Here is a 46,153-nt window from a genome sequence, read left to right as displayed (position 1 = left end):
TGTCACCGATGTGATGAGACATCGAGTGTCACCACTGTCCTGAGGCAGAACTGTCACCGATGTGCCGAGACATCACAAAATTAACAGGGTTCCAGCAAGGAAAAACCCCGGAAACTCAACAAACACCCAAACCCGTCACCCGACCGTGTCCGGAGTCCTGAGCCCTGCGACGCGAAGGAAGTTGGGACGGTCCGAGGGATTTTCGGCGCTTCGGGCAATGGCTTGCCCAATGAATTTTTGGTCAAACATGATCGGTCTCCAGACGTTGGGAGGTGACTAGGTGTCTAGGTGTCTATGTGACGAGGGGAGACCGTGACCCAAACGTTACACCCCGCAGGGCGTGGCGGGGAAGGAGAAGATGCGACATTTTATGGCCGATCGGAGGGCCAAATCCTGTCGGTCACAGCGCCGAGTCGCTCGGGCTCGGAGAAACCGCGGAATCTCGCCAGTATTTGTGTCCGGATGTCGAAAGAGATGAGCACCAGCTGCCCGCTATTTCGCCGAAGACACGCCTTAAACGTGGCCAACTTTTCGTTGGAAAAGATGAGTAAAAGATGAGTTGCGGCCATATTGGCCCTTGCTGCCTCTGGCCTGGGGGACATAACCGCAGGTCAGGGCCATATTGTGCCCCGGGTCGGACTCGAACCGACGGCCAAGAGAATCTCACCATCTGGATTTTGATGGGTGCGGTTACTTGCCATAATGCGCGTGTTTCCGCGGTATTTTGTTGGTTCCGAAGACTGTGGCATTTCGTGCATTGCCTCAGTTCTTGGTTGAAAAGGGGAGTGGGTCGTACGGTCCCATTGACGTCATCTGGATTCGAGTACGAATTCGGCAAAAAAATAGGTTCATTCGGGATTCATCCTTGGACGGTGTTTGACGCCGTGCATGTCTAACATTTTACGCCTGGTCCCAGATGACCAACGTGGTGGACTGTGCGCCCCGGGGTAGAGGCGCTGCTGGTTGGCCGGTGAATGGTGTCCGGCCAATTGACGGCTATCAGATTGGCGGCTAAGGGAGGATTGGGAATGACGGGTTCGGTGCTTCGTATGGGGAACCTTATGGGAAATCCGGACCCTACCTCCCGGACGGCATCGCCCATGACATGTGCAAATGGACAATCTGGAGCAAAAGGGTCTGACGGGGCTGAGGGACCGGCTGCGCTGCAGTCGGTCCCTCGCCGTCAAAGACGGTTAGTGGACCGTGTGTGCCGCCTGTGTGATTACCTGCGCAACCTGAAGCGGTTTGGAGAGTAGGGATAGGTGCGAGGCGTTGACCTTCGTTACCTGCCCGCCAGCGGCAGCCGCCATCTGAAGCTGGGTCGTCTGGGGGATCACCTTGTCTGCGGTTCCGACTACAAACCAGCTGGGTATGGCGGCCCAAGCGGGGGTGCCGGATGACTCGAGGTTTGCGCCGACAGCCAAGGGACGTTGAGCCGGCGAGAGTATGTTCCGGACAGCCCTGGGAAGATCCTGTGCGAAGGCGCTATTGAACGTGGACGGCTTGAGGTAGAGGTCTCCGTCTCCGGCGGGGGAGTTGGGATCGGCCACGACGTTGAACACGGTCGTTGGGTCGGGGACGTTGAGGGCGGATGTGGATCCACCGATGATTTGTCCCAATGTTTGTCCTTGCGCGGGAGCGAAGGCGTCAACGTAGACGAGCGCCTTGACGGTAGGGGTGGACGTTGCGGCGTTGGTGATCACTGCCCCGCCGTAGGAGTGTCCCACGAGGACTACCGGGCCGGTCGTTGCCTGTTGGATGAACGCTGAGATGGACGCCGCGTCGCTGCTGAGCCCGCGTAGGGGGTTCGGCGGGACAAGTACGCTGTAGCCATGGGCTTGGAGGATCGCCGACACGGGTGCCCAGCTTGACCCGTCGGCCCAAGCCCCGTGCACCAAAACGATGGTTGGCTTCACTTGTGAGGAGGTGGCCGACTGTGTGGGTGCCGTTGTCGGCGCTTGGGCCGTGGCTGGCTGGATTGGCAGCAGGGCCAACAGTGCCAACCCTATGGCGGCGAGGGCGGTCAAGCCCTTTTTGAAAATCATTCTTCTTGCGGGGATTGTTCGCATCTACTTGTCTTTCTTCCGGGGTGGTGCATTGTCTGGTGTCTTTTTTGCCATGGCCATGATCCGGTGGTTTCCAGCTCGAGGGAGAAGCTGGGGAATGTGCGGATGAAGACGATTCCCCCGAGCACTAACACGCTGTTGAGTGTGGGGGTTTCCGCGACGGTGCGGATAATGTCGGCTGTGACGAGCATTTCGAGGCCGAGCAGGATGGAACGGCCTAGTTGTTGCCGGTATCGGCGGTAAGTGTCGGGTCCCTGCCGTCGAAGGTGAAGACCTGCCCCGATGGTGGCGAGCAGGAGCCCCGCGACGATGATCGCGCCTCCTACCATGTCGATGGTTTTGCCGACGAGTTCGATTGTTCCGCCGAACGTCACCGTGGTCGCCGTTGCTTTGACGAATCTATTAGGGGCGCCAGTAGTTGTTGGCTGCGGCGATGGTCTGAAACTCGATTGCGATCACCTGGCTGACGGCGATGAGGCTGTCGGGACTCGTTGAGTAGTTCGGCCGGCCGCCTTTGAGAATGCCGAGGTCGGGTTGGATATTGTGGATGCTGTGTCTGGCCATAGTGATGGCGAGGGCGCGGCCCTCTTCTGAAGTTGCTGTGATGAGCGTTCCTCCGGGCACGAGCACCAGTTCGGAATCGGGAACTCTGTTCATTGTTTTCTCCTTGTACATTTTGGTTGGCGTCTCCCCAGCTCGTGTGTGTGCCGAGGTGGATTCAGCCGGGTTCGACTTCCCTGACGATGAGAATCGTTTTCCCCGGTGATCTGTGGGTTCCGCGTCCGCTTTCGAATGCGGTTTTGCCCTGATCCAGCGGGAATGTCGCAGCGAGAACGACACGGAGGTCGCCGCGATCAGCGAGGTCGGCGATGCGGTTCAATTCTGAGATGTCAGGCGAGACGATAAAGAATGTTGCGGCGATGGCGGCACGGTCTGCCAGTTTCGTGTCGGGTGGACCCTGTAGCGTCACGAGGTGCCCGCCTTCGACCGCGACGTCGTAAGACCGCTGCAGCACGTCTCCGCCGATGGTGTCGATCACAACGTCAAACCTTGGGCCTCCGGCGACGAAGTCGACCTCATCGGTATCGATAACCTCATCGACCCCCAACGCTTCAGCGAGAGCGATCCCGTCCGCGCGGACAGTCGTCGTCACTATGGCGCCGGCCGACTTAGCCAGCTGAACTGCAAAGATACCGACCCCGCCGGCACCGCCCTGGACCAGCACACGGTCGTTAGCTTCAACGGCTGCAACGTCGAAGAGCGCCTGCCAAGCCGTCAGAGCTGCGAGAGGAAGAGCAGCTGTTTCTGCGTGGGTGAGGCTTGCTGGTTTTCGCGCGAGATCTGCTGCTGGCACGGCGACGTAGCCGGCCGCAGCGCCCTGAAGCTCGAATCGGATTAGCCCGAAGACTTCATCACCGACGACGAAACCATCCACGTCGCTGGCCATGGCGGAAACTACACCTGAGAACTCGTGCGCGGGTATGGCGGGCATATGCCCCCATGTCTCGTCCCAGCTCAGCTCAGCAAAAGTGATCGCGGCTGCGTGTACTTCGACCAGCACCTCACCTGCCGTGAGGGTGGGAATGGGTACCGTGTCCAACATCAGTTGCTCGGGGCCGCCGCGGTGGTGTGCCCGGAGTGCCTTCATTGTTTCGTCCATGATGACTGCCTCCTACCTGCATCAGGGTAGAGACGAAGTCCCTGCTTGCGCCCCAGTCGATTGACTGCAACAGGGCTATTGAGTTCTCTTGTGCAGGTTCAGTCGTCCGACTGAAGCCAGGCGATCTGCCTCGCGTATATGGTCTGATCTAGGGCGCCGCCGGTGCTCCTGCTAGTCCCACTTCAATCTGATGGGCAAGTGAAATGAGTAAGAAGATTCCCGTCGTCTTCATCCACGGACTCTGGCTGGCTGCTGGTTCGTGGCAACCTTGGATCGAGTTGTTCGAAGCACGAGGGTATGATCCTGTCGCACCCACCTGGCCCGGTGAAGGCGCCGATGTCCTCACATCCAGGGCGAACCCCGAGGAGGCTGCCGGGTACGGCATCGAGGCTGTCACGGCCCACTTCGCCGATTTCATCGGCGGCCTTCCATCGCAACCAATTATCATTGGACATTCGTTTGGCGGCATGGTGGCGGAAAAGCTGCTGGGCATTAACCTTGGCCGCGCCGCAGTCGCCATCGATGCCGCACAGATCAAGGGTGTCCTGCCGTTACCTCTGTCCTCGTTGAAGTCAACCCTTCCAGTATTCAAGAACTTCGCCAACGAGAACCGGGCCGTATCTCTCACCATGGATCAGTTTCGGTACAGCTTCGGAAACGCTGTATCTCCAGAAGAGTCCGATGCGCTCTTTGAAAAGTGGACGATCCCATCCCCAGGCAAGCCGCTGTTCGAAGCCGCAAGTGCCAACTTCTCGGCACACTCCCCAGCCAAAGTCGACACCAGGAATGAAGATCGGGGACCGTTGCTGCTGATCATGGGCGGGAAGGATCACACAGTGCCGGAGTCCATCACAAAAGCGACGTTCAAGCTCTACCGGAAATCAACCGCGGTGACCGAGCTGGTGGAGTTCGGCGACAGGGGGCATTCGCTCACGATCGACAGTGGTTGGCGCGAGGTAGCAGACTCGGTGCTGAGCTGGGTCGAAGAGCGCGTCATCGCGCCCTCGGCTGCTGCCTGAGCCATGATCACATGGCGGACCGCAGGACTGTTGCCAGCTGAGCACGGTTCGAGATGCCAAGTTTCGGGAAGATTCTATAAAGGTGCGAGCCGACTGTGCGATGTGACAAGAAGAGTCGCTCTCCGATCTCCCGATTCGACAAACCACTCGATGCCAGGTGGGCAACCTCCAGCTCCTGCGGGGACAGCGACTCCCAGGAATGAGTTTCGGCCGGTGCGGACTCGGTGCCAGTTGCTCTCAGCTCGCTGCGGGCTTTTTCCGACCAAGGACGCATCGTCAGTGCGTCTGCGAGATCTCTCGCTTCCCGAAGCCTGTCCCGCGCTTCTGGAATTCGCCGTTGCCGGCGCAACCATGCGCCGTGCTCGATAAGGAGGCGTACGCGATATAGCGGCCAGTCGCGCACAATTCCGGTCAAGGCGTCGCGGAATGCTTTGTCGACGGTGTCGGGAACTTCGGCAAGAAAGGGTGCTGCGTACAACTCGGCCATTTTCTGCCACGGTGTTGTGGACACGTTTGGTGCGCGAATGAAGAGTCGCCGCACGTCATCGACGCGTCCAAGGTGTGCAGCGGCCTCGGCTAGATCGCCCAGACACCATCCAGACTGGATGGGGTGGTGCGAAGGGTCAAGGGGATCGAACGATCGGCGCAGCGCGGTGAACGCCTCGTCATATCGGCTCTGTGCGATGTAGTTGACTCCTTTGGTGAGCTGGATGCCGGTGAGGACGTTGTTTGCACCGGAGGCCATTGCTCCCCGTTCGGACTCTTCGATCATTGCGTCTGCAGCTGCGTGGTCGCCACGAACAGCCGAGATGAATGCTGCACCGATGAGGGTTCCCGTTGCCCAACGAGGGTAACCCAGTTCGGTTGCCAGACGAGTTCCTTCTTCAGTGGCTCGCAAGGCTTCCGGCCAGTCCGCAAGGGCGATCTCCACCCACGCGTGAGTTGGTTGAAGATTGGCGATTGCGCGCAGCTGTCCTCGCTCACGGTACGTGTCAATCATCCGTCGTTGCACCCGTGCTATTGCAGGTTGGGCGTCGACATTGGGTGGCAGTCTCGTCAGCAATTCGGCGTTCTCGCTGAACTCCTCATTGTTGAGTGCGAGCATTGCGTGGGCGATGTCGTCGCCGTAGGCGGCCCGGTCGGTCGCCGCCAACACCACGAGACCGCGGATGTCCCCTTCTGGGAGTCTGGCGACAATATTTTCGGCGAGGGCGGAGAGATGGCTTCGTGTGTCGTGTCCGCCTGCGTCCAGATTTTCTTCGATGGTTAGGTGAAGCGATATCGCCAGTTCGGTCTCGCCGGCTACAAGGAGCCGGCCAGCATCCGCGACGAGGTCCTGCAGCTCTTGAGGTGCGGCCGTGTGCCGGTCCGCGTTGAGTCGCACGAGAGCCCACCTTGCGCGTTCGACATTGTTCACAGCATTCATGTCCACGCTCTTCAGGGACTCGAGTGCCGTGACGACCAGACCGGCTCGCAGCGAGGACTCCGCCAAGCGTATCGTCCGTCGTGCCCGCAAGATGGGATCGACACTGAGCCGAACTGCGGCCGACCAGGCCTGCACGGTGGTGATCGCGCTTCCGCGGCGCTCCATGCGCTCTGCAGTTTGCTCCATCCGAGATGCGAGCGACTCGTCCGGGTCCGTTGCGTTCGCCGCTTCATGCCATACCGCGCGTTCAGGGTCGGTGGTGAACGCCATGGCGAGAACTGAATGACTTTTTCTCCTCGCTTCATCGTCAGACTCCGACACGATCGCAGCTCGAATAAGCGGATGACGAAAGCTGAACTGAGTGCCTTTCACGTCGATGGTGCGCCTGTTCGAGAGCTCGCTCAAAGCAGCCTGAAAGGCCTCCGCATCAAGCCCGAGTGTGGCAGCAACGGCGCGCAAGTCGCGCACAGCGTCCGAGTCGTCAAGGGCAGCAGCCAGAAGCAAGTCACCAGTTAAAGCCGTGACTCCACGCAGCCGGGCGATGAACGCGGAGCGCAGCCGAGCAGCGAGAGGTGCGCCCCCGCCGTCGTGATTCGGTGGCAGCTCAAGAAGCGCCAATGGATTTCCTCCAGAAGAGATACGCACCCTCGCCTGCTCGATGTTACTTAGATCCGGTCGATCCAACCTGAGCAGGTCAAGAGCATGCGTATCGGACAGCGGTTCGATTTCGATGACGTCGAACCCGGCTTTCAACACCGCAGACTCATGGCCGATCCGGACCGCAAACAACACCGCCGCCGGATCGTGATCGAGGCGGCGAGCCGCAAATGCCAGCACGCGCGCAGTGGACTCATCCAGCCACTGAGCATCATCCACAATGAGCAAGAGGCCCACCTCCGGTGCTACATCGGTCAGTGCCTCCAGCAATGCCACCCCCACCGCAAAAGCGTCGGGCGTCTCGCCTTCGGCCAGTCCCACCGCCCGCTCAAGTACGTCCCTGGGCCGAGCGCGCATGGAGTCTAGGCGCCTCGGCAAGGCGTGCAGGATCTGTTGTAACGCCGCATACGGCAGCGGCGACTCCAACTCGGTAGCAGTTACCTTTACAACTCGGCATCCGGATGCAACAGCGTGCTCCGCCGTGGCATTGACGAGTGCCGTTTTTCCGATCCCAGCCTCGCCCACGACGACAAGAACCTGTCCTCTTGCGGGTAGCTGCTCGACAAGCCGCCGGGCGCGCAGCAACTCCAGATTGCGACCCACCAATGGAGCCACGTTTCCCCCACCCTTCTTTCCCTGGGTGCAGCTAGACGAGGAGCCCAGCCAATAGACTGGAGCTGTTCCTGCGCCTGAGCACGACTCTATTCCTCGGGGCTCTCAATTTCTAGATTTCTTACCATCAATTCACGGGTGCCATGGTGACAGTGATTCCCAGCCTTCTCGTGCCCCTGTCGATCCAAGAGTCATCCCACTTTCTGTGGGAAACGACCGCAACGTCGCCGGAAATATGCGGGGGTTCGCACCAAGAGTGAAGGAGGCCAGATGCTGAACCAGGGTGAGCATCGCGAAGGTTGGGTCCTTCAGCGGTGCAATGAAATCCAGTGAGTCGCTGCGACCTCGGCCGGGAAGCTTTGGAGTCAGTGAGTAGTAGCGGTTGTAGAAGCGCCCGTGGTGTGCGCAGACGTTGCGTGCGACTTTCAAGGCGCGCAACCACGATTTCAGTTGTGCAGCATTGAGCCCGAAATGCTGGGCCACGTCATCGCGCACGTTCAATGGGTCAAAGCTGAAAAGGTAGGAGAGGCCGCCCCAGTCGAGGACGTCGACGGCAACCCATACGGGGATGACGCTGTTGCGGTTGTTCCTATGGTGAATGATGAACTCTTCACGTGAGTCTGCCACTTGGCGGTCAAGCTTGGCGGGCCATTTTGGATAGTCCTGGGAACGGTCGATCGAGAGGAGTTCCTGCTTGCGATCAATCAACGGGTCAACGGATCAACTGCACCCAGTGAATACCCCTTCAAGGCGCGAAGATAATTTTCCACATGCTGTAGTACCGCAAAGGTGGATAAGCGGATCCGGTTGTCGAACTCCCACAGTGCCTGAACTTGAGCAAGCGACGTTCCCGGGCGAAACTGACCGGTTCGCGAGCCGTCGCGTGCCTCCAGCTGCTGAGGGTGTAGAAGTCGGCTCGTTGCAGAAGAGCCAGTGCTGACTTTTAGTCCGCGATGTGCATCCCTCGCCGCCTGAGGGGGTCCAGCTGTTCTGGATATGCTTTGTGCGGTTTCGGATCCATCGACTTGGTCTCATCGTCAGTGAAACGTAAAGACGGCACTGGACCCCTGGGGGCGGAACCGGTCGTGTTGACACCGATTCACCACAGTCGCCGCACTGAGCCGGTGGTCCCAAGACCTGAACAATCAGTAGTCGCATAGATCATGACGGGGAATCCCTGTAGCACCGCCCTCCGGGCTCAAGATCATCGTCAGTACCGCCCTGAAATCAGGCCGTTCGTCGGTTCGAATCCGACAGGGGGCCGGGAGTGTGCCGCTGACCTGGGGCTTTGCTTTGGGGGAGTGGCACCGGGGGGGCATTCCAACCCAACTCATTAAAAAACCATTAGATTGATCCACTGTCCGCATCGGGCCCGGTCCGATCAGGGGCGCCCTTTGCCTCTGGCCCGAAGCCGGGAGTAGGGGCTTTTTGATTGCCGCACAGATTGGCGTGCAGTAAAGAGGGAGTGGGTGAATACGACGATGCCATTGTCGAAGCCCCTGCCAGTGCGGGGATGGATTCCCAGCCCGATGGCCGCGCCTTGGAATTTCAACGCCGACCCGACTTGCTTTGTGAATGCTTGTGGCTCAGGCGTGCCACAGCTCCGGCTTGGTCCGGCCTGTGGGGATGCCCAGGGTGCTGGTCGGTTCGCCGGTCTGCAACCCACGGCTTTGCAGTCTGCCCAGCTGGTCGTGAAGTCACAGCCATGGCTTCCCGTATTCCCCTGCAGGGCTGCTCCACCAAAGAAATCCAGCCCGATCCGTAGGGAAAGCGGACTGATCATGAAGCATCCGGATTGGCACGGTCATGCCATTTTCTTGCCCATCGCCATGATCGGCGAAGGCAAAAGCGGAGGCCCCAAACGGTAGTGCGCATCTAAATGGGTAGAGGGATGCCAGCGCTGAAGGTTCAAACGGAGGATCAGCCTTGACTATTTGATTTCCACCAAAATAAGGGCTGGAGGTCCCTCGGCCTTCAGGGAAGGCGGGCTATTCGCGCGAGGCTGCGGGCTGGGCCCATGGCTCGTCCGTAAGGGAGATTTCCTGGGTCATGTCGTCCAGGAAGCGGATGACCACATCGCGCTCCGCGGCGCTGAGACGTGCTGCAGCATGGAACCGCTTGGACTGCTGGCGGCCAACGGTTTCCATGGCTGCTTGGCGGGTTTTGGGCGTGATGGAAATGGCCAGGGCGCGCCGGTCGCTGGGATGCGGCTGGCGGATGATGTGGCCTGCGTTTTCCAGCCGGTCCAGCAGCTTGGTGGTGGACGCCGTCGAGATCTTCAGGTGGCTGGCAATGGCCCCGGGAGTTGCCACTGCCTCGGTGTTGGCGGTGACGATCAAGAAGTGAAGTGCCCGCATGTCCGTTTGATTCAGTTTCATGTATTTCAGTGAAGCATCTGAAAGCTGCTGTTCCGCGTTGCGCAGCCTTCCCAGCGCTGCCATCAGTTCCCCGATGTGCGCAACGTCAGCGCCGGCCATTGCGGAACGGTCGACCAGTTGGCTCTTGGGGTCGGCGGCGTTCACGTCATAGATGTTGGTGGGCAACGGTGCGGGGGTTGCCTCGATACGTGCCATAAAGACAATTCTATCCTGAAACCAATATAAAGAACCACAGATGTTGCACGCTGAGTTATTTGCTAGCTAAACTAGGGTAAAATTTGGCTCTCACGGGAGATGAACTCATGACCAGAACAACGCAGTCCGCCGCGGGTGCAATTGATCGCGGCAGGGCCCCGCCCAGACGGCGAAGTGGCTGAGGATCCTGGTGCCCGCGCTGATCATCATCGTCTAGTTCGCCGGTGGTTCGATCGGTGGACCGTATTTTGGCAGGGTCAGTGAAGTTTCCTCCAATGATCAAACCACCTACCTGCCGTCCTCGTCCGACGCCACCCAGGTGCAAAGGCTCTTGGGCGAGTTCCGTGACTCCGATGAAATCCCCGCAGTCGTCGTGTTTTCCAGCGATGCTGCACTGGGCAAAACTGAAATTGCCGCAGTGTCCAGGGGGATCGCAAAACTGCCTGAGATACCCGGTGTGGGAGCCGGCGTGTCCCCGGGCATTCCCTCCGAAGACGGCCGGGCTGTGCAGGCGTTCGTGCCGATCCAATCCGATACAGACATTGGGTCGGCGGTAACCGCCATTGGCACGTCCCTGCGGGCCGCCATTCCGGGGGGGTGTCTCGGTTCATGTCACCGGCCCTGCCGGGTTCACGGCAGATCTCATCGAAGGCTTTTCCGGAATCGACGGGGTACTCCTGGGTGTGGCCCTCCTGGCCGTCTTCATCATCCTGATCCTTGTCTACCGCTCCCTGCTACTCTCCGTGGCTGTGCTCGCCACAAGCCTCTTTGCCCTGTGTGTTGCGCTGCTAGGCGTGTGGTGGCTGGCGAAAGCCGGAATCCTGATGTTGAGCGGGCAAACACAGGGCATCTTGTTTATTCTGGTGATCGGTGCTGCCACGGACTATTCCTTGCTCTACGTGTCCCGTTACCGTGAAGAACTGCGAGTCAGCAAGGACAAATGGGCTGCCAGCATGCAGGCAATCCGCAAATCTGCCGAACCCATTGCGGCCTCCGGCGGAACCGTCATCGCGGGCCTGCTGTGCCTGTTGTTCAGCGACCTGAAATCCAACAGTTCCCTCGGACCTGTTGCCGCGATCGGGATCGTTTTCGCCATGCTCTCGGCACTGACCCTCCTGCCTGCGTTGTTGTTTGTCTTTGATCGGAACGCTCTGGCCGCGGCGGCCAAGATTTGAGCCGGAGGTCGTGGCCGCCGAACACGGCGTGCATGCCACCGGAATCTGGGCAAAACTCGCCCGGACAATCAAACGCCGCCCGAGATTGATTTGGATGGTGACCACGGCTGTCCTGCTGTTGGGGGCTTTCGGCGCCACCGCGCTCAACGCCACCGGTGTGCCGCAGTCGGACCTGGTGTTGGGTTCCTCAGAAGCCCGCGACGGCCAAGCCATACTCGGTGAACATTTCCCCGGCGGCACCGGCAGCCCCGTACTGGTGGTGGTCCCGACGTCGAAACTCCAAGAGGCCGCAAATGTGATGCTGGCACAGGACGGCATTGAATCGGTTTCCGTGATTTCTGCCAGGGCCCCCGGTGGCGCCGCCACCGTTACAAATCAGGGGCTCCAGTCGATGGGCGCACCCGGCGCCGCTGTTCCCGAACCCACGGTGGTCAGCGGAGACGTCATGCTCCAAGGCACGCTGGGAGCCGCCGCTGATTCGGACGCTGCAGCCGGCGTCGTGCGTGAAGTCAGGACGAGCCTGTCCAGCACGGTTCCCGATGCCCTGGTTGGTGGGGTCACGGCTACCGCAATCGACACCAATGATGCCTCGATCCACGACCGCAACCTCATCATCCCCGTGGTTCTTATGGTGATTCTACTCATTCTCATGATGCTGTTGCGGTCGGTCCTGGCCCCGGTGCTGCTGGTCTTGACCACGGTGCCCTCCTTTGGCACGGCGCTGGGGGTTGCGGCCTTCTTCTTCAACCAGGTCTTCCATTTCCCCGGCGCCGACCCGGCCGTTCCGCTCTACGGTTTCATCTTCCTGGTGGCGCTGGGGATTGACTACAACATCTTCCTCATGACCCGTGTACGGGAGGAGTCCGTCAAACATGGCACGCGTGAGGGTATCATTCGGGGTCTGGTAATCACCGGTGGCGTGATCACCTCGGCCGGGCTGGTCCTGGCCGCCACCTTCTCCGCACTTGGTGTCATTTCGATCCTGTTCCTGGCGCAGATCGCGTTCATTGTCGCCTTCGGTGTGCTGCTGGACACCTTCATCGTGCGCTCATTGCTGGTTCCCGCGCTCACCCACGACATCGGAAAAGCCATCTGGTGGCCATCCAAACTGTCCCGGGCAGCAGCTACCGAAGGCGCCGACTTGGCAACATCCGCCCGCCACCGCAGCTAGCGTGCCCTTGACCGAACCGGCGAAGCCCTTCAAGGCTGGTGGGCGTCGCCGGTTCTCGCACTGTGCCTCATGTGCTCGTAAGCGGCCAGTGCAGCAGCCCGTGATTCTTTCAAATCCACCACAGGCTCCTGGTTCAGCAGCGGTCCAAACCGGGCCCGGTAGCGGCCCTGGGCATCAAATTTCTTGGCTTGCAGGACCGGATTGAAAACCCTGAAATACGGTGCAGCGTCGGCGCCGCAACCCGCCACCCACTGCCAGTTCGCCGGATTCGAGGCCGGGTCCGCGTCCACCAGGGTGTCCCAGAACCAGGCCTCGCCGGCCCTCCAATGGATGCCAAGATTCTTCACCAGCAAGCTGGCGGTCACCATGCGCACCCTGTTGTGCATCCATCCGGTCTCCCAGAGCTCCCGCATGCCGGCATCAACCAGCGGAAATCCGGTTTCCCCCCGGCACCAGGCTTCATGGAGTGCATTGATCTGTCCCTGGACAGCGTCACTTGGCACGGTAGGGGGCTTCGCTGCAGGCCGGCCGCTGGCGGGTGTGGGAAGCAGCCCGGTGGGCCATGCCCAATCAAATTCGTTGAATTCCGTGCGCAGGTTCACCCTGCCCAGATCCGGCCGGTGGTAGAGCTGGTTCCAGCAAAAGTCCCGCCACGCCAATTGCCGCATCATGGCCCGGGCGCCTTCGGCGGCTTCCGGATGCGTTGCCGCCACTGCGCCCAACGCTTCCCACACCTGGACCGGGCTAAGATGCCCCCAACGCAATGCCGGTGACAGCCGGGACGTACCATCGATTCCGGGGCGGTCGCGTCCGAGCAGGTAGTCGGCGGCCACGTCCTGAAGAACCACGCCGAGGCGCTCATGCGCCGCAGCCTCGCCGGGAGTCCACGCCGCAGCCAGACCGGCGGACCAATCCGGACGGCTGGGCAGCAGCCCCCAACTATCCAGCTCCTCGCCGGCCGGCATCTCCGGTGCCCTTGCCTGTTGAGCGTTTGAGGGGGCCGGCAGTGCCGGGCGCAGCGGGATTAGCTGCGCGGCATTATGGAAGGGTGTGAACACCTTGTAGGGGCGTTGCTCTTGGGTTTGCACGGTCCAAGGCTCGTGCAGCAGGGTGGCGGAAAAGCTGGAGACTGTGGCGCCCTGTCCGCGGAGGAGCTCCATCAGGGAAGCGTCGACGGCCCGTTCCCCGCCACCATAACGACGGTTCCAATACACCGAAAGGTCTTCGGGGTTCAGGCCAAAGTGCTGACGGAGCGCCTCTGTTGCTTCAGGAATTTTAAGCAGTGCCGTTCCTTGGTGCAACACCAGCGGCACACCCAGTTCCGAAAGTTGGGCGCGCAGTTCCCGCAGGCCATGGTGCAGCCACCATCGTGCTGCGGATCCCAAGGGCCGGATATTCTCAGACACTTCGTCGTGGACATATACGGCGATGGTGAGTGTGCCGCCGTCGTTTCCTTCCAGGGCAGCAAAAAGTGCGGGGTTGTCGGCAATGCGCAGATCATCGCGGAACCATGCAATATGCACGGCCCGCACAGCCGGATTCGTCATGGCAGCTGAGTTCCTTAAAGTGTTGTCCCCATGGGACTCATCGTGTGAGGGAATACCAAATCAAGAGCATCGTGACAAAGAAACCCGTCACGTAATTTAACCAGAGAAAACGCACCCATCCCGTGTGCGCGCGGCCGGATTCAGGATCGTGCAGAGCCAGGAACGGCAGAACATTGAGCAGATACGGCACTGCCAGCAACGCCGCCAAAGGTCCGGGCCAGTCGGTGAACAACAACAGTATGCCAGCCAGCAGGTAGGACAGCGCTGCCAAGGCCACCGTCCGGCGGGAGCCAAGCACGGTGCCGATGGAACCCAGGGCTGCGGCACGGTCCGGGATAATGTCCTGCACGGCACCGAATGCGTGTGATGCCATGCCCCACAGGAAGAAGGCGGCCGTGATCGCCACCAACTGGGCATCGAGGTGAGCCCCTGCCAACACCAGCCCATAGGCCATGGGGGAAACAAAATGCGTGCTTGAGGTCAAAGAGTCAAGGAAGGGACGCTCCTTGAAACGCAGGTGCGGGGCACTGTAGGCCACAAGTGCGGCCATGGACAGCAGCAGGACCAGATTGGCCTGGAACGAGCCAACACGCAACAGGACGGCAAGGAAGGGCAGGAGGGCCAGGACGCACAGAAGCAGGATCCTTTGGTGTTTGCCGCGGTCCAGCAGCGCGCCCTCGGCACCACCCTTTCGGGGGTTGAGCAGATCGGATTCGTAGTCAAAAACGTCGTTGATTCCGTACATGGCCAGGTTGTAGGGAATGAGAAAGAAAACCGTTCCCAGGACGAAAATCCAGTCCACGGTTCCTGTGCTCAGCAGATATGCGGCCGCAAATGGATAGGCGGTATTGACCCAGGAAACAGGGCGGGAGGTCAGAAGGAGTTCACGCAGCATGGCCTATTGTCCCGCCCCGTTGGTGCTGGTCACCGACGGTTCCCGCACGGACGCGGCCGGGGGACGTCCGCCGGCAAGCCACCACAGCGCCGGGGCAAAAAGCACTACACTGACCGGGTAGCTGAAGTCCTCGATCGGTGCCAGCCCCAACCGCGGGCCCAGCCGTGTTTGCCGGCCATAGTCGAACAGTCCCGATCCGATCATTACATTGTCAAAGACTGCGGTCAGCACCAAGAGCACAGCCAGGGAGAATCCAAGTGCCGGAAGAACGCTGCGCATGCTGATTCGCCTAACACGCAGGGCGAGGAGCAGCAGCAGGGCCGATCCGGCCATGAAATAGAGCGAGAGCAATCCGTAACTCACATCGTCTCCTTGGCATCGGCGGTGGTCGGACCGAGCTTTTTCGCCTGCCGGGACGAACGCCAGCGCAGGGAGCCTGTCACGAGAACCATGGTTTGGTAGCAGAGGAAGAAGAGGAAGAACGCTTCTTCCAGTGGCAGCTGTTCAGCGAGCATGACGCGGGTCATGAGGGGGGATTCACGATGCAAAAAGATGCCCTGATGAATCGCAATGACATCCCAGAGCAGGAAGATGCCGGTGCCAGCCAGCAGTGTCACGAGTGCCGGCACAGGTCGAGAGAAGAGGAACAACCGGTATCTGGCGTCGAGCGTGGCGATGCAGATGATCACGACGATCAGAATCAACAGGTACGTCATTGTCCTGCCTGTCTCGGCAACGGTGCCGGTTCAGCGCTGTCGAAGGCAAACGGTCCTGGTGTCCTGATCCCGTTGATGCGTTTTGCAACGAGCTCAGCGCTGATCAGGCACATCGGGATCCCAATCCCTGGTCGAACCGAACTGCCAACATAGTGCAAGCCACGGACCTTGGGGTTGTGGTTGGCGGGTCGGAAGAATGCACTTTGTCTCAGCGTGTGGGCCAGTCCCAGCGCGCCGCCACGCCAGGCGTTGACATTGTTGACAAAATCTTCCGGACCATAGCTTTGCCTCACCACGATGCGTTCCCGCAAGTCCGGGATGCCCGCCCATGCAGCGATTTGGTCAATGGCGGCATTTGCCACGTCTTCCACATGGGGGCTTCCCGTGCCGTCCGGTCCGCCGCAGCCCCATTCGGGCAGGGCAGGTGCCGGGACGAGGATGAAAAGGTTCTCGTCTCCCTGTGGGGCCACGGAAGAGTCGGTATGGCTGGGCATGCAGACGTAGATGCTGGTTTCTGGTTCGAGATCTCTTCCCTCATGGACGCGGGCGAAATTTTCCTCCCAGTCACGGGTGAAGAATAAATTGTGGTGATTGAGTTGCGGGAGCTTTCCCTTGACACCCAAACACACCAGCACGGCACTGGGGCCCGGGTCGCGGCGTTTCCATGACACTGCTGAATGGGCACGGAATTTCGGTGGCAGGAGGGCAGTCTCGATGTGGTGCAGATCGGCGGCGCCGACGACGACGTCGGCCTTCACCTCATGGCGCTTTGTCCCCGTTGTCGCAGTGTTCACCCACCTCACCGCTTCAACCCGCGGCGTACCAGTCGTCGCGCCGACATCGATGCCCTCCACACGCGCATCCGTAATGATCTCCACACCAGCTGCCTGGCAGATCTGCACCATGGCATCGACGAGTTGTGCGAATCCGCCCTGGGGGTACTGGACTCCCTCGGTGAGATCCAGATGGCTCATCAAATGATAAAGGGCCGGGGTCCGTTGCGGGCTGGAACCCAGGAAAACTGCCGGATAGCCCAGGATTTGGCGCAGCCGCGGGTCGCTAAAGCGTTTGGCCACATGCTTTTCCAGCGAGCCGACCAGCAGTGGCGCGAGTTTCGGCAGCAGCTTGACGAGTTGGGGGTTGAGGAACGTTTTAGCCGAGGAGAAATCGTCGTAGAGGAAGTGCCGCAGGGCAAGGCTGTAACTTTCCTGGGCTTTCCGCCGGTATTCCGCCAGCGCGGCACCGGCCCCGGGCTGTAACGACTCGAAGGCGGCGTCCGCGAACCCACCCGTTGATAGATCCAGCGAACTGCCATCTTTTCCAAACCAGATCCGGTATCCGGGGTCAAGCGCCACCAGATCCAAGGCGTGATCCGTGGTGGTTCCCATCAGCTCGAACCAGTGGTCAATGACTTCCGGCATGAGATACCAGGATGGGCCGGTATCAAAAGTGAATCCCTCCCGCTCCAGGCGGCCCGCTCGGCCGCCAAGGCGCTTCTGCTGTTCCAACAAGGTGACCTGGTGCCCCGATGCCGCCAAGAGTCCGGCCGTGGCCAGTCCGGAAAAGCCTCCCCCGATGACCACCACGTGTTGGGTATCGAATGCTTGCTGGGCGTTCCTATTTCTTTTTTTCACTCGTGGCTCTCGTCGTTCTGTGGCCGGGGTCATCGGTGCTGCCGCTTGAAAGAATTTGACAGCAGGGCTTGCAGTGCGATCGCCGCTTTGCGCCCCGACGGCACCGATACCCGGTGGAGGAGAAGATTCGCGGCGCCGGTGCGTTCCAACTGCGTGTTGAGTGCGGTAAATATCCCGTGGGCCAGGCTCACAGCCAAAGCCGCGCGGGGCGGCAGGTAGGGGATGCCACGGGCGGCGGCGTCGAGGTCATCACGAATCTCCTGGACCAGCTTATTCTTGTGTTCATCTGAAAATCCCGACGGATCCAGTCCCGGGAAATAGCAGCGGCCAAGTTCGCTGGTGTCGACGGCCAGATCGCGCAGGAAGTTGACCTTCTGGAAGGCCGCTCCGAGACGTCTTGCCGCGGATTCCACCTCGGCGTCATGGCCTGTGGGGGCGTCCGGCGTTGAACGGAATATGCGCAGGCACATCAGTCCCACCACCTCGGCGGAGCCGAAGATGTACTGATCGAGGGAGGCCTCATCATGGCTTGAAATGCTGAGGTCTTTGCGCATCGAGGTGAAGAAGGGACGGGTCAGGTCGGTGTCAATGCTGCTCTGCCTTGCCGTGCAGGCGAAGGCATGGACAATCATGTTGGTGCTGTAACCGCTCTGCATAGCTGCTTCCGTTTCGTCTTCCAGCCGGTCCAGGGCTTGGGCTGTAGCCTGGTCGCTGAGCCCGGCCTCGCGGGCAACGCCGTCGACGACTTCATCAACCAGGCGGACCAGGGCATAGACGTTCGCGATGTGCGTCTGTGATTGTTTATCAAGCATCCGGCAGGCCAGTGAAAATGAGGTTGAGTAATTGTTGATCACTACCCGGGCACTGCTGCTGGCCGTTGCAGAGTAGCGCTCCAAGGGTGTTGGGCCAGCTCCCGGTGCAGGCCTCGCCGCCGTCGATTTGGCTGAACTGTCCTGGCTCATTAACTACGCCCCCCTGTTCAAAATCAGTGCTGCAAAGTCTTTCAGCTGGGCCGAAACAGTCTTAGGCAAATCCAGTTGCCGGGCCGAATACAGCGCGCCCTCACAGAGTTCCTTGGCGAGCTGCCGTGCCAGCGATTCCGCGTCGGCAGCGGCCAAGGCTGAACGCAGCGAAGTGGGCGTGGCGGTGCGTGTGCGCAGGAGTTTCAAGTTTTCGCCAAATTCGGGCTGTTCGGCAGCCAGTGCCGTCAAGATGGTGCTTTTTCCTTCACGAAGGTCGGAGTCAACCGACTTTCCTGTCTTGCTGGGATCACCAAAGGTGCCCAGCACATCATCAATAAGTTGATAGGCGACGCCGAGTTGGCCGCCAATGTCCGCCAGCGCGGCTGCTTCCGCTGGACTTGCACCGGCCAACAAGGCTCCAGTCTGCAGGGGGAACCTGAAGGAGTACGACGCTGTTTTGAGTTCCTCCATGCGCAGGACGTCCTGCACTTTGGCGGGGGAATAATCCAACGAATACAGTAGGTCTTCCAGCTCTCCGGCGCCCGCATTGTGGATGGCCAACTGAAAGGACCGTTCAATGGCAGCGGCCTGCGCAAGTGGACTGCCGGCACGCAGGGCCAGTGAGATGGCTGCGGCGAGGAGCAGGTCCCCGGCAATAATTGCTGCAGAGTGCCCGGCATGTTCTGCGTCGGGCACGGTTTGCCCCGCGGCCAGGGCATCGTTGCGGTACTGTGCGGAGAGGGTGGGGCGTCCCCGGCGTGTAAAGTCCCGGTCGATGACATCATCATGCATCAGCAACGAGGTATGCAGCAGTTCAAAGGCGCAGCCCAGGAGGACGATCCGGTTCCCGGCGGTCTGCTCCCGCGGGTGGTCGGGCCGGAGTTGGGGTCCAAAGGCGTCGTGTCCGAGCTTGACCAGCCGCGGCCGGGTAAGCTTCCCGCCTTCCAGTGAAGTGAAGATACGGTCCCATAGGACTGCCGTCGCGGGTGAATAGGCCGCGGCATCTTTTTTGTAGCCGTCCACTATCTGAGAGATTTCATGGCGTACTGACGCGTCAAATCTTGAGCCGTCGGCAGTGCTGAGTCCTGTTGCCGGCTGTGCAGTTGTCCAGGTCGACAACGTCATGATCGTGCTCCCCGTTTCGCTGGAGTGTTCGGAGGGAGGGAGTCGATCCCGGCGTGGATCGATTGGAGTACATCTTCCCGAAATGCCATAACCGCTTGTTGTTCCTCCGGTGCCGTGTTGTTCAGTCGTTCATTTGAATCCATAAAGAGTGGACGCACCGCCGCTACCACCAGCTCCACAGTCTCCGGGCCGGCATGAATCAGCACGCTGCACCGGTCCGTGGGGTTCGGCTTGCGCACTACCTGCCCACGTGCGCTCAACCTGTCAATAAGTGCCGTGGACGCAGCAGAGGTGATGCCCAACTTTGCCGCCAAGTCACTCGGGGCTAGCGCCTTTCCAAAGGCCAGATGCTGCAGTGCATTGAAATCGGTTTCGTTAATCTGCAGTTCAGGGCAGATTGAATGCGTGAGTGAGTCGTTGAAGGGCAGGACCTCCTGCGACAACCGGGCTGCGGAACGCCCGCCACAGGTTTGATCGAAAGTACGTCCTGTCATTTTTACCTCGAGGGGTTGATTGCTCGCTTATCTAGATACATTATGGGTTATGTGACTCACACTTGTCGAATAACGCAGGTTCTGTATTGGAAAGTCTTCAACAGTCAAGGGAATTAGTGATGCGAACAACATACTCAGCGTCATTGACCGCCCGGATCCTCTGTGCTCTCGCGGTCTTGCTTGCCACGCTGGGAGCCTTCTACGGCAGCGGAGCGCTGGGTGGAACCCCCATTGCCGACGCCGCAGGCGGGCGTCTGGGTGCTGACTCAACATTGCTGGCACCGGGAACCGGAGCCTTTTCCATCTGGAGCTTCATCTACACCGCCTTGCTGGTTTACGCGGCATGGCAGTTGACTGCCAAAGCCGGTGAAAGCCAGTCCCAGCGAAAGATGCGCCCTTGGGCGGCGGCCTCGGCTGTCATGAACGCGCTGTGGATTGGCGCAGTTCAACTCGGATGGCTTGGGCTCAGTGTGTTGGTCATTGTACTTCTGCTGGGGTTGCTGGTCAGGATCTTCCTGCTCATGATGCCCGCTGCGGAATCTGCGCCGGAGCGCTGGATCACCGCACTTGCCTTTGGCCCCTATCTGGGCTGGGTCAGTGTTGCTACGGTGGCAAACATTGCAGCATGGCTGTCCTCGCTTGGTGTCGGAGACGGCGCAGCGTGGGCCACCCCGCTCGCAGTGGCACTGGTCGTTGTTGCAGCGCTTATTGCCGCCGGCACAGTGCACTTCTCCGGTGGGCGCATAGCTGCCGCGCTGGCCATGGCGTGGGGCATTGCGTGGATTGGTGTTGGCCGCAGCGATGGCGGGCTTGAATCGGTTCCAGTGTCCAGCACGGCCCTTTGTGCCGCCGCCTTGGTAATTATGTACGCGCTCATGGCAGCCACCAAACGCCGGATGAAGTTCAACCGGACATTGGAGAATGCCGCATGAGTGTCATTGCCGTCACCGGCGCAACCGGTTATATCGGAGGACGGCTTGTCCCCGTCCTACTGGAACAAGGCCACGATGTGCGGGTACTGACCCGCCGAAAAAATGCCTTGCGCGATGTGCCTTGGAGCAAGAACGTCCATATTGTCGCCGGCGATCTGGCTGATCCACAGGCGGTCCAGGAACTGTGCTCAGGTGCAGAAGTCCTTTACTATTTGGCGCATTCCATGGGGAGCACCAAAGACTTCGGGCCGGTCGAGGAACGGTGTGCGCAGGTGCTGGCGGCTGCTGCGCAGACCGAGGGGCTGCAGCGCCTGATTTATTTATCGGGGCTGCATCCTGATGGAGAGCTGAGCACGCACCTCACTTCCAGGGTCAAGGTTGGTGAGATTCTCGAGTCCAGCGCCATCCCCACCCTTACCTTGCAAGCTGGACTGATCATCGGCTCCGGCTCTGCCAGCTTCGAAATGGTCCGCCACCTCACGGATGTCCTGCCAGTGATGCCGGCCCCCCGCTGGGTCTTGAACCGGGTGCAGCCCATCGCCGTGCGCGATGCCCTGCACTATCTCAGTGCAGCTGCCTCGCTGCCACCAGAGGTCTCGGGCCGTTTCGATATTGGCGGCCCCGAGGCTCACAGCTATGCGGAGCTGATGCGGCGCTACGCCGATGCTGCAGGAATTCGTCGGCCAAAGATCCTGCCCCTGCCCGTGCTGACCCCTTGGCTGGCCGCCCAATGGGTCAACCTGGTCACGCCCATTCCGCGTTCTTTGGCGGTCCCCCTGGTCGAATCCCTCCAACACGATTGCGTGATGCGCAACCATGACATAGACGCCGTGATAGCCCGCCCCGCAAATGGCCTGACCGGGTACCTGCGGGCAGTGGAACTGGCATTGGCCAAGATGCGCGACGACACGGTGGAAACCACTTGGGTGACAGCACACGCCTTGGAATCACCGGCAGACCCACTGCCCACGGACCCGCAATGGGCTGGACACACTGTCTTCACCGATGTGCGTGAACGCGACACCCAAGCCCGCCCGGACAGCGTTTTTAAGGTCATTCAAGGAATCGGCGGGGAGACCGGATACTACTCACTGCCAGGCGCCTGGGCACTGCGGGGCATCATGGACAAGCTGGTGGGCGGGGTGGGGCTGCGCCGTGGGCGGCGCAGCCGCGAAAGCCTGGCCCTCGGGGACGCGGTCGACTGGTGGAGGGTTGAGGAAATAGTGCCCGGCCAACTTCTGCGACTGCGAGCAGAGATGCGTGCCCCAGGCCGGGCGTGGCTCGAACTCTCCGTTGCACCCACTGAATCGGGAAGCCGCTACACGCAGCGCGCCGTCTTTTTTCCCCATGGCATCGCCGGGCGCCTGTACTGGCTGGCCATCCTACCGTTTCACGGCCGGATCTTCTCTTCCATGTCCAAACGCATCACCAAAGCGGCCGAGGACATCGAGGGCAAGCACCAAGGCCGATAAAACGAAACGTCACGGCAGGTTCGCGGCAGGGCCGCCGAACGACGCTTTCATCATTCAGCGGCCCAATCCCCTTGTGTCCCGTGGGGGATGCCGGACGTTGCCTACGAGTCAGCGCCAACAGCCCAGGATGGGGACTCGGGTTTCTCTTGCCTACCCAGGCAACACGGGATTGGGCATGCTCCAGTGCCAGGGCCAACGGCCCTCCTTCAGTCACCGCTGGCGATTCAACGCTCTCGCCCGGTACTGGGCAGAGCGTTCCAATGCGGCGTCAACAAGACCGGCCACAAAGGAAGGATCTGTACCGACGGAGTCAGCGCGCAGGTAGGCCATGTCCAACCGGGCGGCGGTCTGTGCTGCCTCTGTGTCGAGATCGTACTTGACCTCCATGTGATCTGAGACGAAACCTGGCGGGACAACAATGACACCGTCAATGCCCTCGGCTTTGAGCTCTTGCATACGGTCGTTCACGTCTGGCTCCAGCCAAGGAACATGCGGTGGACCTAAGCGTGAACAATACACCAGCGCTGATTCCAGCTGCTGATCAAGGCCCAGTTTTCCATGGATCCAGGCGATCAGCCCGGTGTGTGGCTTGGCGGAGCCGGGCAGACCAAAGATCATTACCCGCAGGTTCGTTGATAAAAAGCTCTGGCCGTGGCCTTGGAAAAGCTGTCTGCTGCTCTGGTATCGATGTGAGGATCCGGCGGGAGCTGAAACTGCTTTGACGCAATGCGGCTTCCGGACAGTGGATTCCTGCCCTTACTGTAGCCACGCCGGGATCGATGCGGAACCCATCATCAATGGTGTTCCTTGTGCGCCCCGGGTGCCGCAAACCCCCGGGCCCGCCCGCATTTCTGCGACGGGTCCCTTGTTTGTGGGCGGCCCAATGGGCAGGGAGGCCACAAACCTCAAAAATCCCTTGCCGGGGCGGGGGTCTTGGTCTTTGCCCTGCCCCTGTCGTGACCGCCGCCATCCAGGCGCTTGCGACGTGCAACCATAAGGGCCACGCTGGGGCTTCAACACCATCCTGACAGCGAGTAGGGCATCACCGTTCATGGAAGTGCCGCGAAGGCAATGTGAAGTAGGGCAAGGGGCCATGATGCACACGTCTTTGCCGTTCAGGGCGTTGAACGGATTGGAGAATGCAGACAGTTTGGACACCGTCATTGCCTGCCTCAAAAAGGCGGTCAACCGCATGATTCATGCCCGCGCCGCAAAGGACCTGCTCCACGGCGTGCCCCCGGGGCATCCCCTGCACCCCCTCGCTGTTCAATTGTCCATTGGCGCCTGGACATCGGCCGTCATTCTTGACCCTGTGCCCGGCACCCAAACGGCATCGGAGGTCCTGATCGCCAGCGCCCTTCCGGCTGTTGTTTCGGGATGGACCGCCTGGGCGGAACTTCATCCCCAGCAGCAGCGCGTCGGGGTGGCCCACGCCGCGGCAAATGCAGCCGGCACCCTCCTTTTCGGGGTCTCCTGGGCGCTGCGGAGCAAGGGGCACCGCGGGCCGGGAGTTGTCGCGTCAGCGGCGGCGCTGGACACCATCGCCGTCGGCGGAACTCTGTGCGGCCACCTTGCCTGCCGGCTGGCGTCGGGAACAAATCATGCTGAAGAGGTCCCGCACCTCGTTGCCCCAGGCTGGCAAAGGCTCTGTGAGCTGGGCGGTATTCCGGTGAAAAAAATCGAAAAGCGTTCCCTGGGGGATGTCCCGTTCTTGGTGTGGCGTGCCGCGGATGGGTCCATCAATGTACTTTCCAACAAGTGCTCCCACCTGGCCGGCCCGATGAGCGAAGGCAAGGTCTATCATTCCAGTTCCAATCCGTGTGTGGAATGCCCATGGCACTACAGCAGGTTCTCAATGGCACCAAGAAGTGGTCCAGGGTCCGGCCACGACCCCGCAGGCTGCGTTTGAGACACGAATCGTAGACGGCGTTATTGGGGTTCGTTTGCCACACGCCGGCCAAGCCGGCCGGTTACTCTTTGACGAGCTCCCTGGCTGCGGCCGTGATGTGCCGTGCGGAAATGCCGGCGGCATCCAGCAGTTCGGAAGGTGTGCCCGAGCCGGGCAGGCCGCGGACGGCGAGGAGCTTGATGTGCAGCTCCGGTGTGTCCGGACCTGCCAGTGCTTCAAGCACGGCGGCGCCAATCCCTCCCTGCGGATAGTGGTCTTCGGCAACTACAAGCCTGCCCCCGGTGGCCCGGCATGCCTGTCGCAGGGTTTCTCCGTCAACGGGCTTGATGGAGTAAAGGTCAATGACCCGGGCGTTGATGCCGCCGTCGGACAACTTGCTGGCTGCAGCAAGGCATTCGTGCAGTGTGACGCCGGCACCGATGAGGGTGATGACGTCCTCGGGCCCGGAATGGTGAACTTTGCAGCCGCCCACGGGAAACTTTTCCTCCGGAGCGTAGATCACCGGGTAGGCGCCGCGGGTGGCCCGCAAATATGTGATGCCCTTCGTATCGGCCATGCCCAGCACCAGCTGTGCGGTGGCTGGCGCGTCGGCCGGGTAGAGAACCGTCGACGTGTGTATGGCACGCATCGCAGCGATGTCCTCCAATGCCATTTGCGACGGGCCGTCTTGCCCAATTTCAACGCCCGCATGGGTCCCCACAAGCCGCAGGTCGACCTCGGAGACACCAGCCATGCGGATGAAGTCGAAGGGTCTGGATATAAGGAACGCCGCGAAACTGGCCGCAAAGGCAACATAACCGCGTACTGACATTCCGACCGCCGCCGCGATGAGTTGCTGTTCGGCAATGTACATTTCAAAGTATCGTTCCGGGGCAACGTCCTTGAACTCCGCGGCATGCGTGGAGTTGCCCACTTCGCCGTCCAGGACCACGATTTCCGGCCGTGCCGCCAAGGCTGCAACCGTTGCCCCGAAAGCGGCCCGGGTTGCCACCTTCTCGCCTTTTTCCCACCGCGGCATGACGACGTCGGCGTGGGCGTTTGCGGTGATGGCAGGCGTTCCCGTTGCGGGCATTGCGGTGGTGATCCGCACATTGGTGGGTCCACCCAAGGAAGCGACTGCACGCTCAGCCATGTCCTGCGGCAGGGCCTTGCCGTGCCAGCCGTTCTTGTTTTCAATCTCGGGCACGCCTTTGCCTTTGATGGTTTTTGCCAAAATCACGGTCGGCTGCGCGGGATTCGAGCGTGCCTCGGTCAGGGCGTCGTCGATCGCCTTAACATCGTGGCCGTCGATGACAAGTGCCTGCGCCCCGAACGCCTCGACCCGGCGTGCGTAACGGTCAAGGTCCCATTGGAGCTCGGTGGGGCCGTCCTGTCCCAGGCGGTTCACATCGACCATGGCCGTGAGGTTGCCCAGCTTGTAGAACGCTGCCTTGTCCATGGCCTCCCACATGGAGCCTTCGGCCATTTCGCTGTCGCCGCAAAGGACCCACGTGTGGAAAGGCAGTTTGTCCAGGTATTTTCCGGCAAGTCCCACGCCGACGGCGTCCGGCAGTCCCTGCCCCAACGATCCTGTGGCAACATCCACCCAAGGAAGCAACGGCGTGGGGTGGCCTTCGAGCCTGCTTCCGAATTGGCGGTAGGTATGGATCAGTTCGTCTTCCCCGACCACTCCGACCGCGCGGTAAATGGAATAGAGCAGCGGCGAGGCATGGCCCTTCGAAAAGATCAGGTGGTCGTTGGTGGCCTCCGCCGGGTGGTCCCAGTCGTAACGCAGGTGTCGTTGGAGCAGGACAGCCATCAATTCCGCAGCCGACAAGGAAGATGTCGGGTGGCCGGAGCCGGCTTGGGTGCTGCAGCGGATCGAGTCAACGCGTAACTGCGTCGCCAGCGATTGGATCAGCTCGGTTGCGGCGGCATCCAAAGGACCAGGGGTTTGAATCGGTTGATTGCTCATGATTGTGCCTTCCACTTGCGTCCTGCCCGGGCAGACCGGCCGTTGGGACCGGTGGTTTTGCGCCGGGTTCCGCGGATCCGGCAGCGGCCTTGGGCCCAGGTGTCTCTGCAATTTCAGCCTAGCCACAGGTCCATTCCGTGTACACCGTCCGAAGGTTCCAAAGTTCGCTGGCTCGGCTGCCGTTCGATTCGGGCCCGTCAATCAGCCCCAACCCGGTTCAATGGGCCTGTGCAGGCCGGTGGGTGTTTCGGTCAGGACGACCAACACGGTCGGGAGAGACGCCGTTCGATGGTTCGAAAGGTTGCTCGTCACATCGGATTCCGGCTGGTCGCCCGTCATGTGAACCGCAGCCACGGGGTACAGCTTGCGCGGGCCGACAAACTCGAGGTGCAGGTAGGTTACCCGTGCCACCTCCGTGTATTCCGTCAGCCGCAGGGCCACGGTCCTTCGCAGCTCGGGGCCACTGCCTGTCCAACGAGGAACTGGCGATTCTTCTCGATCAAAACCACCGCTACGATGCCCAGCAGGATGCCGACCAAAATGGATCCGACGGCGTCGGGCACGGGGGATCCGTTCAGGTGATGCAGGAGGATGCCCAGGAAGGCCAGCACGAGGCCGATCAGCGCCGTGCCGTCTTCGTTGAAGGCCGCCCGGGTGGGGGTGTCTGAACTGTTCGGCACCTGGTCAAGAACCTGGCGGTCCTGTTTTAGGCCGTTGTCATCCTTCTGTTGTTCTTCTCGTTGAGCCTGCTGACGCGAATCGTGACGTACTGGTTCCTGCCTCTGGGTTCGCGGCTGTTGCGGCCCTGGCTGCTCCAACGCGTCAGCTGCCTTGGAACACTTCCTGGACGTCCAGTTCCTTGATGTCGGGTTGGGCCGAGGTAGCAAGGGCTGCGGCATGATTGCCGCCCGCCGGTACCCAGGCGATATTCAGTCCGTGCGTTTCCCGAAGGGCCGGGGACTCGACAGCGGCGGCCCAGCTGCCCGCCCTCGTCCCGTGATGGTCGGGGGCTGGTGGCCCAATGTGCAGCGCGCACGGCTCGACAGCCAGGCCATGTCCTGTCGCCTTGAGGGCTGCTTCCTTGGCCACCCACAGCCGTATGCGGGACTCGACGTCGGTGTGCGCCAGCGCCTCCCGTTCCTCAGGGGAGAGCGCGAAACTGTCGAAACTGGAATGTAGCTGCCGGGGAAAGGCCTCCACATCAGCCCCGAGGGGCCGGTTTGGGGCGGCGGAGGCAACCATCACCGTGTCCCTGGCCCGGGAGAGGCTCAGGTTGGTGGCGTCGATCCCGGGTTTTCCGTGCGCTCCGCCGCAGTTGCGGCAGTGCCGGTGGATGGCCAGCCCGCGCGCAGTCCGCGGGGTGCCGCCCAGGGCCCGTGCGGCCATGACGCGGAACAGGATGTGTCCTGCGGCGTATCCCCGGCCGTCCGCCGGGTTCCTGAAGCGTGCAGCGGCGGCCAGCTCGGCGTGGCTCAACAGTTCCCCGGGTCCCCCGAAGCGGGCTGCGTGGGAGAGCACCTCCTGTGCACCTGCCATGACGTACTCCACGGGACCAGCCTTGTTGCCGGGGGTCACCGCTTGCTGATCCGCACGTACTGCGAGATGGCCAGCGGTGCAAAGACCACGATGATGGCGACGCAGCACATGAGGGCGTAGAGCAGGGCGTTCTCTGCAGGCCAGCCGCTGGGTGCTGGAAAGCCCTGCGGCGCGGCGTTGCCGAACAGCTTTCGCACCGCCGTCGCGACGGCTGTCACGGGATTCCACTCGGCAAAGGCCCGCAGCGGCCCGGGCATGGACTGCACAGAAACAAAGGCGCCGGAAATGAAGGTCACTGGGAACAGCCAGATCAGGCCGAGGCTCTGGGCGACCTCAACGCTGCGCGCCGTCAGGGCGATCACGGCGCCCACCCACGAGACGGCGAAGGTGAACAGCAGCAGCAGCCCCAAGGCCAGCAGTGCGGGGCCCGGGCCGTTGTTGATTCGCCAGCCGATGGTCAGGCCGCACAGGAGCGTGACGGCAATGGACAGCAGGCTGGTCACCAGGTCGGCCGAGGACCGGCCCAGGATGACGGCTCCGCGCGACATCGGCAGGGAACGGAACCTGTCAATGAGCCCCAGCTGGAGGTCCTTGGCCAGGTAGACGGCAGTGAAGGAGGCGTTAAACGTCAGGGTCTGGGCCAGGATGCCGCCAATCAGGAACCTCCGGTACTGGTCCCCTCCCAGGGTGCCGCCAAAGACGAAGGCGAGCAGCAGGACGAACATGACGGGCTGGGCCACGCTGGTCACCATGGCACCGGGGGTGCGGATGACATTGCGCAGGTTGCGCCCGGCAACCACCGAGCTGTCGCGGATGGCTGCGTTGAGACTGCTCATGCTTTTAGTACCTCACGGTCCTGGCTTGCGCCGGCTGTCGGTGAATCGGTGGGGGTGGGCGAGGCGTGGTCCCGGGCCCGCTGGCCCGTCAACTGCAGGAACACATCGTCCAGGGTGGGGCGGCGCAGTGCCGCCTCGACCACCTGCAGCCCCGCGTCTTCGAGCTCGCCCAGTGCCCGCACCAGCATGTGGTGCCCGTCGGGGGCGGCAACACTGACTTTGCGTGCCTGACGGTCAACCTCGGGTGCTGCCGAGGCGATCCCGGCGAGGATTGCCGCGGCGCGGTCCACGCCCTCCGGCCGGGCCACGACGATGTCGATCCGCTCAGAGCCGACGCGGGACTTGAGCTCGTCGGCTGTGCCTTCGGCAATCACGCGCCCGGCGTCGATCACCGCGATGTTGTCCGCCAGCTGGTCTGCTTCCTCCAGGTACTGGGTGGTCAGCAGCACGGTGGTCCCGGCGCTGACAAGTGAGGAGATCACGGCCCAGGTGTCCAGCCGTCCCCTCGGGTCAAGTCCCGTGGTGGGTTCATCGAGCACCACCACTTCGGGCCGGGCAACAATGGCACCGGCCAGGTCCAACCGGCGCCGCATCCCGCCCGAGTAGGCCCCCGCACGCTTGCCCGCCACGTCGGAGAGCCGAAACTCGTCCAGCAGTTCGGCAGCCCGCACGGCCGAGGACTTCCGGTTCATGCCGTAGAGCCGGCCCACCATGACCAGGTTCTCGTAGCCGGTCAGCTTTTCGTCAACGGCCGCATATTGCCCGGACAGGCCGATGGACCGGCGAACGCTTTCCGGGTCCGTCAGGACATTGTGTCCGGCCACGGTTACCTCGCCGGCATCCGGGGCCAGCAGCGTGGTCAGCACCCTCACAGTGGTGGTTTTTCCGGCGCCGTTGGGCCCCAGGAGTCCCAACACCTGGCCGGGCGCAACATCCAGGTTCAAATCATCAAGTGCGCGGAAGCCGCCGAAGTTCTTGCACAGTCCCCGTACGCGGATCACTAGGAGGCCGCTAGCTCGGCCACCGTGCGCGGCGTCATGTCGGTCCAGCTCCGGGAGACGAAGTCCAGGCATTCCTGCCGGCCGCCGGGGCCGTACATGACCAGCCAACCGTTCGGGACGTCGGCGAAGGAGGGCCACAGCGAGTGTTGTTGCAGGTCATTGACCAATACGCGGAAGGTTGCGGTCGTGTCATCAAATGGGTTCGTCATTTACATTCCCTCAGGTTCCTTGCTGGATTTCTTCTGACAGGCGGGGCCTGAAACGGGACCAAGGCAACCGTTCCGAGCCGCGCCGTTATCAGTTATTCGGCGCCCTGGCCCAGCTGGATTGCCAGCACGGGCAGGATGTGATCGAGCGCGCGTTCGCTGAGCATGTCCGAGTGCCGTGCCGGAACGGCCGTGTCGGTGATCCTCCCGGTCACGAACGGCTCCCAGGACTCCGACGACGGCGACCCCGCCCGGACGTCCGCGGTCGCACGGAAGACGGACAATTCGCCGTCGAACACGCCCACATCGCCCTCACGGATCATGCGCGCCAGCACGGAGAAGTTCTCCACCATGGCGTTCAGGGATTCCAGCGGGATGCTGCCCAAAGGATTGTGGTTCTCCCGCAGGATCTCCAACACGCGCGCGCCGTCCAGGCTTGCCGCCTCACCGCCCGGCGCGGGGAAGCCGGCGGCATTCAGGTAGTTCTGCCACAGGACCGGGCCGGTGCCAATGTCGCCATTGGCGTCCTGTGCCGTAGGGAAGGCGTCCAAAATCCCCAGGAACGCCACTTCGTGGCCCAATTCCTGGAGCCTGGTGGCCAGTCGGTGCACCAGGTTGCCGCCGAAGGACCAGCCGAGCAGGTGGTACGGACCTTCGGGCTGCACCTGTTGAAGTTGGGCAATGTAGTCGTCGGCCAGCTCCGTCAGTGTTTGTACCTGGAGACCCTGGTCACGGCCGGGGAGCATGCCGGGCATCTGGAGCCCGATCAACGGCCGTTCCTTGTCCAGCCGGCGCAGCATGGCGGCATAGCCCCAGCTGACTCCCGTGGCCGGGTGCACGGCAAAGAGGGGCGCCTTGCTGCCGGTGGTGCGCAGCGGAAGCAGCTGCCGCAGGCTGTCGGCAACATTCTCCTGCTTGCCCCTTGAAGCCTCCGCCAGCAGCTGTTGCACACTGGGGGAGCGGAACAGTGCCTGCACGGGAAGGTCGGTGCCCAAGGCGTCATTCACCTTGGAAATGAGCGGCTGCGCCAGGAAGGAGTGCCCGCCAAGTTCAAAGAACGACTCGTCGACCCCGACCTGCGCAAGGGACAGCACGTCCGCAAAGACCTGGGCCACCGCTTTCTCCCTCGGTGTACGGGGTGCCAGCCCGGCACTGCGGTCCTGGCCGTCCGGATCGGGCAGCGCCGCGGCGTCGACCTTTCCATTGAGCGTCAGCGGTATGCGTTCAACAACCACGACGGCGGCGGGCACCATGTATCCCGGCAGTGCCAAACGCAGCTGCGACCTGGCCTGCTCGGCAAGTTCCTGGCCCGCCCGTGGGGCCGCATCCGTCGATTCCGCACGGGGGTCCGGTTCCGGTACCACATAGGCCAGCAGCCTTGCGGTGCCCGGCAGGCGCGTTCCACCGGCAGCTTCGCCGTCCCGCACCAGGGCTGCGGCAGCGGCGACGCCGGGCACGGCACGCAGCGCCCGTTCCACTTCGCCCAGTTCCACCCGGAAGCCGCGGATCTTGACCTGGTGGTCGTTGCGGCCCTGGAAGAGGATCTCGCCGCCGGTACTTCGCGTCACCAGGTCACCGGTGCGGTACATCCGGTCCCCGGGGATGCCGAAGGGGTCGGCGACAAACCGTTCGGAGGTGAGCTCGGGCCGGCCCTTGTAAGCGCGGGCCAGCTGCGGTCCGGCCAGGTAGAGTTCGCCGCCGGCCCCTGCCGGCACGTGCTGCAGGTAGCTGTCCAGGACGTAGGCGCGGGAGTTTTGGGTGGGGGTGCCGAGCACGGGGTGTCCAGGCCCGGGCCTGGATCCGGCGTCCGGGAAACCCGGCACGACGGCGACCAGCGAGTCAACCGTCGACTCGGTGGGTCCGTAAAGGTTCCACGCCCGCACCGAACTGCGCGAGGCAAGGTCATCCCACAGGGCTGCGTCAAAGGCCTCCCCGCCCAGGGCCAGCCGCAGCGGCGGGCGGCCTTTGGTGGCGCGCCCGTCCAGCATCGTGGAAAAGTCCGGTTCGGCCAGCAGCTGGCGAACATAGCCAGGGGTGGTCTCCCAGGCCCCGATGCCGTGCTCGGCGAAGTACCCGGCGAGACGCTGGGGATTTAGCCGGACCTCGTCGGTGACCAGGTGCAGTTCGTGCCCGTCGACCATCCACAACAGCGGGTCCCAGGAGGCATCAAAGCCGACGCCGGTGGTGTGAGCCACCCGCAAGGGTCCCTCGGCGGCCCGCTCGGTGGTACCGGGAAAAAGTGTTTCCCGGTGTGATGCGAGCAAGTTGGCCAGGGCGCCGTGGCTGATTTCAACCCCCTTGGGCCGGCCGGTGGAACCTGAGGTGAACATGACATAGGCCAGCCGGTCGGCTCCCTGAACTGCCAGTCCGGCTCGGCCCCCGGGCGGCAGGGCGGCCGGTCCGGGCACCGGCAGCTTCTCCATCCGCAGCACGGCGGTGCCGGCCATGCCGGCCGCTGCGAGGCCGTCGTTGAGGGCGGACTCCATGGTTTCGGTGCTGATGACGGCGACTGCGCCGGCATCTTCGAGGATGGCCGCCACCCGGTCGGCGGGGTAGTCCGTGTCAATGGGGCTGTAGACCGCGCCGGCCCGCAGCACGCCCAGGGCTGCCACCACCGTGTGCAGCGACCTTGGCAAGTACACCGAGACCAGCTCCCCGGCCTGGACGCCTGCGCCAAGCAGGGCGCGAGCCACTTGTGAGACGGCCGCATCCAAGGCCGCAAACGAGAGCGACCGGCCGCCGCAAACAACGGCCGTGTCATCCGGGGAACGGGCGACCGTCCGGGCAAAAACCTCCAGGAGTGGCGGGGGGTCGGCGGTAGGGACGGGGCCGGTCGTGGCCGCGATCAAGGCGTCGATTTCGTCCGGCGACAGGATGGGGAGGGTGGAAATGGCGTGGTCCGGTTCCTGCACGGCCAACCGCACAAACGCCTCGAAACGCCGGATCAATGCGGCGATGGCGCTGCTGCTGAACATGGCCGCATTGTAGGCAAGCGTGGCAGCCAGGCCCAGCTCCGGCCCCAGTTCCCGGAAGGTGAACGACAGATCGAACTTTGCTTCCCCGGTAGCCACCTCCGGCTCGGCCAGGGCGTGCACGCCGGGAAGTTCGACGGCGGCACGGGCTGTGGTTTCCAGCGCCAGCATGGTTTGGAAGACCGGATGCCGGCCCAGCTCGCGGGGCGGGTTAAGCGCCTCCACCAAGCGCTCAAAGGGGACGTCGTCGTTGTCGAAAGCGTCAAGCACGCTGCGCCGGGCGGCGTCGAGCAGTTCACGGAAGCTGGGGTTGCCGAGGGCACCCAGCCGGATCGGGACGGTATTGACGAAAAAGCCGATCAGTTCCGTCAGTGCCGGATCCGTCCGTCCCGCGGTCGGGGAGCCGATCACCAGGTCGTTGCCGGCGCCAAGCCGCGAGAGGAATCCGCCCAGTGCGGCGTGCAGTGCCATGAAGAGGCTGGCGCGCTGTGAGGAGGCGAGCCGGGCCAGTGCGGCCGTAGTCTCCGGCTCGAGCGTGAAGGATTGCTGGCCGCCCGGCTGGCGGGCGCCGGGAGCGCGCGTTCCGTCGGCGGGCAGCGCCAACTCGGGGGGAGCGCCTGCCAGGGTTTCCTTCCAGCTGCGCAGCTTGGCGTCCAGAACCGGTTTTGGTGCGTCGTCGCCGGTGGATCCGCCTGCCGCGGGCACGCCCTCCAGCAGCTGGCGCTGCCACAGGGCGAAGTCCGCGTATTGCAGCCCCAGGGCCCGTTGCATGGGGCTGGCGCCGCTGCAGCGGGCAGAGTAGGCGGTGGAGATGTCCCGGGCCAGGGGGGCCAGGGATGCGCCGTCGCTGGCAATGTGGTGGACCACCAGCTGGAGCACCCATTCGTCGTCGTCAATCCCGAAGAGCGTGGCCCTCAGGGGTAGGTCATGCACCACATCGAAGCCGCGTGCGGCCTCGTCGGAGAGCAGGCGTGCCAGCCCGCCCGGGGAGGTGGCGTCCTGGAGGGACAACAGCCCGGTGACGGCGGACGCCGGGTGGATCAGTTGTTCCGGAGTTCCCTCTCGTGCGGGGTAGCTGGTGCGCAGGACCTCATGGCGTGCCGCCAGGTCATCGATGGCCTGCGCCAGCGCATCTGTGTTCAGTTCCCCGGTCAGCCGGACGGCCAAGGCGATGTTGTAGTCTGCCGAGCCCGGGTCAAGCTGGTTCAGGAACCACAGCCGTGATTGTGCGTAGGAGAGCGGAATCCGTTCCGGGCGGTGGTCCTTGTTCGCCCTGGCCCAAGCATCGACGGAGGTGCCTGGCACCGGCCCTGCACTGCCTTCGGGACCGCCTTCAGCGCCGCTTTCGGGGATGGCTGCCAGCAGCCGCAACAGGGCTGCCGGGGTGGGGGACTCAAAGATGGCCCGCAAGGCCAGGTCCGTGCTGAATTTTTCGCGCAGCTTGGCGATCAGGGCGACGGCCAGCAGCGAGTGGCCGCCGAGTTCAAAGAAGTCGTCATCCAGGTGCACCCCATCGACACCCAGGACCGTGCCGAAGGCCGCGCAGACCACCTTTTCCGGTTCCGTCCGCGGCTCCCTGGATCCCGAGCCGGGGGCGGCTGGGGCGGGAAGTGCGCGCTTGTCCAGCTTGCCGTGTGATGTCAGGGGAATCTCCACCAGGGCCACGAGGGCCTTGGGCATCATGTACTCGGGCAGGCGGAGAGAGGCGAAGCGCAGCAGGTCTTCGGGAGCGGCATCTCCAACGTAGTAGCCAATGATGCGCCCGGCTGCGCCGGCTTCCACCACCACTGCGGCGTGCTGGACCTGTTCGTGGCCTCGGATCACACTTTCAATCTCGCCGGGCTCAACCCGGAAGCCGCGGATCTTCAGCTGCTCGTCGGTGCGGGCCACAAATTGCAACTCGCCGCCCCGGAGCCGCCGCACCAGGTCGCCCGTGCGGTACATCCTCGCGCCGTCGCGGTGCGGGTTGGCGACGAAGTGGCTGGCGGTTTCGGCGGTTCGGTTGACGTACCCGGCGGCCATCCCCGCACCGGCCAGGTAGAGTTCGCCGGTGACGCCCTGCGGCACGGCCCCGAGATATTCGTCAAGAACGTAACTTTCGACATTCCTCACAGGCCTGCCGATGTTCGGCACGGGGCCGGTGATGCGGGTCAGCACCGAGTCGACGGTGAATTCGGTGGGTCCGTAGAAGTTGTAGGCTGCGACGCTTTCGTCCCCGGCCAGCTCCTGCCACAGTTCGGCCGGCAAGCTCTCGCCACCCAGGACCAAGACCAGCGGCGTGGGCCTCGGGATGTCCAGCAGCCCTGACAGCAGCAGGGCGCGGACGTAGGAGGGTGTGCTTTCCAGCACGGTGATGGCGTTCGCGGCGCAGAACTGAACCAGCGCCTCCGCGTCGGTCCTGGTGTCGTCGGCGACCATGTGCAAGGTGGCGCCGGCAACCAGCCATAGCATTGGATCCCAGGCCGCATCAAAACCGAGCCCGGCAATGTGGGCCACTGCCGGGCCACTGCCGTCGCCGGTTTCAAGGGCCCCGGCCCCGAACGTTTCGGCATAGATGGTCTCTCGGTGCTGGTAAAACAGGTTGGCCAGGGCCGCATGGCCAACGGCGACGCCCTTGGGAGTGCCGGTGGAACCGGACGTGTAGATGACGTAGGCCTGGTCCGTGGGGCTGATGGCCAGCGCAGCCAGCGCCACGGCGGCAGACTCCTGCCGTCCTGCTTCCCTTAGCTCTTCAAGATTCCCTGCGGCGATGGTAAGTTTCGGTGCGCTGTCGTCCAGGATCAGGCCTATCCGTTCGGCCGGGTAGCCCAGGTCCACGGGAACGTGGACCGCCCCGGCACGCAGCACGGCCAGGGTTGCGCAGACAACGTCATTCGTGCGGGGCAGTGCGACTGCGACCCGCTCGCCGGGCTGCACCCCTGAGGCGGTGAGGCCCGCTGCGAGCAGTTCGACGGCGTCGAAAAGTTCGGCAAAGGTCAAGGTTCCCGTTCCGTCGCTGACGGCGGTCCGGCCGGGATGGCGGGCGGCGGTGGCCGCAAATTCATCGAGCACCGTGCCCTGTCCGTTCCTGGCCATGGGTCCCCGGCCCAGGTCGCGGACCCGGGCGGCTTCTTCGGCCGTTGCCACCTGGAGCCTGGACAAGGGCGTTTGGGGGCGGGCCACAAACTGTTCCACCATGTGCAGGAAGCGTTGGGCGACCATGGCTGCAGTAGCCGGTTCAAAGAGGGCCGGATCGTAGCTGAGCGATCCGCGCAGGCCTGAGCCGGGGCCTTCCTCGGCCAGGTCCAGCAGCAGGTCGAATTTGGCTCCTCCCGGTTCAGTGGACCGGTCCGCCGTGGCGCGCAGGCCCGGCATCGAGAGCTGTTCGGGTGCGCCGTTGGCGAGTGTGAGCATGACCTGGAACAAGGGGTGACGGTCCTGCGAGCGGGCCGGGTTTAGTTCTTCAACAACCCGATCGAACGGCGCGTCCTGGTTGGCATAGGCACGCAGGTTGGTGAACCGCACGGCGTCAATGAGTTCCCCGGCTGTGGGGTTGTTCGAGGTGTCGGTCCGCAGCACCAGGGTGTTGACAAAGAAGCCCACGAGGTCATCGAGGGCAGTGTCCGGGCGGCCGGCAACCGGGGTTCCGATGGGAATGTCCGTGCCTGCACCGAGCTTCGTCAGTAATGCCGCGAAGACGGCCTGCAGCACCATGAAGAGGCTGGCATTGTGCTCCCTGGCCAGGGACGAGAGCCGTTCATGGGTTTCGGCACCGATCTCCAGAGGCACGGAGGCCGGGCCCCACGGTGCCGCCCGTGTGCCGCGGGCGCTGTCGAAGGGCAGGGCCAGCTCCTCGGGGCACCCGTCCAGCTCGGCTTTCCAGAACGCCAGCTGGCGGGAGATGGGGCTCTGTGAATCGTCTTCGCTGCCCAGCTCTGCGCGCTGCCAAAGCGCATAGTCCGCGTACTGCACCGGCAGTGGCGTGAAGTCCGGGTGCGCGTTCCGGGCACGGGCGGAGTAGGCCGTGGACAGGTCGGCTGCCAGCGGTCCCAGCGACCAGCCGTCGGCGGCGATGTGGTGCAGGGTCAACAGCAGGACATGCTCCCGGGCACCGAGCTGGAAAAGCGCAGCGCGCAGCGGAAGCTCGGTGGCGACGTCGAAGCCGCGGGCTGACTCGGCCTGGACCACGCGGTCCAGGTGCTCCGCCGTGGTTTGCACGGCGGTGAGCGGAACCTTGGCCTGGTTCGCCGGGAGGATCCGCTGTTCCGGTTCGCCGTCCGTCAACGCGAACACGGTGTGCAGGCTTTCATGGCGTGCCACAACGTCGTTGACGGCCCTTTCCAGCGCGGCGACATCCAGCTGACCGGAAAGCCTGAGCACGATCGGAATGTTGTAGGCCCCGGACGCCGGTTCGAAGCGGTTCAGGAACCACAGGCGGCGCTGGGCATGGGAGAGCGGCAGGGGACTGGGGCGCTCCTGGCGGCCCAACGGACGCGAACCTGGCACTGGAGCGTCCAAGGTCTGGGCGATGCCGGCGACAGTGGGAAATTCAAAGACGGTGCGCAGTGTCGGGGCGGATCCAAGCTTTCCACGCAACACGGCCACCAGCCGGGTGGCCAGCAATGAATGGCCGCCCAGTTCGAAGAAGTCGTCGTCGCGCCCCACCTCGTCCAGGCCCAGCACCTCCAAGAAGGCCTCCGAGACCGTTCGTTCGGCATCGTTGTGCGGTGCCGCCGAGGTGCTGCCGGTGTCAGGCTCCGGCAGTGCCTTGGTGTCCAGCTTTCCATTGGGGGTCAGCGGGATCCGGGGGATGCGCACAATCGCGGACGGGACCATGTAGTCCGGCAGGCTGTGGCGGATGGCGGCGCGGATGGCCGCAGTGTCGACCTCATCTTCACTGGTGATGTAACCCAGCAGCTGGTCGTAGCCGGCCCGGTTTTTGGACACGACGACGGCGGCATGGTTTACGCCGGGGGTGCCACGGAGCACTTCCTCGATTTCGGACAGTTCAATCCTGAAACCCCGGATCTTGACCTGCTGGTCAATGCGGCCCAGGAACTCAACCCCGGAGTTGGCCAGCCGTCGGACCACGTCGCCGGTGCGGTACATGCGCGAACCGTCAGAAGCGAAAGGATCTGCGATGAAGCGTTCGGAACTGAGTTCGGGCTGATCGAGATAGCCCCGTGCCACGTTGTGCCCGGCGACGTAGAGCTCGCCAATGGCGTTTCCCGGCACAGGGTTCAGCCCGGAGTCCAGGATGTAGTGGCGGCTGTTGGCCACCGAGGAACCCAGGTGCGGGGCAATGCCAGGTTCCATGATGGCCGTCATGCTGTCCACGGTGGTTTCGGTGGGGCCGTAGAAATTGTAGGCCGTGACGCCGTCGATTTGGGCGAGCACACCCCACAACGTCGGGTCAACCGCTTCGCCGCCCAGCGCCACCACGGAGGGGTGCGTGCCGCCGTCGAACAGCCCTTCCGCCAGGAGCGCCTTGGCAAAGGACGGAGTGGTTTCAATGCTGTCGATCCGCTGCTGTGCCAGATACTTGGCCAGGGCCTGCGGGTCCCGGCGGGTGAGGTCGTCGACCAGGTGGAGTTCATGACCGGCCATGAGCCACAGGATCGGATCCCACGATGCGTCGAAGGAGAGCCCTGCCGTGTGGGCCACCCGCAGGGTGCGGCCCAGCCTGGCCTCGGCGGGACGGAAAATGTCTTCGCGGTGTGAGAAATAAAGGTTCAGCAGCGCGCGGTGTTCGACGCCAACTGCCTTGGGCCGGCCGGTGGATCCTGAGGTGAAGATGATGTAGGCGAGGTCGTGCTGGCCGGCCGCGATGGTTTCCGGCCGGCGCGGCGGCAGGCCGGAAAGGGTTGCTTCCACGGCGGTGTCGTCAAGGACCACTTCAGGCACGGGGCTTGCCAGGTGGTGCTTCGACTGCGGATCGGTGAACTCTGAGGAGGTCAGCAGGAGCAGCGGTGCGGCGTCCTCCAACATGGCCTGGACCCGACCTTCGGGGTAGTCGGGGTCGATCGGAACGTAGGCGGCGCCGGACTTCAGTATTGCCACAATGGCGACGGCCAGGAGGGTGCTCCGTCCCAGGCGCACGGCCACCGATTCGCCGGCCTGGGCTCCCCGGCGGCGCAGGTAGTGCGCCAACTGGTTGGATCTTTGGTCGAGTTCGGCAAAGCTGAGCTCACCGTCCGCAGCCACCAGGGCCCGGGCCGCGGGTGTTGATGCTGCGTGGACTTCGAATTCTTCGGCAACAGTGTGGGCTGGCAGGCTCATGGACTCCGCACCGCCCAACGCCAACAGTTCCCGCTCTTCCTCCGGCGTCGTTACGGTGAGGGCGGCAACTATGGTGCCGGGGGCCGCGGTGATTTTGCCGAGCAGGCGGGTAAAGCGCTGAAGGTGGTCCCTGACGGCGTCGCGGCTGTACAGCTGGGAGTTGGCTTCAAATTGGATGGTGACGTTCTCGGCGCTGTCAACGGCGCTGCCCTGTCCCGGCTGCAATCCGTGGATCACGATCGAGAGGTCGTCGATCGGGCCAGTGGAAAGGATGTTCATGGTTGCGTTGGACGGGCCAAAATTGATGCCGTCAACGATCGGCAGGATGTTGATCGACGGCCCAATGTAGCCTGGGCGTGCATTGAGGCCCCCATGGCGGAACCTCTGGTGGATCAGGGCATTGCGCAGGGAGCCGCCCGCGTTCACAATGGTGCCTTGGAGCGTTTCTTCGGGCGACACTTCAAAGCGGACGGGGACGATGTTCGACAGCATCGACGGAACGGACTTTGCCACTGCGCCGCGGCGTGCTGTGACCGGCAAGGCAAGGGAAACGTGCCTCTCGCCCGTCATTTTGTGCAGGTAGATGGCCGCAGCAGCGAGAATGAGCGCTGGCGCACTGGCTGATCCGGCGGCAAGCCCGACCACAATGTCCCGGGGGAGAGCCGCTGACAGGCGAACCAGTCCTATGGCATTGCGGGTGGGGCGTTCTGCCAGCCCCGGCGCAGGCCCGGCGTCTGCCAGGGCGTCCTGCCAGAATTCCTTGTCGGCTTCGGCATGGCGGGACTCCACATAGCCGGCCTCGTCCAACAACAGTGAATCCAGCGACGGGAACACTTTGGATGCGCCCTCCGCTGCACCAGCTGGTTCGTCCGAGCCGTTGGCGAGCAGTTCGTTGTAGATCGCGGCGACGCGCTTGAGCACAAGCACGGCGGAGTAGCCGTCAAGCATCAAGTGGTGCACGCGCTGGTAAAAGAAGTACCTGTGGTCCCCGACCCGAAACAGTTCCACGTGGAGCAGCGGGTCCGTGGCCACATTGCGCGCCTCGGCGAGATCGTCGTCCATCAACGTCCGGGCGTGTCCGGCGGCCGCGCCGGTGCGCCCCTCCCAACTGCGCAGATCAGTCACATGCAGCTGTACCCGCGACGGCGAGATGAGCTGGTGCGGGCCGTGGTCGTCCTCGGCGAAGCGCACATTCAAGGCATCCGTCTCGGCGATGGCCGTCCGCACCGCCAGGCACATCAGCCCGGCATCAAGGTCGCCGTGAATATCCACAAACTGCGCAATCTGGTACATCGGATTTTCCGGCTCCAGATTTTGGGCGTACCAAATGCCCCGCTGCGCCATTGTCAGGTCGCGGCGGGCGCCGGTGTGGAACGAAGACATGGAATATGCGTGCTGGGACATGGGCCTTCTCAAGATCGCGGTTTCCCGGCGAAGGCCGGGGCTGGCTGGTGCGGGAACACGACGAATGGTCTCGGAGCCTTGCAACCCGAGGCAGGCAGTGGTTGGACCTGCCCCGGATTGAATGCTTGGCACCATACGAGGTAGCGAGGGTTACTGGAACTGGCCCAGCTGCAGCGGGCCGAAGGGGATGGACACCAGCGGCCCGTTGACCAGGGGTGCGCCCAAGAGCGGCCCGGAGATGAGGGCGCCGTTGAAGAAGGAGCCGCCCAAAATGGACGTCGACGTCGCGGGGAAGGTTTGGCTGGCGGCCGCAGGGGTTGTGGTCGCGGCGCTCGCAGGTCCGGTCCCCACGGCGAGTCCGCCAATGGCAAAGGCTGCTGCGATGGAGATCGTTCCAATGGTCTTTGCTGAGGTCTGCACTGTATTCTCCTGGTGTTGTCGTCACTTTTTCTTTGCCGCAGGCGATGAGTTACCAGGCGGAGTCATAGGACATTCGGAACCAACCCAGCCTCAGATGGGTATTCCCGCCCACAATTTGAAACCGGGCTGCGTCTTCGCCAACACGGCCATGAGCACCACGGACTGCGCCATGACGTCACAGGCCGGAGGGGTTCTGATACGACCGGGAGCACCGTGTATTTTGCGTCCTCGCCGGAAAGTGCCTTTCAGGAGGTGCTCTCTCCGTTCGCCTAAAAGCTGGGCGGTCGCAGTTCGTTGGAGAAGGACGCTGCCGCGTTGGGCCTGTCGTTGGAGGATTTTGTGGCTGCCGTCGGCAGGGAGTGGGATGAAAGCTCGTTCATGGGCCGAGGCAGCCTGCCGGCCCAGTGGCGGGTCCGCCTCCGCCTGTATCACCTGCGGCTTGCCGAACCCGGGTGGTGGGTTGATATTGGCCACCGGGAGACTCTCGCTGCCGTCCGTCGAATTCTGGGTGAAGACCTTCACGCTGCCACCGGCTGCGCTGAAGTCACTCTGGCCGAACTCCATGCGCCCAACCGGGAAGTGACCACCCGCATTGCCAGCTGGTTGCGCGGGCTCGTTCTTGATGATGGGACGCGAGCTCTCGGGATTCGTTACAACAGCAAGTTTGGCGGCGAGTGTTTCGCCTACTGGCTGCGGCGCCGGGATGATGGACTGGGAAACGAATCCCTTCACTCCGAGTCCGAAGCTGCCATCATCTTGCGCACTGACGCGCTGCACATCGCTGCAAAGCGTTTGGGAATGCGCTGTTTCTAACGCGCGAGGACCGCCGGCAGCCTTGGGTCTGTGTTGAGCGTCGCCAGTCAACGGAACTGTTCAGGGGGTGGCTCCCGCGATGCAAATTCAGACTCGGCTGCTGGATTCAGATCGTTTAGTCTGCAGATGAGCTTTTCAGGCTTTTGTGGCGTCTTGGCATGGTCTGTTGAAACGGTTTCAGGTCTCGTCGGTTTCCGGGTATGGCGTTGGTTTTTGTCCGTTGGGCGCCACACCGGCGGGACAGCGTGGGCTGGATTCGGGTGCTTGGCTGAAGATCTGGCGGTAGAGGTCTTCACCGAAGCTGGTGAAAATGGGTTCGCCTTGGACGATCCGGTGTGTCCGCCGGCCGTTGGCTTCCCGCTGTGCCTGTAGAAAGAGGGCGTTAGGCAGGTGTTGGGAGTATAACCCGTGGGCGAGGTCGAAGAAATGCGTGACGAAAACGACCCTCATGTTGGTATCCAGCAGGGCTGAGATGATGTTCCTGGCGATGGCGGATCCTTCCCGTTCGTTGGTGGCTGAGAAGGATTCATTGAAAAGCACGAGTGAGTGCCGGGCGAGGTTGTCTGCGATGGCGCTCATCCGGTCCAGTTCCTCATCGAGCTTCCCGCTTTGGAGTTCGGTGTCTTCCTCGCGTTTGTAGTGGGTGTGGATCCCGTTGCTGATGCTTGAGGTGAAGTAGTCGGCGCAGACGAACATGCCGCACTGCATCATTAGCTGTGATGTGCCCAGGCTGCGTAGGAATGTTGACTTCCCGCCTTCGTTGGCTCCGGTGACCACGATGAGATTGCGGCCGCCGGCATCCATGTCGTTGCCGACCACCCTGGCCGTCCCGGCGAGGACCAGGGAGAGGTCATGGAGGTTCCGGGCACCGAGCTCGAGCTGGTTCACGGGTTCGGGTTTGGGGAAGCAGATTGGTCCGCCGTTGGCGTCAAGGACCTGGCACAGGTTCAGGCACCCGATGTAGAAGGCGAGTTCGGCACGGAGCATGGTGAAGAAGCTGACGATGTGGGCGTCGGCCTGGTCCAGGGCGTGGGCTGCCAGGGCGATGCCGTGGTTGTGGAGTTCGGCGAGGGCGCGGGCCCCGGCTTCGTCGCGGGGGTGGATGTCGAAGGAATAGGACTCGTCTTGCCGTTTGTAGATCCGTTGGAGCCAGTTGCCGTCCTGCCGGTTGGGGCGCCTCAGTGTGTACTGCTCACCCTTGTTTGCGTAGCCCAGTCCCGCGCTGATCAGGACGCCGTGGTGCAGGCGCAGCAGGTCCAGGTGCTGGGTGGCGAGTTGGAAGTAGTCTTCGTTGAGTTCGTCGGTGATCATGGTGAAGAACCTGGTGAATCCGGGTGAGTGGAATTTGTCCTTGTTGTCGTCGGTGATGGTGCGTAGGCGGCGCATCATGCCGATGAGCAGTTCCAGGGACTCGATGGATCGGCGCAGGATCGCGTCGGGGTAGTTGAAGAAGATGCTGTGGTAGATCTTCTTTTCCGCGGCGACGGTGTCTTCGGCGAGGGCGTAGAGCGCCCGGACGGTGTCGGGGTTCTCCAGGGCGTCGATGAGGTTTTGTTGGCGGTAGGTGATGTCCCCAACCGTGGTCAGGGGTGTCCGCAACGCTTTTTGCGCAGCGTCGTACAGGTAAGGGTCTTCGGCTGCCATGGCCGTGAAGAGGCGTTCCAGGTCCAGGTCACGGGCCAGCGCCCGGGAAGTAGTGGAGCTCTCGACGACCCGGCCGAGGTCCCTGTCGTCGTACATCAGGAAGGCCTTCATGGGATGATCCGTTCCTTGAGTTGGTCGTGGGTGAGACGGTATTTCCGGGCGAGGACCATGGCGTAGGCGAGCCCGTCGGCTGGTTTGCGAATGACTTTGAAGGTCCGTTTCGCCGGGTCGTTTTCATCGACGGTGCTGACCATGCTGACTGTGGCCTGGTTCAAGGAGGCCAGTTCGTCCACGAAGGTCACGCACACGCAGACCAAGCCCATCGCGGTGATCCTGCCCAGGATCTTTCCGCCCAGGTCGATGGCATCGGCGAGGGTGGTGGAGGTGAATATCTCATTGAGGATCACCAGGCTCTCGGGTGTGGCGTGTTGGAGGATGTCGTGGATGCGGACCAGGTCGTCCATCAGTTTCCCCGCAGGTCCGCCGTGTTTTCACCGCGTTCAAAATGCGTGAATATTTTGTCCGGCAAAAACAGCTCGGCCCGTGTGCCGGGGACAGGCAGCCCCAGGGACGCCAGGTAGTGGAGCTGGCCAATGGTGCGCGCAAACGTTGTCTTGCCGCCCTGGTTCGGCCCCGAAACAACAAAGATCCGTTCCGGGGCACGCAACCGGAAATCGTTGCACACCACCGGCCGGTGCTTGGCTGCAAGCACATGGGCCAAGGCCAGGTCGAAGGTATCCTCCACGCGCAGGTCCCTGGAAGTCGACACTGTCGGGAGGCAAAAGTGGAGCCCTGCGTCCGCGAGGGGTCCGGCGTGGTCCAGGTAGGCCAGGTAGAACTGGATTTCCCGGTCAAAGCGGAGCATCACCTCGTCGGCAAAGTCCTGATTGTCCTGGAAGAAACGGTCCAGGGAAGCAAAGACATCCGGGAAGAGTTTTGCCGCTCGCTCCATGATCATGGCTTCGAGATGGTCCATCTCAAGGATGGTCCGGCTTTTGTCTTCAAAGGCGCCGAGCTGGTGTTGTTGGAAGCGTTGGAAGGTCTCCTGAACCTCTGCGGCGTGGTCGGTTTGGCCATCGTAGCGGGAGACTGTCACCCGGCTGCCCTTGATCCGAAGGCAGTACCTGATCTCCTTGAGGCTTTTTAGGACCGCCCGTGATTCTGTTCCCAGAGTGTGGAACGCCTCCGAAGCTGCCTGGCCGCGTACGTAGTCCCTGAAGGCCAGAAGCCCCGGCGAGGTGGGATCGGCGTCGTCCAAATCGCGACGGAGTGCTTCGACCGCGGAGCAATAGCACTCAGCTGCGACGACAAAAACGTCCTCGCGCTGGTACTGGTAGCGAAGTGCGGCGGCCTGGACCAGGTGGCTGCGCATTTCCTGGAGACTGCGGGCCCACGAATCAATCATGGCCCGAATGACACCGTCTTCAAGGTCGGAGATGACCTGGTGGCGGTAGGTGATCTCCTCCACGCTTGCAAGGGGGCTGAGGAAAAGGGGAACGAGATCGTAGGGCTCCCGCCCCGCCGTCACGTTCTGGATGACGTGGTTGAGTTGCAGGTCGGCGAGGAAGGACTGCTGCTCCGGGCGGAGCGGTGCCGCTTGGGGAAGCATGAACAAAATGCTGGAAAAGGATTTGGTGCCCGGTTCAACGACCATGGCGGGTTCAGTATTGGAAAGCATGGTTCGGCCTCCGTCCGTTGCGTGCGGACAGGAGCCATAAGCCGTGCGGCAGTTTGAGCCGAAAACGTCGGCTCGGGCGGGTTCCATCGCCCATGCCCATGATAAACCGAAATGCAGGCGATTGCCACGGCAACCGAGTGGCGGGCACATGAACCAGACCCGGATGTCCGGGGTCCAGGGGGGCGGTGGTGGAGTATGATGCAGATAGCAACAGGGTGGAGGGTCCCACCCTTTCGAACTAGCGGCCACGGCCGCCAACGGTCCCTACCTTTGGACAAGATGCAACGGCGTTTTGGGCGGTGGGACGATGACTGCTTCTCTTCCGGAATACCTCCTGCGGGACAGGTGGCTCCCGGCCGTGGCCCGCCGAGAAACATGCCAGCTGGTCCGGGCCCGCGGGGCGGTGACGTCATGGTGGTGAACCTTGCCCTGAATGCCGTGGGCGTGGCTCGTGGCGGGAGCGCGATCCGTGCCGGAGTCACCGCCGCGCTGATCCCCGGCGCCAAAATAGGGGTCGTCGGCCCGAACGGCTCCGGCAAATCAACGCTTCTGATGATCATGGCCGGCCTGGACCCCCGTTACCCCACAACGACACCCTTACTGGCGCCCCAATCACCAAACGACGCGACGCTCAACACCTGGCAGGCTGGCCGATACATTCCAAAGCCACCACTCGGGTACCGAACCCGCAAGGTGGCGGCAAGGGTGCCAATATGCAGGAAAGGAAACAGTGATGACGGAGACGACAGGGGACACCGGGCATGTGTACCTGGTGCGGCATGGAAAAACCGGACTCAACGCCGGCCACTACATCCGCGGCCACGCGAACCCAGCCCTGGACCAGGCCGGGCTGGTTGAGGCCCATGCCCTCGCTACGGTTCTTGCCACCAAACGCCTGGTCCAGGTGATTTCAAGCCCCCTGGACCGGGCAGCGGACACCGCCCGCATCATTGCCGAAACGTCCCGGGTGCCCCACAGCACGGATGACCGCTTTACCGACCGCGACTACGGGCCCTGGACCGGCTACAGCGAGTTCACCGTGGCCGGCCGGTGGGGCAGCCCCGGGCAGGCGCCCGGCGTCGAGGGCACCGAGTCCGTCCTGGCCCGGGCCCGGCCAGCCCTGGACGCCGTCCTGGACACCGCCCCCGGGGGACCGGTGGCCGTCGTCACCCACAACGCCGTCATCCGCGCCCTGCTCGCCGACCTTGCCCCGGGCCGGTTCCGGCCCAATGACCCCGTTACCTTTTAAGTAGCCCCTAAACGAGTATGAATTGGGGTTGTTGGCCTGTCGGTCCCGGCATGATTGAAGCCCCCAGTCATCAATGATCCGGGGGGTGTTGTCACCGGGATTCGCCAGGCGCCAGGGATATCGCTAATGGGGACCGG

At 62.8% G+C, this 46,153-nt stretch carries 35 protein-coding genes, 2 pseudogenes and 1 riboswitch; of the genes and pseudogenes, 8 read left to right on the top strand and 29 right to left on the bottom strand.

The annotated features are described in order from the left end of the window. Positions 1-1,193: 1,193 nt before the first annotated feature. From CVV68_RS19410 to CVV68_RS19395, 4 genes are all read right to left on the bottom strand, one after another. A complete protein-coding gene (locus CVV68_RS19410) occupies positions 1,194-2,045 on the bottom strand; it encodes an alpha/beta fold hydrolase (RefSeq protein WP_110502646.1) in 852 nt (283 codons plus the stop codon). Next, positions 2,042-2,440 (bottom strand): DUF1622 domain-containing protein, encoded by a 399-nt coding sequence (locus CVV68_RS19405; protein WP_438502660.1) that lies wholly within the window; start codon positions 2,438-2,440, stop codon positions 2,042-2,044. Before CVV68_RS19405 ends, CVV68_RS19410 begins: the two co-directional genes overlap by 4 nt. A 28-nt stretch (positions 2,441-2,468) precedes the next feature. After that, positions 2,469-2,723, bottom strand: coding sequence for a hexameric tyrosine-coordinated heme protein (locus CVV68_RS19400; RefSeq protein ID WP_245933665.1), 255 nt, complete (start codon positions 2,721-2,723; stop codon positions 2,469-2,471). Positions 2,724-2,784: 61 nt separating this feature from the next. Continuing rightward, the gene (locus CVV68_RS19395; protein ID WP_211320920.1) at positions 2,785-3,726 is read right to left on the bottom strand and encodes an NADP-dependent oxidoreductase; all 942 of its coding nucleotides are present in this window, start codon (positions 3,724-3,726) and stop codon (positions 2,785-2,787) included. Positions 3,727-3,929: 203 nt separating this feature from the next. On the opposite strand from CVV68_RS19395, the gene CVV68_RS19390 reads away from it, so the two are divergent. After that, positions 3,930-4,745 (top strand): alpha/beta hydrolase, encoded by an 816-nt coding sequence (locus CVV68_RS19390; protein WP_110502644.1) that lies wholly within the window; start codon positions 3,930-3,932, stop codon positions 4,743-4,745. Between the two features lie 7 nt (positions 4,746-4,752). Here the strand turns inward: CVV68_RS19390 and CVV68_RS19385 are convergent, their stop codons facing one another. The 4 genes from CVV68_RS19385 to CVV68_RS19370 all read right to left on the bottom strand — a co-directional run bounded on the left by CVV68_RS19385 (position 4,753) and on the right by CVV68_RS19370 (position 10,013). After that, positions 4,753-7,443: an AAA family ATPase gene (locus tag CVV68_RS19385; protein WP_110502643.1), complete on the bottom strand. Its 2,691-nt coding sequence runs from the start codon at positions 7,441-7,443 to the stop codon at positions 4,753-4,755. 129 nt (positions 7,444-7,572) lie between these two features. Beyond that, the gene (locus tag CVV68_RS19380; protein ID WP_110502642.1) at positions 7,573-8,148 is read right to left on the bottom strand and encodes an Abi family protein; all 576 of its coding nucleotides are present in this window, start codon (positions 8,146-8,148) and stop codon (positions 7,573-7,575) included. Beyond that, the gene (locus tag CVV68_RS24970; protein WP_368773188.1) at positions 8,145-8,333 is read right to left on the bottom strand and encodes an Abi family protein; all 189 of its coding nucleotides are present in this window, start codon (positions 8,331-8,333) and stop codon (positions 8,145-8,147) included. The genes CVV68_RS19380 and CVV68_RS24970 overlap by 4 nt, the downstream gene beginning before the upstream one ends. Positions 8,334-9,428: 1,095 nt before the next feature. Continuing rightward, the gene (locus tag CVV68_RS19370; RefSeq protein WP_110502641.1) at positions 9,429-10,013 is read right to left on the bottom strand and encodes a MarR family winged helix-turn-helix transcriptional regulator; all 585 of its coding nucleotides are present in this window, start codon (positions 10,011-10,013) and stop codon (positions 9,429-9,431) included. A 232-nt stretch (positions 10,014-10,245) separates the two neighbouring features. Here CVV68_RS19370 and CVV68_RS25105 point away from each other — a divergent pair. Further along, positions 10,246-12,359: pseudogene (locus CVV68_RS25105) on the top strand (MMPL family transporter). 29 nt (positions 12,360-12,388) lie between these two features. Here CVV68_RS25105 and CVV68_RS19360 read toward each other — a convergent pair. The 8 genes from CVV68_RS19360 to CVV68_RS19325 form a co-directional block, all read right to left on the bottom strand. Further along, the gene (locus CVV68_RS19360) at positions 12,389-13,906 is read right to left on the bottom strand and encodes a cryptochrome/photolyase family protein (protein WP_110502640.1); all 1,518 of its coding nucleotides are present in this window, start codon (positions 13,904-13,906) and stop codon (positions 12,389-12,391) included. 37 nt (positions 13,907-13,943) lie between these two features. Then, entirely contained in the window at positions 13,944-14,801 is an 858-nt protein-coding gene (locus tag CVV68_RS19355) for a prenyltransferase (protein WP_110502639.1), read from the bottom strand. Positions 14,802-14,804: 3 nt separating this feature from the next. Next, positions 14,805-15,164: a lycopene cyclase domain-containing protein gene (locus CVV68_RS19350; protein ID WP_110502638.1), complete on the bottom strand. Its 360-nt coding sequence runs from the start codon at positions 15,162-15,164 to the stop codon at positions 14,805-14,807. Next, entirely contained in the window at positions 15,161-15,517 is a 357-nt protein-coding gene (locus CVV68_RS19345) for a lycopene cyclase domain-containing protein (protein ID WP_110502637.1), read from the bottom strand. The genes CVV68_RS19350 and CVV68_RS19345 overlap by 4 nt, the downstream gene beginning before the upstream one ends. Next, positions 15,514-17,184: a phytoene desaturase family protein gene (gene crtI, locus CVV68_RS19340; RefSeq protein ID WP_110502636.1), complete on the bottom strand. Its 1,671-nt coding sequence runs from the start codon at positions 17,182-17,184 to the stop codon at positions 15,514-15,516. The genes CVV68_RS19345 and crtI overlap by 4 nt, the downstream gene beginning before the upstream one ends. After that, positions 17,181-17,963: a phytoene/squalene synthase family protein gene (locus CVV68_RS19335; RefSeq protein ID WP_245933664.1), complete on the bottom strand. Its 783-nt coding sequence runs from the start codon at positions 17,961-17,963 to the stop codon at positions 17,181-17,183. Before CVV68_RS19335 ends, crtI begins: the two co-directional genes overlap by 4 nt. Before the next feature lie 153 nt (positions 17,964-18,116). Next, complete coding sequence (locus CVV68_RS19330; protein ID WP_110502634.1) at positions 18,117-19,238, bottom strand: polyprenyl synthetase family protein; 1,122 nt, start codon at positions 19,236-19,238, stop codon at positions 18,117-18,119. Then, complete coding sequence (locus tag CVV68_RS19325) at positions 19,235-19,732, bottom strand: MarR family winged helix-turn-helix transcriptional regulator (protein ID WP_110502633.1); 498 nt, start codon at positions 19,730-19,732, stop codon at positions 19,235-19,237. Before CVV68_RS19325 ends, CVV68_RS19330 begins: the two co-directional genes overlap by 4 nt. Positions 19,733-19,851: 119 nt before the next feature. Here CVV68_RS19325 and CVV68_RS19320 point away from each other — a divergent pair, with 119 nt between their 5' ends. Together CVV68_RS19320 and CVV68_RS19315 are read left to right on the top strand one after the other, a co-directional pair. Beyond that, on the top strand, positions 19,852-20,664 hold the full coding sequence (locus CVV68_RS19320; RefSeq protein WP_110502632.1) for a TspO-related membrane protein: 813 nt from the start codon (positions 19,852-19,854) through the stop codon (positions 20,662-20,664). Next, positions 20,661-22,136, top strand: a complete 1,476-nt coding sequence (locus CVV68_RS19315; RefSeq protein WP_110502631.1) for an SDR family oxidoreductase — start codon at positions 20,661-20,663, stop codon at positions 22,134-22,136. The genes CVV68_RS19320 and CVV68_RS19315 overlap by 4 nt, the downstream gene beginning before the upstream one ends. A 210-nt stretch (positions 22,137-22,346) precedes the next feature. Here CVV68_RS19315 and CVV68_RS19310 read toward each other — a convergent pair whose 3' ends face one another. After that, on the bottom strand, positions 22,347-22,754 hold the full coding sequence (locus CVV68_RS19310; RefSeq protein ID WP_110502630.1) for a ferrochelatase: 408 nt from the start codon (positions 22,752-22,754) through the stop codon (positions 22,347-22,349). A 478-nt stretch (positions 22,755-23,232) separates the two neighbouring features. On the opposite strand from CVV68_RS19310, the gene CVV68_RS19305 reads away from it, so the two are divergent. After that, on the top strand, positions 23,233-24,045 hold the full coding sequence (locus CVV68_RS19305; RefSeq protein WP_170133253.1) for a Rieske (2Fe-2S) protein: 813 nt from the start codon (positions 23,233-23,235) through the stop codon (positions 24,043-24,045). A 61-nt stretch (positions 24,046-24,106) separates the two neighbouring features. Here the strand turns inward: CVV68_RS19305 and CVV68_RS19300 are convergent, their stop codons facing one another. The 9 genes from CVV68_RS19300 to CVV68_RS19260 form a co-directional block, all read right to left on the bottom strand. Beyond that, complete coding sequence (locus CVV68_RS19300; RefSeq protein WP_110502628.1) at positions 24,107-25,999, bottom strand: transketolase; 1,893 nt, start codon at positions 25,997-25,999, stop codon at positions 24,107-24,109. A 201-nt stretch (positions 26,000-26,200) separates the two neighbouring features. Next, positions 26,201-26,410, bottom strand: coding sequence for an HAD family hydrolase (locus CVV68_RS23995; RefSeq protein WP_146238967.1), 210 nt, complete (start codon positions 26,408-26,410; stop codon positions 26,201-26,203). Between the two features lie 14 nt (positions 26,411-26,424). Next, the gene (locus CVV68_RS19290) at positions 26,425-26,679 is read right to left on the bottom strand and encodes a cation diffusion facilitator family transporter (protein ID WP_110502626.1); all 255 of its coding nucleotides are present in this window, start codon (positions 26,677-26,679) and stop codon (positions 26,425-26,427) included. A gap of 142 nt (positions 26,680-26,821) precedes the next feature. Further along, positions 26,822-27,535, bottom strand: coding sequence for a 4'-phosphopantetheinyl transferase family protein (locus tag CVV68_RS19285; protein WP_146238966.1), 714 nt, complete (start codon positions 27,533-27,535; stop codon positions 26,822-26,824). A gap of 35 nt (positions 27,536-27,570) precedes the next feature. Continuing rightward, complete coding sequence (locus tag CVV68_RS19280) at positions 27,571-28,371, bottom strand: ABC transporter permease (RefSeq protein WP_110502624.1); 801 nt, start codon at positions 28,369-28,371, stop codon at positions 27,571-27,573. Further along, positions 28,368-29,372: an ATP-binding cassette domain-containing protein gene (locus CVV68_RS19275; protein WP_211320919.1), complete on the bottom strand. Its 1,005-nt coding sequence runs from the start codon at positions 29,370-29,372 to the stop codon at positions 28,368-28,370. Before CVV68_RS19275 ends, CVV68_RS19280 begins: the two co-directional genes overlap by 4 nt. Further along, on the bottom strand, positions 29,372-29,581 hold the full coding sequence (locus CVV68_RS19270; RefSeq protein ID WP_110502647.1) for an MbtH family protein: 210 nt from the start codon (positions 29,579-29,581) through the stop codon (positions 29,372-29,374). The genes CVV68_RS19275 and CVV68_RS19270 overlap by 1 nt, the downstream gene beginning before the upstream one ends. Before the next feature lie 92 nt (positions 29,582-29,673). After that, complete coding sequence (locus CVV68_RS19265; RefSeq protein WP_110502622.1) at positions 29,674-40,212, bottom strand: non-ribosomal peptide synthetase; 10,539 nt, start codon at positions 40,210-40,212, stop codon at positions 29,674-29,676. A 150-nt stretch (positions 40,213-40,362) separates the two neighbouring features. Then, entirely contained in the window at positions 40,363-40,632 is a 270-nt protein-coding gene (locus tag CVV68_RS19260; protein WP_110502621.1) for a hypothetical protein, read from the bottom strand. Positions 40,633-40,971: 339 nt separating this feature from the next. Here CVV68_RS19260 and CVV68_RS19255 point away from each other — a divergent pair, with 339 nt between their 5' ends. After that, positions 40,972-41,445: a hypothetical protein gene (locus CVV68_RS19255; protein WP_146238965.1), complete on the top strand. Its 474-nt coding sequence runs from the start codon at positions 40,972-40,974 to the stop codon at positions 41,443-41,445. Positions 41,446-41,622: 177 nt separating this feature from the next. On the opposite strand, the gene CVV68_RS19250 is transcribed toward CVV68_RS19255, so the two are convergent. From CVV68_RS19250 to CVV68_RS19240, 3 genes are read right to left on the bottom strand one after another with little or no spacing between them, the layout of a single operon-like run. Next, entirely contained in the window at positions 41,623-43,200 is a 1,578-nt protein-coding gene (locus CVV68_RS19250) for a MutS-related protein (RefSeq protein ID WP_110502619.1), read from the bottom strand. Continuing rightward, positions 43,197-43,553, bottom strand: a complete 357-nt coding sequence (locus tag CVV68_RS19245) for a P-loop NTPase family protein (protein ID WP_110502618.1) — start codon at positions 43,551-43,553, stop codon at positions 43,197-43,199. The genes CVV68_RS19250 and CVV68_RS19245 overlap by 4 nt, the downstream gene beginning before the upstream one ends. Then, positions 43,553-44,767 (bottom strand): P-loop NTPase family protein, encoded by a 1,215-nt coding sequence (locus CVV68_RS19240; RefSeq protein WP_110502617.1) that lies wholly within the window; start codon positions 44,765-44,767, stop codon positions 43,553-43,555. The genes CVV68_RS19245 and CVV68_RS19240 overlap by 1 nt, the downstream gene beginning before the upstream one ends. 21 nt (positions 44,768-44,788) lie before the next feature. Further along, positions 44,789-44,867, bottom strand: a riboswitch (Fluoride riboswitch). A gap of 311 nt (positions 44,868-45,178) precedes the next feature. Between CVV68_RS19240 and CVV68_RS25100 the strand changes: the two are divergent. Next, positions 45,179-45,340 (top strand): annotated as a pseudogene (locus CVV68_RS25100) (ATP-binding cassette domain-containing protein); the annotation flags it as partial. Positions 45,341-45,500: 160 nt separating this feature from the next. Then, positions 45,501-46,016 carry a histidine phosphatase family protein gene (locus CVV68_RS19230; RefSeq protein WP_110502616.1) on the top strand — a complete coding sequence of 172 codons (516 nt, stop codon included), beginning with the start codon at positions 45,501-45,503 and terminating at the stop codon, positions 46,014-46,016. Positions 46,017-46,153 lie beyond the last annotated feature (137 nt).

This window comes from Arthrobacter livingstonensis (genome assembly GCF_003219815.1).
Lineage (GTDB): Bacteria > Actinomycetota > Actinomycetes > Actinomycetales > Micrococcaceae > Specibacter > Specibacter livingstonensis.
Note: the sequence above shows the minus strand (reverse complement) of the source record. Positions and strands in the feature narration are given on the sequence as shown.

Coding starts and splice junctions, on each gene's coding strand:
- CVV68_RS19300 (WP_110502628.1), bottom strand. CDS start 25,999: ATGAGCAATCAACCGATTCAAACCCCTGGTCCTTTGGATGCCGCCGCA.
- CVV68_RS19310 (WP_110502630.1), bottom strand. CDS start 22,754: ATGATCTTTGGTCTGCCCGGCTCCGCCAAGCCACACACCGGGCTGATC.
- CVV68_RS19280 (WP_110502624.1), bottom strand. CDS start 28,371: ATGAGCAGTCTCAACGCAGCCATCCGCGACAGCTCGGTGGTTGCCGGG.
- CVV68_RS19270 (WP_110502647.1), bottom strand. CDS start 29,581: ATGACGAACCCATTTGATGACACGACCGCAACCTTCCGCGTATTGGTC.
- CVV68_RS19325 (WP_110502633.1), bottom strand. CDS start 19,732: ATGACAGGACGTACTTTCGATCAAACCTGTGGCGGGCGTTCCGCAGCC.
- CVV68_RS19320 (WP_110502632.1), top strand. CDS start 19,852: ATGCGAACAACATACTCAGCGTCATTGACCGCCCGGATCCTCTGTGCT.
- CVV68_RS19285 (WP_146238966.1), bottom strand. CDS start 27,535: ATGGCAGGTGCACAGGAGGTGCTCTCCCACGCAGCCCGCTTCGGGGGA.
- CVV68_RS19345 (WP_110502637.1), bottom strand. CDS start 15,517: ATGACGTACCTGTTGATTCTGATCGTCGTGATCATCTGCATCGCCACG.
- CVV68_RS19265 (WP_110502622.1), bottom strand. CDS start 40,212: ATGTCCCAGCACGCATATTCCATGTCTTCGTTCCACACCGGCGCCCGC.
- CVV68_RS19360 (WP_110502640.1), bottom strand. CDS start 13,906: ATGACGAATCCGGCTGTGCGGGCCGTGCATATTGCATGGTTCCGCGAT.
- CVV68_RS19250 (WP_110502619.1), bottom strand. CDS start 43,200: ATGAAGGCCTTCCTGATGTACGACGACAGGGACCTCGGCCGGGTCGTC.
- CVV68_RS19245 (WP_110502618.1), bottom strand. CDS start 43,553: ATGGACGACCTGGTCCGCATCCACGACATCCTCCAACACGCCACACCC.
- CVV68_RS19355 (WP_110502639.1), bottom strand. CDS start 14,801: ATGCTGCGTGAACTCCTTCTGACCTCCCGCCCTGTTTCCTGGGTCAAT.
- CVV68_RS19400 (WP_245933665.1), bottom strand. CDS start 2,723: ATGAACAGAGTTCCCGATTCCGAACTGGTGCTCGTGCCCGGAGGAACG.
- CVV68_RS19370 (WP_110502641.1), bottom strand. CDS start 10,013: ATGGCACGTATCGAGGCAACCCCCGCACCGTTGCCCACCAACATCTAT.
- CVV68_RS19335 (WP_245933664.1), bottom strand. CDS start 17,963: ATGCTTGATAAACAATCACAGACGCACATCGCGAACGTCTATGCCCTG.
- CVV68_RS19230 (WP_110502616.1), top strand. CDS start 45,501: ATGACGGAGACGACAGGGGACACCGGGCATGTGTACCTGGTGCGGCAT.
- CVV68_RS19315 (WP_110502631.1), top strand. CDS start 20,661: ATGAGTGTCATTGCCGTCACCGGCGCAACCGGTTATATCGGAGGACGG.
- crtI (WP_110502636.1), bottom strand. CDS start 17,184: ATGACCCCGGCCACAGAACGACGAGAGCCACGAGTGAAAAAAAGAAAT.
- CVV68_RS19240 (WP_110502617.1), bottom strand. CDS start 44,767: ATGCTTTCCAATACTGAACCCGCCATGGTCGTTGAACCGGGCACCAAA.
- CVV68_RS19330 (WP_110502634.1), bottom strand. CDS start 19,238: ATGACGTTGTCGACCTGGACAACTGCACAGCCGGCAACAGGACTCAGC.
- CVV68_RS19305 (WP_170133253.1), top strand. CDS start 23,233: ATGCACACGTCTTTGCCGTTCAGGGCGTTGAACGGATTGGAGAATGCA.
- CVV68_RS19395 (WP_211320920.1), bottom strand. CDS start 3,726: ATGGACGAAACAATGAAGGCACTCCGGGCACACCACCGCGGCGGCCCC.
- CVV68_RS19390 (WP_110502644.1), top strand. CDS start 3,930: ATGAGTAAGAAGATTCCCGTCGTCTTCATCCACGGACTCTGGCTGGCT.
- CVV68_RS19410 (WP_110502646.1), bottom strand. CDS start 2,045: ATGATTTTCAAAAAGGGCTTGACCGCCCTCGCCGCCATAGGGTTGGCA.